General features: G+C 69.9%; 51 protein-coding genes (2 of these 51 running past the window's edge). 30 read left to right on the top strand and 21 right to left on the bottom strand.

The window, feature by feature from the left end:
- On the top strand, positions 1–308 hold the 3' end of the coding sequence (locus tag AC5Y43_RS21655; protein ID WP_499975861.1) for an LpqN/LpqT family lipoprotein. 340 nt of this gene lie to the left of the window's left edge; the window shows 308 of its 648 coding nt (coding positions 341–648); its start codon lies off the left edge, out of view; the stop codon is at positions 306–308.
- A gap of 34 nt (positions 309–342) precedes the next feature.
- On the opposite strand, the gene AC5Y43_RS21650 is transcribed toward AC5Y43_RS21655, so the two are convergent.
- Positions 343–3,660: a LuxR C-terminal-related transcriptional regulator gene (locus AC5Y43_RS21650; RefSeq protein ID WP_499975859.1), complete on the bottom strand. Its 3,318-nt coding sequence runs from the start codon at positions 3,658–3,660 to the stop codon at positions 343–345.
- Positions 3,661–3,800: 140 nt separating this feature from the next.
- Between AC5Y43_RS21650 and AC5Y43_RS21645 the strand changes: the two genes are divergently transcribed.
- From AC5Y43_RS21645 to pth, 4 genes are all read left to right on the top strand, one after another.
- Complete coding sequence (locus AC5Y43_RS21645) at positions 3,801–5,045, top strand: cytochrome P450 (RefSeq protein WP_499975858.1); 1,245 nt, start codon at positions 3,801–3,803, stop codon at positions 5,043–5,045.
- Positions 5,042–5,911 carry an oxidoreductase gene (locus AC5Y43_RS21640; protein WP_499975857.1) on the top strand — a complete coding sequence of 290 codons (870 nt, stop codon included), beginning with the start codon at positions 5,042–5,044 and terminating at the stop codon, positions 5,909–5,911. Before AC5Y43_RS21645 ends, AC5Y43_RS21640 begins: the two co-directional genes overlap by 4 nt.
- A gap of 238 nt (positions 5,912–6,149) precedes the next feature.
- The gene (locus AC5Y43_RS21635; RefSeq protein WP_499975855.1) at positions 6,150–6,818 is read left to right on the top strand and encodes a 50S ribosomal protein L25/general stress protein Ctc; all 669 of its coding nucleotides are present in this window, start codon (positions 6,150–6,152) and stop codon (positions 6,816–6,818) included.
- A 6-nt stretch (positions 6,819–6,824) separates the two neighbouring features.
- Entirely contained in the window at positions 6,825–7,400 is a 576-nt protein-coding gene (gene pth / locus AC5Y43_RS21630; RefSeq protein ID WP_499975854.1) for an aminoacyl-tRNA hydrolase, read from the top strand.
- Here the strand turns inward: pth and AC5Y43_RS21625 are convergent, their stop codons facing one another.
- From AC5Y43_RS21625 to AC5Y43_RS21605, 5 genes are all read right to left on the bottom strand, one after another.
- The gene (locus AC5Y43_RS21625; RefSeq protein WP_499975853.1) at positions 7,401–9,035 is read right to left on the bottom strand and encodes a fatty acyl-AMP ligase; all 1,635 of its coding nucleotides are present in this window, start codon (positions 9,033–9,035) and stop codon (positions 7,401–7,403) included.
- 258 nt (positions 9,036–9,293) lie between these two features.
- Entirely contained in the window at positions 9,294–10,274 is a 981-nt protein-coding gene (locus tag AC5Y43_RS21620; RefSeq protein ID WP_499975906.1) for a 4-(cytidine 5'-diphospho)-2-C-methyl-D-erythritol kinase, read from the bottom strand.
- A 22-nt stretch (positions 10,275–10,296) separates the two neighbouring features.
- On the bottom strand, positions 10,297–11,220 hold the full coding sequence (rsmA, locus tag AC5Y43_RS21615; protein ID WP_499975851.1) for a 16S rRNA (adenine(1518)-N(6)/adenine(1519)-N(6))-dimethyltransferase RsmA: 924 nt from the start codon (positions 11,218–11,220) through the stop codon (positions 10,297–10,299).
- Complete coding sequence (locus AC5Y43_RS21610) at positions 11,175–12,263, bottom strand: resuscitation-promoting factor (RefSeq protein ID WP_499975850.1); 1,089 nt, start codon at positions 12,261–12,263, stop codon at positions 11,175–11,177. Before AC5Y43_RS21610 ends, rsmA begins: the two co-directional genes overlap by 46 nt.
- A 229-nt stretch (positions 12,264–12,492) precedes the next feature.
- Positions 12,493–13,332, bottom strand: a complete 840-nt coding sequence (locus AC5Y43_RS21605; protein WP_499975849.1) for a TatD family hydrolase — start codon at positions 13,330–13,332, stop codon at positions 12,493–12,495.
- A gap of 19 nt (positions 13,333–13,351) precedes the next feature.
- Here AC5Y43_RS21605 and metG point away from each other — a divergent pair, with 19 nt between their 5' ends.
- From metG to AC5Y43_RS21590, 3 genes are all read left to right on the top strand, one after another.
- On the top strand, positions 13,352–14,923 hold the full coding sequence (gene metG / locus AC5Y43_RS21600) for a methionine--tRNA ligase (protein ID WP_499975848.1): 1,572 nt from the start codon (positions 13,352–13,354) through the stop codon (positions 14,921–14,923).
- 145 nt (positions 14,924–15,068) lie between these two features.
- Positions 15,069–15,431 (top strand): PAS domain S-box protein, encoded by a 363-nt coding sequence (locus AC5Y43_RS21595; protein ID WP_499975846.1) that lies wholly within the window; start codon positions 15,069–15,071, stop codon positions 15,429–15,431.
- Between the two features lie 72 nt (positions 15,432–15,503).
- Positions 15,504–16,067: a serine acetyltransferase gene (locus AC5Y43_RS21590; protein ID WP_499975845.1), complete on the top strand. Its 564-nt coding sequence runs from the start codon at positions 15,504–15,506 to the stop codon at positions 16,065–16,067.
- 7 nt (positions 16,068–16,074) lie between these two features.
- Here the strand turns inward: AC5Y43_RS21590 and AC5Y43_RS21585 are convergent, their stop codons facing one another.
- On the bottom strand, positions 16,075–16,746 hold the full coding sequence (locus AC5Y43_RS21585; protein ID WP_499975844.1) for a TetR family transcriptional regulator: 672 nt from the start codon (positions 16,744–16,746) through the stop codon (positions 16,075–16,077).
- Positions 16,747–16,949: 203 nt separating this feature from the next.
- Positions 16,950–17,627 (bottom strand): TetR family transcriptional regulator, encoded by a 678-nt coding sequence (locus tag AC5Y43_RS21580; RefSeq protein WP_499975842.1) that lies wholly within the window; start codon positions 17,625–17,627, stop codon positions 16,950–16,952.
- 543 nt (positions 17,628–18,170) lie between these two features.
- On the opposite strand from AC5Y43_RS21580, the gene AC5Y43_RS21575 reads away from it, so the two are divergent.
- The 14 genes from AC5Y43_RS21575 (at position 18,171) to AC5Y43_RS21510 (ending at position 35,028) form a co-directional block, all read left to right on the top strand.
- Positions 18,171–19,391 (top strand): PPE family protein, encoded by a 1,221-nt coding sequence (locus tag AC5Y43_RS21575; protein ID WP_499975840.1) that lies wholly within the window; start codon positions 18,171–18,173, stop codon positions 19,389–19,391.
- Between the two features lie 127 nt (positions 19,392–19,518).
- Entirely contained in the window at positions 19,519–20,313 is a 795-nt protein-coding gene (locus AC5Y43_RS21570) for a glycosyltransferase family protein (protein WP_499975839.1), read from the top strand.
- Positions 20,310–20,972, top strand: coding sequence for a PIG-L deacetylase family protein (locus AC5Y43_RS21565; protein ID WP_499975904.1), 663 nt, complete (start codon positions 20,310–20,312; stop codon positions 20,970–20,972). Before AC5Y43_RS21570 ends, AC5Y43_RS21565 begins: the two co-directional genes overlap by 4 nt.
- Positions 20,973–20,998: 26 nt before the next feature.
- On the top strand, positions 20,999–21,556 hold the full coding sequence (gene rfbC, locus AC5Y43_RS21560) for a dTDP-4-dehydrorhamnose 3,5-epimerase (RefSeq protein ID WP_499975837.1): 558 nt from the start codon (positions 20,999–21,001) through the stop codon (positions 21,554–21,556).
- Positions 21,553–22,386 carry a WecB/TagA/CpsF family glycosyltransferase gene (locus tag AC5Y43_RS21555; RefSeq protein ID WP_499975836.1) on the top strand — a complete coding sequence of 278 codons (834 nt, stop codon included), beginning with the start codon at positions 21,553–21,555 and terminating at the stop codon, positions 22,384–22,386. Before rfbC ends, AC5Y43_RS21555 begins: the two co-directional genes overlap by 4 nt.
- A gap of 14 nt (positions 22,387–22,400) precedes the next feature.
- Complete coding sequence (locus AC5Y43_RS21550) at positions 22,401–23,906, top strand: sugar transferase (RefSeq protein WP_499975835.1); 1,506 nt, start codon at positions 22,401–22,403, stop codon at positions 23,904–23,906.
- Entirely contained in the window at positions 23,906–25,393 is a 1,488-nt protein-coding gene (locus AC5Y43_RS21545; protein WP_499975833.1) for a flippase, read from the top strand. Before AC5Y43_RS21550 ends, AC5Y43_RS21545 begins: the two co-directional genes overlap by 1 nt.
- Positions 25,390–27,396 (top strand): glycosyltransferase, encoded by a 2,007-nt coding sequence (locus AC5Y43_RS21540; RefSeq protein WP_499975832.1) that lies wholly within the window; start codon positions 25,390–25,392, stop codon positions 27,394–27,396. The genes AC5Y43_RS21545 and AC5Y43_RS21540 overlap by 4 nt, the downstream gene beginning before the upstream one ends.
- A gap of 67 nt (positions 27,397–27,463) precedes the next feature.
- Positions 27,464–28,717, top strand: a complete 1,254-nt coding sequence (locus AC5Y43_RS21535; protein WP_499975831.1) for a class I SAM-dependent methyltransferase — start codon at positions 27,464–27,466, stop codon at positions 28,715–28,717.
- A complete protein-coding gene (locus AC5Y43_RS21530; RefSeq protein ID WP_499975829.1) occupies positions 28,714–29,811 on the top strand; it encodes a class I SAM-dependent methyltransferase in 1,098 nt (365 codons plus the stop codon). Before AC5Y43_RS21535 ends, AC5Y43_RS21530 begins: the two co-directional genes overlap by 4 nt.
- On the top strand, positions 29,808–30,923 hold the full coding sequence (locus tag AC5Y43_RS21525) for a glycosyltransferase family 4 protein (RefSeq protein WP_499975827.1): 1,116 nt from the start codon (positions 29,808–29,810) through the stop codon (positions 30,921–30,923). Before AC5Y43_RS21530 ends, AC5Y43_RS21525 begins: the two co-directional genes overlap by 4 nt.
- 3 nt (positions 30,924–30,926) lie before the next feature.
- A complete protein-coding gene (locus tag AC5Y43_RS21520) occupies positions 30,927–32,447 on the top strand; it encodes a tyrosine-protein kinase domain-containing protein (protein WP_499975824.1) in 1,521 nt (506 codons plus the stop codon).
- Positions 32,444–33,928, top strand: a complete 1,485-nt coding sequence (locus tag AC5Y43_RS21515) for an O-antigen ligase family protein (RefSeq protein WP_499975822.1) — start codon at positions 32,444–32,446, stop codon at positions 33,926–33,928. Before AC5Y43_RS21520 ends, AC5Y43_RS21515 begins: the two co-directional genes overlap by 4 nt.
- Entirely contained in the window at positions 33,925–35,028 is a 1,104-nt protein-coding gene (locus tag AC5Y43_RS21510) for a glycosyltransferase family 4 protein (RefSeq protein WP_499975820.1), read from the top strand. The genes AC5Y43_RS21515 and AC5Y43_RS21510 overlap by 4 nt, the downstream gene beginning before the upstream one ends.
- Here AC5Y43_RS21510 and AC5Y43_RS21505 read toward each other — a convergent pair.
- Together AC5Y43_RS21505 and AC5Y43_RS21500 are read right to left on the bottom strand one after the other, a co-directional pair.
- Positions 35,011–36,696, bottom strand: coding sequence for a hypothetical protein (locus tag AC5Y43_RS21505; RefSeq protein ID WP_499975816.1), 1,686 nt, complete (start codon positions 36,694–36,696; stop codon positions 35,011–35,013). The two genes, AC5Y43_RS21510 and AC5Y43_RS21505, sit on opposite strands and share 18 nt — an antisense overlap.
- A gap of 10 nt (positions 36,697–36,706) precedes the next feature.
- Entirely contained in the window at positions 36,707–38,572 is a 1,866-nt protein-coding gene (locus tag AC5Y43_RS21500) for a putative bifunctional diguanylate cyclase/phosphodiesterase (RefSeq protein ID WP_499975814.1), read from the bottom strand.
- A gap of 189 nt (positions 38,573–38,761) precedes the next feature.
- On the opposite strand from AC5Y43_RS21500, the gene AC5Y43_RS21495 reads away from it, so the two are divergent.
- The 5 genes from AC5Y43_RS21495 to AC5Y43_RS21475 all read left to right on the top strand — a co-directional run bounded on the left by AC5Y43_RS21495 (position 38,762) and on the right by AC5Y43_RS21475 (position 44,229).
- Positions 38,762–39,580 carry an FkbM family methyltransferase gene (locus AC5Y43_RS21495; protein WP_499975812.1) on the top strand — a complete coding sequence of 273 codons (819 nt, stop codon included), beginning with the start codon at positions 38,762–38,764 and terminating at the stop codon, positions 39,578–39,580.
- A gap of 81 nt (positions 39,581–39,661) precedes the next feature.
- Positions 39,662–40,852 (top strand): NAD(P)/FAD-dependent oxidoreductase, encoded by a 1,191-nt coding sequence (locus tag AC5Y43_RS21490; protein ID WP_499975810.1) that lies wholly within the window; start codon positions 39,662–39,664, stop codon positions 40,850–40,852.
- A gap of 5 nt (positions 40,853–40,857) precedes the next feature.
- The gene (locus AC5Y43_RS21485) at positions 40,858–41,769 is read left to right on the top strand and encodes an RNA polymerase sigma-70 factor (RefSeq protein ID WP_499975808.1); all 912 of its coding nucleotides are present in this window, start codon (positions 40,858–40,860) and stop codon (positions 41,767–41,769) included.
- A gap of 16 nt (positions 41,770–41,785) precedes the next feature.
- Positions 41,786–43,039: an aminodeoxychorismate synthase component I gene (locus AC5Y43_RS21480; protein WP_499975807.1), complete on the top strand. Its 1,254-nt coding sequence runs from the start codon at positions 41,786–41,788 to the stop codon at positions 43,037–43,039.
- 122 nt (positions 43,040–43,161) lie between these two features.
- Entirely contained in the window at positions 43,162–44,229 is a 1,068-nt protein-coding gene (locus AC5Y43_RS21475) for a hypothetical protein (RefSeq protein ID WP_499975805.1), read from the top strand.
- Between the two features lies 1 nt (position 44,230).
- Here AC5Y43_RS21475 and rsmI read toward each other — a convergent pair whose 3' ends face one another.
- Positions 44,231–45,067 carry a 16S rRNA (cytidine(1402)-2'-O)-methyltransferase gene (gene rsmI / locus AC5Y43_RS21470; RefSeq protein WP_499975804.1) on the bottom strand — a complete coding sequence of 279 codons (837 nt, stop codon included), beginning with the start codon at positions 45,065–45,067 and terminating at the stop codon, positions 44,231–44,233.
- A 25-nt stretch (positions 45,068–45,092) separates the two neighbouring features.
- Between rsmI and AC5Y43_RS21465 the strand changes: the two genes are divergently transcribed.
- Positions 45,093–46,643 (top strand): dolichyl-phosphate-mannose--protein mannosyltransferase, encoded by a 1,551-nt coding sequence (locus AC5Y43_RS21465; protein WP_499975802.1) that lies wholly within the window; start codon positions 45,093–45,095, stop codon positions 46,641–46,643.
- 76 nt (positions 46,644–46,719) lie between these two features.
- On the opposite strand, the gene arcA is transcribed toward AC5Y43_RS21465, so the two are convergent.
- Entirely contained in the window at positions 46,720–47,964 is a 1,245-nt protein-coding gene (gene arcA / locus AC5Y43_RS21460; protein WP_499975801.1) for an arginine deiminase, read from the bottom strand.
- 28 nt (positions 47,965–47,992) lie between these two features.
- On the opposite strand from arcA, the gene AC5Y43_RS21455 reads away from it, so the two are divergent.
- The gene (locus tag AC5Y43_RS21455) at positions 47,993–48,589 is read left to right on the top strand and encodes an alpha-ketoglutarate-dependent dioxygenase AlkB (protein ID WP_499975799.1); all 597 of its coding nucleotides are present in this window, start codon (positions 47,993–47,995) and stop codon (positions 48,587–48,589) included.
- Between the two features lie 14 nt (positions 48,590–48,603).
- Here the strand turns inward: AC5Y43_RS21455 and AC5Y43_RS21450 are convergent, their stop codons facing one another.
- From AC5Y43_RS21450 to AC5Y43_RS21430, 5 genes are all read right to left on the bottom strand, one after another.
- On the bottom strand, positions 48,604–49,260 hold the full coding sequence (locus AC5Y43_RS21450; RefSeq protein ID WP_499975798.1) for a DUF5642 family protein: 657 nt from the start codon (positions 49,258–49,260) through the stop codon (positions 48,604–48,606).
- Between the two features lie 28 nt (positions 49,261–49,288).
- The gene (locus AC5Y43_RS21445) at positions 49,289–49,960 is read right to left on the bottom strand and encodes a DUF5642 family protein (RefSeq protein ID WP_499975796.1); all 672 of its coding nucleotides are present in this window, start codon (positions 49,958–49,960) and stop codon (positions 49,289–49,291) included.
- Between the two features lie 6 nt (positions 49,961–49,966).
- Positions 49,967–50,983, bottom strand: coding sequence for an acetyltransferase Pat (gene pat / locus AC5Y43_RS21440; RefSeq protein ID WP_499975795.1), 1,017 nt, complete (start codon positions 50,981–50,983; stop codon positions 49,967–49,969).
- A gap of 72 nt (positions 50,984–51,055) precedes the next feature.
- A complete protein-coding gene (locus tag AC5Y43_RS21435) occupies positions 51,056–52,174 on the bottom strand; it encodes a M42 family metallopeptidase (protein WP_499975793.1) in 1,119 nt (372 codons plus the stop codon).
- A 90-nt stretch (positions 52,175–52,264) separates the two neighbouring features.
- Positions 52,265–53,260 carry an MOSC domain-containing protein gene (locus AC5Y43_RS21430; RefSeq protein ID WP_499975791.1) on the bottom strand — a complete coding sequence of 332 codons (996 nt, stop codon included), beginning with the start codon at positions 53,258–53,260 and terminating at the stop codon, positions 52,265–52,267.
- A gap of 116 nt (positions 53,261–53,376) precedes the next feature.
- On the opposite strand from AC5Y43_RS21430, the gene AC5Y43_RS21425 reads away from it, so the two are divergent.
- Complete coding sequence (locus tag AC5Y43_RS21425; protein ID WP_499975790.1) at positions 53,377–53,724, top strand: VOC family protein; 348 nt, start codon at positions 53,377–53,379, stop codon at positions 53,722–53,724.
- A 36-nt stretch (positions 53,725–53,760) separates the two neighbouring features.
- On the opposite strand, the gene AC5Y43_RS21420 is transcribed toward AC5Y43_RS21425, so the two are convergent.
- The 4 genes in view from AC5Y43_RS21420 to AC5Y43_RS21405 are tightly spaced (at most 13 nt apart) and all read right to left on the bottom strand, a layout consistent with a single transcriptional unit that may run on beyond the window.
- The gene (locus AC5Y43_RS21420; protein WP_499975789.1) at positions 53,761–55,029 is read right to left on the bottom strand and encodes an amidohydrolase family protein; all 1,269 of its coding nucleotides are present in this window, start codon (positions 55,027–55,029) and stop codon (positions 53,761–53,763) included.
- A 13-nt stretch (positions 55,030–55,042) separates the two neighbouring features.
- On the bottom strand, positions 55,043–56,257 hold the full coding sequence (locus AC5Y43_RS21415; protein WP_499975787.1) for an amidohydrolase family protein: 1,215 nt from the start codon (positions 56,255–56,257) through the stop codon (positions 55,043–55,045).
- Positions 56,258–56,261: 4 nt separating this feature from the next.
- On the bottom strand, positions 56,262–57,065 hold the full coding sequence (locus AC5Y43_RS21410; protein WP_499975786.1) for an acetoacetate decarboxylase family protein: 804 nt from the start codon (positions 57,063–57,065) through the stop codon (positions 56,262–56,264).
- A protein-coding gene (locus AC5Y43_RS21405; RefSeq protein ID WP_499975785.1) for an SDR family oxidoreductase crosses the window boundary here: on the bottom strand, positions 57,062–57,106 show its 3' portion. The gene runs 888 nt beyond the window's last position; the window shows 45 of its 933 coding nt (coding positions 889–933); its start codon lies beyond the right edge, outside the window — the gene reads right to left on this strand; its stop codon occupies positions 57,062–57,064. The genes AC5Y43_RS21410 and AC5Y43_RS21405 overlap by 4 nt, the downstream gene beginning before the upstream one ends.

Genomic DNA, 57,106 nt, shown 5'->3' with positions numbered 1-57,106 from the left:
GCAAGTTCGACCCGGCCCAGGTCGTCAAGCACGGCAACGACGACGCGCAGCTGTTCGAGAACTTCAGGCAGCTGGACGCGTCAACGGCCGACTACAACGGCTTCCCGTCGTCGATGATCCAGGGCAGCTACGACCTCGAGGGGATCCGGCTGCACAGCTGGAACCGGATCGTCATCCCCACCGGATCACCGCCCGCAAGCCAGCGATACCTGGTGCAGCTGACCATCACCAGCCTCGCCGAGCAGGCGGCCGCGCAGGGTCCCGACATCGACGCGATCATCCACGGATTCGTCGTCGCGGCTAAATAGCATTGCCGCGAAAGTGCAACTGGCTACGCATTTCTCAAGTGGCAGCGTCGGTAGTTGCACTTTCGCCGCACAATTGGGTCCGCGACGTCACGCCGAGCTTGGCGTAGACGTGGGTGAGATGGGTCTGCACGGTCCGCGGTGAGATGAACAGCCGCGCGCCAATGTCCTTGTTGCCCAGCCCTTCCCGCACCAGACGCACCACGTCGTTTTCCGTCGGCGTCAGCGATCCCCAGCCGCGGGTGGGTCGTTTGCGCTCGCCGCGGCCGCGTTGCGCGTAGGCGATCGCCTCCTCGGTGGACAGGTCGGCGTCCTCGGTCCAGACGGCGTCGAAGTCGTTCTGCCCCAAGGCTTCCCTGGCCACCACCAGGGTGGCGTCGTAGTCGGCCAGATACATCGGGAAGCGACCGTGGCCCATGCGCTGCCGTAAGGCATCCGCCGCGCCCAATAGACGCACCGCATACGGGTGGTTAGCGTCGCCGACCGCCAGGCGGGCAAGGCATTCGAACGTGTCGGCCACCCGCATATACCCCTTGGTGCGAGCCGCGACCGTCAGGGCCTCATGGGCGTCGCGTTCGGCCTGCTCCGGCTCGCCCTGCGCCATCGCGACGTAGGCGCGCACGGTCAGCGCCGCCATCCGATACCAGCCCGGCACCACCGCGACGGTGTCGTCGGCCCAGCGGCGGGCGCCGAGCAAATCACCGCACGCCAAAGCAGCCTCGGGGAGCAGACTGATGCTCTTGATATAGACCTCGCGCTCGGGAACGGCATGTTGCCAGGCCGCCTCGGCTGCCTGCTTTGCCGCCGCACCATCGCCGGCGGCGAGGGCGGCGTTGGCCGTGACGGCATACACCGCATCGGCATAGATGCCGCCTAGCGCTTCTGCTGCCTCATGCGCGGATCGCGCAGCGGCCTGCGCAGCCGCCGCTCGGCCCTGGTAAGCCAGCGCGTTTGCGTAAAACACGTAGCCATTGGCCTTCAACGGCAGGTCGCCGACCGTCTCCGCCTCGTCGACCAAGGCCTTAGCGATCTCGACGGCGTGGGCGACATCGCCCTGCAGCGCATGCGCCACCCCCAGCCACATTCTGCTGCCCCGTTCGAAAAACCGGTCGCCGAGGGCGTCAGCCAGATCACATCCCTCTTCGGCCGCAGCGCGCGCCGCGATCGGTTCACCGGCATAAGATGCCGTGACCGCCAGGTAGGCGAGGATCTGGCACAGGGTCCACCGATCACCCATGGTGCGAACCAGATCGATTGCCTCGGCGAAGTAGGGCTGCGCGACCTCGGCGCTGAAGAGGGCCAGCATGCCGCATGCTATGAGACTCCGGGCAATCAACGCTTGGTCCTCGAGCTGACGCGCGACGGCCAGCGCCTCCCGGGCCCGGTCCAGGCTCGCGGGGATGCCCATCCATGCCGCGAGGGCGGCGTGGTCGGCAACTGCGCTTACCCACACCGCCGGCGTGACCCCCGGGTGGACCTTGTCGGTCAGGATGGCGTCGAACCCGGCGAGTCCTTCGCGTAAGCGGCCGCGCCTCAGCCAAAACTGTTGCAACGAGGACACCAACCGCAGCGCCGTTTCAGGCTCGGAGTTCTCCCGGCACCACACGAACGCGGCCCGCAGATTGTCGATCTCGACGTCCGCCCACCGCACCAGCGCCTCGACCCCGCCCAGCCCCTGCGCGTGCAGCGCGGCGGCCGCCGCAGTGTAGTGATCGCGATGACGGGTGCGGACCTCGTCGGCCTCGCTCGATTCGCCGAGTTTTTCTTGGGCGTATTGACGCACAGTCTCCGACAATCGGTATCGCATCCCTGCGCCGGTGTCGTCGGCGACTACCAAAGATTTGTCAACCAACAGACTCAGCTGGTCCAGCAACTGGTAACGCTCGATTTCGCTGTCAGATCCAACCACCAGGGCGCCATCCAGATCGAAGCCCCCTGCGAATGCCGCGAGTCGCCGGAACAACACTTTTTCCGGCTCGGTCAGCAGCGCATGCGACCAGTCCACCGACGCGCGCAGGGTCTGTTGGCGACGTACCGCGGTGCGCGAACCGCCGGTGAGCAACCGGAAACGGTCGTGCAGACTGTCCACGATCTGGGACAACGACAGCGCCCGAACCCGCGCTGCGGCAAGCTCGATCGCCAACGGCATGCCATCGAGGCGCTCGCAGATCTCGCGAACGAGCACCGTGTTGTCCTCGCCCACAACGAAATCCGGGCGGGTGCGGCGGGCACGGTCGGCGAACAACTCGATCGCGTCGTCGACAAGAGCCAACGACGGCACCCGCCAGCTCAATTCGCCAGGCACTCCAAGAGGCTCACGGCTCGTGGTCAGAACCGTCAAGTGCGGGCAGCCCGCGAGCAGCTCGACGACCAGGGTCCCGCACGCATCGAGCAGATGCTCGCAGTTGTCGAGCAGCAGCAGCGTTCTCTTGTCGGCGAAGAATCGCACCAGCACTTCCGTGGTGGAGCGACCCTGCTGATCGGGCAGACCGAGGGTACGTGCGACGCTCACCGCCACCAGACCGGGAATCGTGATCGGAGCTAAATCGACACACCACACGCCGTCGGGAAACTCGGTGGTGAGCTGCGATGTGACTTCAACAGCGAGTCGTGTCTTGCCCGCACCCCCGGAACCGGTCAACGTCACCAACCGGTTACCGGCAACCAGTTGACACAACTCCGCTATTTGGGCTTGGCGCCCAACGAAACTCGTCAACTGAACCGGAAGATTATGCGACACAACCGCACTGCGCACGCGAAGCGGCGGAAACTCGTTGCACAGATCCGGATGGGAAAGTTGCACGACGCGCTCCGGGCGCGCCACACCCCGCAACGGGTAGCTACCCAGATCGGCCAGCCACACCCCATCGGGCATCCGGTCGGCGACCAGCGATTCGGTCACGCCCGACAGCACCGTCTGCCCACCATGGGCCAAATCGCGCAGCCGCGCCGTGCGGTTGATCGTCGGGCCGGCGTAGTTGGCGTCGTCGCGCAGCTGGATCTCGCCGGTGTGCATCCCGATGCGCAACCGGATCGGCGCCAGCGGTGCCCGCTGCAATTCCAGTGCGCACGCCACCGCGTCCGACGCGCGCGAGAACGCGGCCACAAAGCTGTCCCCCTCGCCCTGCTCCAGCGGACGCACGCCCTCGTGCGCGGCGACGGCCTCGTTGACCGTCGTGTTCAGTCGCGCCAGCGCGGTGGTCATCTCTTCGGGCCGGGTTTCCCACAGCCGCGTCGAGCCCTCGACGTCGGCCAACAGCAACGTCACCGTTCCGGTCGGCAGCAACTCGCTCACGCCCAAATCGCTCCAGGTTAACGGGGGTAGCTCCGCGTTCTGGCTCATGTTAGCCAGCATGGCGGCCGTCGACCACGCAAAACATCCGCCAGATCGCGCAGATCCTTCCGCGCGCGGCTGGGAAGCTACGCGGTCGACCGCGCAGATTTGCGCGCTGCTGCGGATGGTCTTGGCCGCCGGCCGCCGGATAGTCGACTCCCATGACGACTCAAACCGCACGTGAGTGCCCAAGCGTTTTCCAAGCCGGCTTGCCCACCTTCGCCTATGACCACCTCACCGACCCCGACGAAGCGCACCGGATCATCGCCGACGCCCGCCGGCAGGCCCCGATCGCGATCGGCCCGCACGGCCCCGAGGTGCTGGGCTACGACCTGGTCCGCCAAGTCCTGCGCGACGGCCGATTCGTCACCGCGCGCGGCCTCGGGCTCGACCTGCAGGGCATCACCTCGGGCCCGCTGTGGGACAGGGCGATCAGCAACATTCTCGGCCTCGACGGCGCCGCGCATCACCGCCTGCGCCGACTGGTGTCGAAGGCGTTCGCTCCCCGCGGTGCCGAGCGGCTGCGCGCACTTGTCGTCGACGTCATCACGAGCCTGGTCGACCCGCTCACCGCCGTCGGGCACTGCGACGTCGTCTCCGACATCGCGCGGCGCTACCCCACGCCGGTGATCTGCGCGCTGCTGGGCGCGCCGCCCGAGGATTGGCAACTGTTCAGCGGCTGGACCGACGACATCAAAAAGTTGTTCGACTGGAACGTCGCCAACGACGGCCCGGCGATCCTGGCGGCATGGGAGCAACTCGACGCCTACCTCGAGGACCTCATCGCCCGCCGGCGCACAGAACTCACCGGCGACCTGATCTCCGAGCTCATCCGCACCGAAGATGACGGCGACCGCCTCAGTCACGACGAAATGGTCATGCTGTGCGCCACGCTGCTCGCCGCGGGCACCGACACCACCCGCAACCAGCTCGCCGCGGCCGTGCAGGTGCTGTGTGCCCACCCCGACCAGTGGGCAATGCTCGCCGGGCACCCGGAGCTGGCGCCCAACGCGGTGCACGAGCTGATGCGTTACTTCCCAATCATTTTCGGCGCCGCCCGCCGTACCGCCGAGGACGTCGAACTGGGCGGCGTATGCATCCCGGCCGGCATCCTGGTCGGCGCCAACACCGCCGCAGCCAACCGCGACGCATGCGTCTACGCCCACCCCGAGCATCTCGACATCACTCGAACCGACCCGCCGGCCATGCTCACCTTCGGCGGCGGCGTGCACTACTGCCTGGGCTCGCATCTCGCGCGGCTCGAACTGACCGAGGCGCTTCGGGTCATCACCCGGTGCATGCCCAACCCTCGCCAGACCGGTCCCGCCCCGTGGAAGGCCATCAGCGGCATCACCGGCCCCACGACCCTGCCGCTGGAGTTCGATGTCGGTACTGTTCGGGCATGACGAACTGGACCGCCGCAGACCTGCCGTCGTTCGCCGGGCGCACCGTGATCATCACCGGCGCCAACAGCGGGCTGGGTGCCGTGACCGCCCGCGAGCTGGCCGGCCGGGGCGCCAAGGTCGTGTTGGCCGTCCGCAACACGGGCAAGGGCGAGGCCGCGGCGCGCGGCATCGCCGGTGACGTCGAGGTGCGCCAGGTCGACCTGCAGGACCTGTCGTCGGTGCGCCGGTTCGCCGACGGCGTCGAGAACGTCGACCTGCTGATCAACAACGCCGGCATCATGGCCGCGCCCTACAAGGTGACCGCCGACGGGTTCGAGAGCCAGATCGGCACCAACCACCTCGGGCATTTCGCGCTCACCAACCTGCTGCTGCCCGAGGTCACCGACCGGGTCGTGACGGTGTCGTCGATGGCGCACTGGCCGGGCCGCATCGACTTCGACGACCTGAACTGGAAGAACCGGCGGTACTCCCCCTGGCTGGCCTACAGCCAGTCGAAGCTGGCCAATCTGCTGTTCACCAGCGAGCTGCAACGGCGCCTCGACGCGGCCGGTTCGCCGCTGCGCGCGCTCGCCGCCCACCCCGGCTACTCGCACACCAACCTGCAGGGGGCCTCGGGTCGCAAGCTGGGCGACGCGCTGATGTCGGCGGCCACCCGGGTGTTCGCCACCGACGCCGATTTCGGCGCCCGGCAAACCCTGTACGCGGCGTCGCAGGACCTGCCGGGCGATACGTTCATCGGCCCCCGGTTCGGCTCCGTCGGGCGCACCCAACCGGTCGCGCGCAGCCGACGGGCGCGGGACGCCGCGACCGCGGCCAAACTGTGGGACCTGTCCGAGCAGCTCACCGGGGTCAAATTCCCGCTTTAGCGCGCCGAGACTGCGCACAGAGCGCCGACACGCCGGCGGATGTGACCCTGGACGCAGACTCGATCGGCGGGTTGGGCGAAGTCCGCCGAATTTCCGCTCCACGGCGCCCATGCGCTACCCTGACCGGGCGTCACGGCGAGGGTGCTCAGCCACATGGCCAGCACCGTTATCGACGGAGACCGACTCCTTTGTCGCGATCCCGCCGTGCCCCGAACGAGAGCACGCGAGGAGCGACACGATGGCCAAGTCCGCAGGCAACCAACTCACCGCGACGGTGCGCACCGAGACCGGCAAGGGCGCGTCCCGCCGGGCCCGCCGCGACGGCAAGATTCCCGCCGTCCTCTACGGCCACGGCGCCGACCCCCAGCACCTGGAACTGCCCGGGCACGACTTCGCGGCGGTGCTGCGCCACTCGGGCACCAACGCGGTGCTGACCCTCGACATCGCCGGCAAGGAACAGCTGGCGCTGACCAAGGCGCTCGACATCCACCCGATCCGCCGCACCATTCAGCACGCCGACCTGCTGGTCGTGCGGCGCGGCGAGAAGGTCCAGGTGGAGGTCAACGTCGTCATCGAGGGCGAGGCCGGCCCCGACACCCTGGTCACCCAGGAGACCAACACGATCGAGATCGAGGCCGAGGCCCTGTCGATTCCGGAGCAGTTGTCGGTGTCCGTCGAGGGCGCCGAACCGGGCACGCAGTTCACCGCCGGGCAGATCACCCTGCCGCGCGGCGTCAACCTGGTCTCCGACCCCGACATGCTGGTGGTCAACGTGGTCAACGCGCCGACCGCCGCGGACCTCGAGGAGGAGGGCGCGGGCGAGGTCGCCGAAGGCGAAGCAGCGCCTGCCGCCGAGGCCGAGGAAGAGGGCGGCGAGGCCGAGGCCCCCGCGGCCGAGTCCGAGTAGCGCGACGTGGCCGAACCCCTTCTGGTGGTCGGCCTGGGCAACCCGGGAGACAACTACGCCCGCACCCGCCACAACCTCGGGTTCATGGTCGCCGACCTGCTCGCCGCGCGGCTCGGTTCGAAGTTCAAGGCGCACAAGCGTTCCGGCGCCGAAGTCGTCAGCGGCCGGCTGGCCGGGCACTCGGTGCTGGTGGCCAAGCCGCGCTGCTTCATGAACGAATCCGGCCGGCAGGTGGGGCCGTTGGCGAAGTTCTACTCGGTGGCCCCCGCCGACCTCATCGTCATCCACGACGACCTCGACCTCGACTTCGGTCGCATCCGCCTGAAGATCGGCGGCGGCGAGGGCGGCCACAACGGGTTGCGTTCGGTGGCGAACGCGTTGGGCACCAAGGAATTTCAGCGGGTGCGCATCGGAATCGGGCGCCCGCCCGGGCGCAAGGACCCGGCGGCGTTCGTGCTGGAAAACTTCACCGCCGCCGAGCGTGCCGAGGTCCCCACGATCTGCGAGCAGGCCGCCGACGCCACCGAGGCGCTCATCGAACTGGGGCTAGAGCCCGCCCAGAACCGGGTCCACGCCTGGTAGTCAGCTGACCAGCGTGACCGACGTGGATCGCCGCAGCTTGCCCGACGGCGTCTTCGGGATGGTGCCGGGGCCCAGCACCACGACATTGCGCGGACGCACGTCGACCTCGGCCACCACCTCGTGGGCGACCTGGTGCTCGATGCGGCGCACCTCGGCCGGGTCCTGCCAGGCGTTGGACTCGACCGCGACGGCGAACGTCTCGCGGGAGTGGCCGGCGTCGAGGCGCACCGCCACGGCGCAACCGGGCCGGACCCCGTCGACGCGGCTGGCGGCCCGCTCGATGTCGGTCGGGTAGATGTTGCGGCCCGCCATGATGATGACGTCCTTGACGCGGCCGCAGACCACGACGTGGCCCTCCTCGGTCAGGTAGCCGAGGTCACCGGTGTCGTACCAGCCGTGCTCGTCCTGGGCCGGGATGAAGCCGCCCATGGTGAGGTAGCCGGGCGTCAGCGACTCGCCGCGCAGCTCGATCACCCCGACGCCGCGCGCCGGCATCACGTTGCCGTTCTCGTCGACGATGCGGGCCTCGAGATCCTTCAGCAGGGGGCCCAGCGTGGCCAGCCGGCGGGTGTTGCCCTTGGTGGCGGGGACGGCGCGGCGCAGGGCGGCCAGCAGGTCGGCGTCGACCTCGTCGACGACCAGACCGGCGTTGCACTCGGAGAACGACACGGCCAGCGTGGTCTCGGCCATGCCGTAGGCCGGCAGGATCGCCGAGGACCGCAGGCCGAACGGCTTGCCCGCGTCGAGCAGGTCCTCGACGTCGGCGGGTTCGACGGGCTCGGCGCCGGACAGCGCGAAGCGCAGGGTCGACAGGTCGAAGTCGCCGGGCTTGGCCTGCCGGCGCAGCCGCTTGGCCAGCAGCGCGTAGGCGAAGTTCGGCGCCGCGGTCATGGTGCCCTTGTACTTGTCGATCAGCTTGGCCCACAGCAGCGTGTCGCGCAGGAAGTCCATGGGCGTGACCTTGACCAGCTCCGCGCCGAAGTACATCGGGATGGTCAAAAAGCCGACCATGCCCATGTCATGGAAGCAGGGCAGCCAGCTCACCATGACGTCCTTGTGGATGTCGTACTGGGCGCCGATGAACATGGCCTCGGCGTTGGAGTAGATGTTGCGATGGGTGATCTGGACCGCTTTAGGGGAGCCGGTAGACCCGGACGTTAACTGCATCAGCGCCAGGTCGTCCTCGCCGACCTCGATCGGATCGATCGGCTCGCATGCCAGCAGGTCGGAGACGGTGAGGACCTTGATGCCCTTCTCCTCGAGCACGGGGATGGCCACCAGGAAGGGCTCCGAGACGATGACGGCCTTGGCCTCGATCATGCCGATCACGGTCATGGTGTCCTCGGCCCACGCAGCCAGGTCCGTGCGCGGGGTGGGCTGGTGCAGCATGGTCAGGCTGGCGCCGCGAATCCACAGACCCTGCGCCGTCGGGGCGATCTCCACCGGGAAACCGGCGAGCACACCGACCGCGTCGCCGAGGCCGATGCCCGCGGCGGCCAGGCCGCCCGCGATGCAGCGCGCGCGCTCGTGGACCTCGCCCCAGGTATGCCGGACCGGGGCGTGGGGTTCACCAGTGACCATGCCCGTCGTCGCGGTGCGAGCATTGCGGAACATCTTGTCGGTAAACCTGCTCACAAAAACCTCCTCGGTTCCGGCATTTTCCCCAAGGACCGGATTCTCATGTTCCGCCTGCTGGGCACTACTTTGCAGCAGGCACGCGAGCACAATTGCGCGGCGGTTAGGTCTCGAAACGGCGATGAGGCGATGAGTCCGCCGGGATGCCCGGCGGACGACGGAATCGAGTGGTCCTTCTTACCGCTGCTCGTCACCGCGAGCTATCTTAAACTCCTCTTAAGTAACTAACAAACCGTCACGCCGGATGAGTGCGATCTCTCACACTTCGGTGGGCGTCGGCACGACGCGCGCGCCGGGCACCGGTCCGGTCGCGACCCGCACGGTGCGACAGACGCCCGCCCCCGACAGTTGCGTCCCGACGTCCACCGCCGCCGCCGCCGACGTGCACAGGAACGCGCAGGTCGGGCCCGACCCGGACACGATGCCCGCCAGCGCGCCGGCGTCCACACCGGCGCGCAGCGCGGCGCGCAGGCCGGGGTTCAGGCTCACCGCGGCCGCCTGCATCTCGTTGCCCAGCAGCGGCGCCAGTTGTTCGGGATCACCCGCGGCCAGCGCCGCCAGCACCGGGCCCGGCTCGGCGAGTCGCGGCGGCACCGTGCCCTTGCGATGGCCCTTCGCCTGGCCGTCGCGCAGCCGGTCCAGCTCGGCGTACACCGCCGGGGTGAGCAGCTCGCCGTCGGCGAAGGCCAGCACCCAGTGGAAGCTGTTGCGGGACAACACCGTTGCCAGCTCCTCACCGCGACCGGTGCCCAGGGCGGTGCCGCCGTGCAGAGCGAACGGCACGTCACTGCCGAGCCGCGCGGCCAGCATGCGCAGATCGCGGCGCGGCACGTTGAGTTCCCACAGCGAGTTCATCGCGACCAGCACCGCCGCCGCGTCCGCGCTGCCGCCCGCCATGCCGCCGGCCACCGGGATGGATTTGTCGATCATGATCGAAACGTCGGGGGCGCGCCCGACGTGTTCGGCCATCAGCTCGGCGGCCTGCCAGGCCAGGTTGCGTTCGTCGGTGGGCAGCTTTTCCGCGCCCTCCCCGATGAGCTCGAGCGAGAGCACGTCGGCGTTGCGCACCGTCACCTCGTCGAGCAGCGAGACGGCCTGGAACACCGTCGTCAGCTCGTGGTAGCCGTCGTCGCGGCGATCCCCGACGGCCAGGTAGAGGTTGACCTTCCCGGGCACCCGGACGGTGACCGACCCGGTGGGCACCCACTGTGCGGCGGTGTTTCCGTCAGACATGATCAGCCACCGCAGCAGACTATCGCGGTCAGCTCGCCGGGGCGTGCCCCGGAACGGCCGAGCGTCGCAGCAGCCGCACGAAGTCGTCGATGGACAGCGTCTCGCCGCGACGGGCCGGGTCGATGCTGGCGGCCAGCAACCGATTGGCCGACTCGTTGCCCGAGCCCGCCCACGTGGCGAACGCGTTGCGCGAGGTCTTGCGCCGCTGCGCGAACGCGATGTCGACGAGCTCGAACACCTGCCGCCGGAAGTCGTCGTCGGTCGGCCACGGCGTGCTCGCATACCGGTCGATGCGCACCAGCCCGGAGTACACGCGCGGGATCGGCCAGAAGACGGTCGGCGACACCATGCCGCACCGCCGCACCCGCCCGAAGAAGCGGACCTTCACGCTGGGCACGCCGTATTCCTTGCCGCCCGGTTCGGCGGCCAGCCGTTCGGCGACCTCGGCCTGCACCATCACCGTGACCACCCGAATGGACGGGAATTCGGCGAGCAGGTGCAACAGCGCGGGGACCGCGACGTTGTACGGCAGGTTGGCGACCACAGCGGTGGGCTCTTCGGCAAGCTCGTCGCGGCGCAGGGTCAACACGTCGCGGTTGCACACCGACAGCCGGTTGATCTCGCTGTGCGAGTGCTCGGCGACAGTCTGCGGCAGCCGGTCGGCGAGCACCGGGTCGATTTCGACGGCGGTGACGGTGGCGCCGCGGTCAAGCAGCGCCAGCGTGAGCGAGCCGAGGCCGGGACCGACCTCCAGCACATGATCGGAGCGCCCGACGCCGGAGGCCGTAACCACCCGACGCACCGTGTTGGCGTCGTGAACGAAGTTCTGGCCCAACGCTTTTCGTGGCCGAAATTCCAATTCTTTGGCCAGCCGCCTGATCTCGGTACGCCCGAGCAGCCGGATCGTCAGCTTGCACCAGCTCTTCCGCTGCACACCGGCCACGCGCCCCATCCCTGCCGCGACCGGGTCACCTCGGCGATCGCGATCTGCTCCTCGCGGGTAGCGAGGTCGGCACGCGCGGCGAACCGCAGCCCGCCGTTGCGCTCCCAGGTGCCCTGATCGAACTGCACACCGCCGTAGTACCCGTTGCCGGTGTTGATCGCCCAGTTGCCGCCGGCCTCGCAGCCCGCGATGGCGTCCCAGACCGATCCGTTGCTGACCGGGGGCACGTCGGTGCCGGGCTTGGTGCCCACGCGCACCACGGCCTCACGGGCCGGGGCGATCACGGTGTTGGCGATGGGCAGCCGGCCGGTCTCGACGCCGTTGACCGTGGCCACCGCGAACGTCACGTCCTGGGTGCCCGGGCTGCCCGGGTCCTCGACGACCTGGCGGCTGACGTTCATCTGCGGGTCCTCGATGCGGCGCGCCGGCGGCTGCAGCGGGATCCGCTCGGTGACCCGCTGAATCCGGTTGCGGGTCACCTGGACCTGCATTCCGTCGACGATCGGGGACGCCGCGCCGGGCACCACCTGGTCGCTCTCCAGGAGCGGCGCGCCGGCGGCGCTCAGCAGGCCCGCGACGTTCGGCGCCGGCAGGTGCACGCTGCGCGTCGCGCCGCCGTCGTTGATCAGGACCGTCTTGGCGCTCACGACCGGCAGCGCCATCCCGGCCAGCGGGACCCTGCTGCCGCGGGAGGCGGCGGCCGGGGCGGTGTCGGTCATCGCGAGCTGGGCCAGCGCCTCGTCGACCGTCGACGCCGTCGTCCAGACCTGCTTGGGGTCGTGGCCGTCCAGCGAGATCTGCAATGGGCGACTGCGGCGCAGCACGATGTTGGCGGCGTCGCGCACGCTCACGTCACCGGCGGGGTACAGGTCGTCGCGCTCGTCGACGGCGAAGCCGTTCTCCTGGACGATGTCGATCACCCGCGACTTCATCGTCGTCACATGCATCGCGACGCCGTCGACGGTCAGCGTCACCGTCTTGCTCGCGGAGACAGCGAACCCGCCGGCCAGCCCCAGCGCCAGGAGCAACGCTCCGGCCAGCAGGCGCAACATCGGTGATGAAGTTTGATGAAGTTTTGTCAATACAGTCGATACAGGCAACGCGCTTCCCCGACCTCAGCAACCAGTTACGAACACTCAGCAGAAAATGACTACAAAATTGGAGGGCGCTTAGCACGCCCTCCGTACGATCACAAGACGGTAACGAACCGGCCAATGTTGAGCAACTCCCACACACCCTTCAAACCAGGATGTCGGGAAAATCACCCGGCGCCGACAGCGGTCAGGACGCAAGCCCATAGACCCGACGGGCATTGCTGGTGGTGCTCTGCGCCACGTCCTCCGGACGGCGATCCAGCAGCTCAGCGATCGCCCGGACAGTATAGGGCAGGCAGTAGGGCTCGTTCGCTGCGCCCCGATAGGGATGCGGCGTCAGGAACGGGGCGTCGGTTTCCACCAGCAGCCGCTCCGCCGGTATCAGCGGCACGGCCTCGCGCAGCGCGCGGGCGTTGCGAAAGCTGACCGTGCCCGAAAGGCTGAGCAGCCACCCGGCGTCCACGCAGCGGCGCGCCATCGCGCTGTCCGAGGAAAAACAGTGGAAGATCACGGCGTCCGGGGCGCCCTCGGCCGCCAGCACGTCGAGCACCTCGGCGTCGGCCTCGCGATTGTGGATCATCAGCGGTTTGCCGCACCGCTTGGCCAACTCGATGTGCCACGCGAAGGCGTCGCGCTGCACGGCCGGCTCCGCGCAGCCCTCCAGGCGGCCCGGCCAGTAGAGATCCATCCCCGTCTCGCCGACGGCCACCACCCGGGGGTGGGCCGCCAGCCGCTCGATTTCGGCGCGCGCCGCGTCGTCGAGCGCGCCGGCGCGGGTCGGGTGCAACGCCACCGCGGCGTAAACCCGTGGGTCCCATTCGGCGGCCCGCGTCACCCAGCGCGCCGAGTCCAGGTCGTCGGCGATGGTGACCACCGCGCCGACGCCGACGACGGCCGCGCGTTCGACGATGGCCCGCACCCCCGCCGCGTCGCGCGCGCCGCAGGCGTCGAGGTGGGTGTGGGCGTCGACCAAGGGCGCCAGGGGCTCCGGGGCGGGCGGCGGCGGTCGTTTGGAACTCACGCGCACACAATAGGGTGATCTCTCAATGAGGCCCTACTACGTCACCACGGCGATCACCTACCCGAACGGCGAGCCGCACGTCGGGCATGCCTACGAGTACATCGCCACCGACGCGATCGCGCGGTTCAAGCGGCTCGACGGTTTCGACGTCCGGTTTCTGACGGGCACCGACGAGCACGGCCTGAAGATGGTCGAGACCGCCGCCGCGGAGGGCATCGCGACGGCCGATCTGGCCCAGCGCAATTCGGATGTGTTCCAGCGGTTGCAGGAAAAGCTCAACATCTCCTTCGACCGGTTCATCCGCACCACCGACGCCGATCACCTGGAGGCCTCCAGGGCGATCTGGCGGCGGATGGCCGACGCCGGCGATATCTACCTGGACACCTATTCCGGTTGGTACTCGGTGCGCGACGAGCGGTTCTTCGTCGAATCGGAAACGGAGGCCATCGACGGCACCCGCATCGCCTCCGAGACCCGCGCGCCGGTGACCTGGACCGAGGAGCAGACCTATTTCTTTCGGCTCTCGGCGTATGCCGACCGGCTGCTGGCCCACTACGAGGCGAACCCCGACTTCATCGCCCCCGAGGCACGGCGCAACGAAGTGGTCAGCTTCGTCTCCGGCGGCCTGCGCGACCTGTCGATCTCGAGGACCTCGTTCGACTGGGGCGTGCAGGTGCCCGAGCACCCCGATCACGTCATGTACGTCTGGGTCGACGCGCTGACCAACTACCTGACCGGCGCCGGCTACCCCGACACCGATTCCGAGTTGTTCCGCCGCTACTGGCCTGCCGACCTGCACATGATCGGCAAGGACATCATCAGGTTCCACACGGTCTACTGGCCGGCGTTTTTGATGTCGGCCGGAATCGAGCTGCCGCGAAGGGTTTTCGCGCACGGATTTCTGCTCAACCGCGGCGAGAAGATGAGCAAGTCGGTGGGCAACATCGTCGCCCCCGACGACCTGGTCGACACGTTTGGGGTGGACCAGGTGCGCTACTTCCTGCTGCGCGAGGTCCCGTTCGGCCAGGACGGCAGCTACAGCGAAGAGGCGATCGTCACCCGGATCAACGCCGACCTCGCCAACGAGCTGGGCAACCTGGCGCAGCGGTCGCTGTCGATGGTGGCCAAGAACCTGGGCGGCACGGTGCCCGAACCGGGCGAGTTGACCGCCGCCGACAGCGAACTGCTGGCCGTCGCCGACGGCCTGCTGGAGCGGGTGCGCTCCAACTTCGACAACCAGGCCATGCACCTGGCCCTCGAAGCGATCTGGCTGATGCTCGGGGACGCGAACAAGTACTTCTCCGCGCAGCAGCCCTGGGTGTTGCGCAAGAGCGAGTCGGCCGCCGACCAGGTGAGGTTTCGCACCGTGCTCTACACCACCTGCGAAGCGGTTCGCATCGCGGCGCTGCTGGTCCAGCCGGTCATGCCCGAGTCGGCCGGCAGGCTGCTGGACCTGCTCGGCCAAACCGACGACCAGCGGACGTTCCGCGCCGTCGGCGCGCGACTGGTTGCGGGCACGGTCCTGCCGGGGCCCGCGGGCGTGTTCCCGCGCTACGAAGTCACGGGGACGAGACCGGCTTCCGGCACGACGGTTTGAGCGAAAATATATATTTTCAGTTCTTTCCGAACGCATTCATAGGCGTCTCGCCTGTCGATCGAAGAATGTGTCGGAACCGCTCCATGCCATAGGACATAATCGGCGTGTGGAGCGACGACGAAACCGGCAACAGAGCCAATCGCCGATGACTACCTTGAAGCAGTTGCCCGCGTTGGTCGTCCTGGAAAGAATTCCGATTCCCGTGCTCGCGATCGGGCATGACGGCAGCATCCTGTTCACCAACACCGCATTCGCCGACATGGTGGGCTTCGAGCCCGAAGAGGTTCTGTCCCTGCGGTTCTACGAAATCTTCCACGAGGCGCCGGAGTCCGAATCGTTGCTGTCGGTCGTACACGCGCTCGCGAACATGGTCGTCGAATTGGCGCACAAGGACGGCTCGGTGGTGCGCGCTTTGATGAGCAAGTCGGCGGTCCTGCGCGCGGACGATCAATTCGCCCTGGCGGCGTTTCAGGATTTGACCGAACAATTGTGGGTGGACGAGCGATAGGCTGGTCGCTTCACAGCTATACCACAGGTATGATTGGTCGCATTCTGGCGTACTTGTAGTACGGTGGTCGTCGTGATCGCGACGCGTGAGGAATTGCGAACTTACCTGGCGTCGGACTTGCGGGCGAACGGTCTCGAGCGGTGGAAGTTTCGCTACCGCCTGCTGGAGCGCCCCGCCTACTTCCAGCGCATGTTGCGCAAATCCGAGTACTGGACGAACACCGCCCGCACGCCCTTCGGGCACCTCGTCGCGGCCTGGTTGCGCTTGCGCACAAAGCTTCTCGGCGAGCGCGTCGGCCTCTACGTGTCGCGCAACGTGTGCGGCCCGGGCCTTTCGCTGGTGCACCCCGGCCCGATCTGGGTGCACTTCAAGGCCCGGATAGGCGCCAACTGCCGGATCTACCAGGGCGTGACGATCGGTGAGGCCAGGGGCAAGGTCCCCGTCATCGGCGACGACGTCTGGATCTATCCGCTCGCGATGGTGCTCGGCGTCGACGTCGGCGACCGCGCGTGCATCCTCGCGGGATCCGTCGTCACCAAACCGGTGCCCGACGATGCCGTGGTGGCCGGCGTCCCCGCCCGGATCGTGGGGTTGAACCGGGAGGCCGCGACGGCCGCAGCGGCCGTCAACGTCTAGTTCGCCGTCAGTTCCTGGCGGGCGCGGCCGTCCCCGCATGCCGCAGCGCCTCGCGGGAGAGGAACTGGCGAAAGTACGGCAGCGACGCCTCCGTCGCGATCGACGCGAGCAAAAGTTCCCACATCTGATTGGTGCGTTCCGCGGTCTTCTCACCTGCGTTCGCCGACATGGCATTGGCCAGGAATCGCGCGCCGAACATCGCGCCGACGATCGCCTCGCTGATGACGTCCGGATCGAGTTCGTCGCGCAGGTCGCCCTCGGTGCCCGCCCTGCGGGCCTGGGTCGCCATCAGCTCGACCAGGTTTGCGCAGAAGCGGGTGGCCGCGTCGTTGAATCCGCTTAGGGCAGCGGTCAATTGCTCGGCCGCGCGGGCCGTCTTGTCGGAGGTGAGCAGGTTGGCGATGGTGAACGTGCCGTGGATCATGTTCTCCAGCGCCGGCGACGACGACCCGCACACGTTGCGGAAGGCGACAAGTATTGTCTCCGAACCCTCCCCGATGATGGCCGACGCCAGCGATTCCTTCGAATCGAAGTGGTGGTACAGCGCGCCCTTGGTCATCCCAGTCCGCTCGATGATGGTGTTCCATCCCGCCGCCGCGTACCCGACGTCACCGAAGACGTCTATCGCTGCGTCGAGGATCTTTCGCCGGGTGGCCTCCGATCGAACCTGGCGCGCCATCGCGTCTGTACCTCCAGAGTTCAGTCGATGTCCTCGGTCCCCGGATCTTGACGTCTCAGCAAATGTTCCGGCGAGGGCAGTAAGCGTAACAGCCGCCGCACCGAGGGCGTCGCGTCTGCGGTAACGGCATCGAGCCCGCGCTCAGATCGCGAATTCGGGCTTTACGGCGCGCTGGTTGCAGTCTCGGCGCAAACGGCGGGCCATTAGTCGGAGTCCGCCGGGGTCGAGGTGGACGTGATGGCGAGCGACGCACGCCGCCTGAGGAATTGGCGGAAGTATTCGGTCCGGTCCGCCTGCAGGATGCCGGTCAGCATGAGCAGCCAGCACTTCTCCAGGTCGCGCAGGAACCGCTCGGGCTCTTCCAGATTGCTGGTCTGCCGCAGCCCCATGTGCAGGGAGACCATCAGCCGCCCCACATCCTGGGGATCGCAGTCCTCGTGGATGTCGCCCTCGGCAATGGCCTGCTCGACGACTCCGGCCAGCGCCTTGGCCCACTCGTCCAGCAGCCGCTTCTGCAGGCCCTCCGACCGGCCGACCGACTCGAGCAGGTTCAGCCCCGCCCGGACCCCGTCGGTCTTGATGTCGCCGACGGCGATCAGATACGAGAAGTCGATGAGGGTCTCCAGGCCCGAAAGGCCGCGGGTGAGCAGTTCTTCCACCGCGCTGGCGCCGTCGCTGGTCTGCCGCTCGATGATCGCCACGGCCAACGCGTGCTTGGAGCGGAAGTGGAAATACATTGCCCCCTTGGTCAGTTCCGCTTCCGCGAGGATGTCGTCGAGCCCGACGTCGTGGTAGGCGCGCCGGGCGAACTGATGCGAGGCGGCCTGCAGAATCTGTCGCCGCGTCGCGTCCGCGCGGCCGTCGGTCGAGTGGGTCGTCATCGGGACCGGGAGCTCAGCTGTCCGGTGCGGGCCGATCGCGCTCCTGCGTACGCGATCCGGGCGATCATTCCGGGGCCTGCGCCACGGCCCGGATCGATCGATTCCACGTTCAGGGCGCCTTCCTCGAGCAGGGCAAACACCCGGTTCTAGAGCCAACACTCACCGGCGTGTTTTCGGCGGCATTTGGGCCGTCTCTGAGGTTAGCAGTCGGTTGTCGCGCTGAGGCGTTCAACGCTGCGGGTCGAGTTCACGAACTTGGAAATACTTTCGGTGCGCTGCGGGGCTGCACTCCGAACTAAAAGTATGTAGAATCCCCTTCCATGGGGATTTCAGTTTGTTGGCCTGGTCAGCGCGTGAATTCGGGGCTCACGGCGCGCGGCGCAGCCCGCTTCTGCGGCCGATCGGCGCGGCGGACGGCCGGTGCGCGGGGCCCGTGGCCTGTGTCGTTGGTCACTTCGCAGGCCGGGACGGTGCCCGCGGCGGGGACGGCTTCGGCCACCGCCGACGTGGCAGCGGCCCGCTAGCGAACCGGGGTCCGAAGCGATGGATTTTGGTGCCTTTCCCCCGGAGATCAATTCTCTGAGGATGTACACCGGCCCGGGGCCGGGGTCGATGGTGGCCGCCGCGGCGGCGTGGGACGACCTGGCGGCCGAGCTGCATGCCGCCGCGGCGTCGTACCGCTCGGTGATCTCGGGATTGACCGTCGGGCGGTGGCTGGGGCCTTCGTCTTTATCCATGGCGTCCGCGTTCGGGCCGTATGCGGCGTGGACGGCGGGGGCCGCCGCGCGGGCCCAGGAGGCGGCCAGCCACGCGAAGCTCGCCGTGGAGATCTACGAGGCCGCCTTCGCGATGACGGTGCCCCCCGCGGCGGTGGCGGGCAACCGCGCCCAGCTCGCGGTGCTGGTCGCGACCAACTTCTTCGGCCAGAACTCGCCGGCGATCGCGGTCACCGAGGCCGAGTACGGCGAGATGTGGGCGCAGGACGCCGCGGCGATGTATCAATACGCCGCCAACTCGGCGGAGGCCGCCGACCTGACCCCGTTCGCGTCGGCGCCGGACGTCGTCAATTCCGCCGGGGTGACCGGGCAGGCCACCGCCGTGTCCGAGGCCGCCGCGGGCACGTCCACCCAGCAGTTCTCGCTGGCCGGCCTGATGTCTTCGCTGTCCTCGATGTTGCAGAACCTGGCGACCCCGACCTCGGTGAGCGCCGCGAGCACGGGGACCGAAACGTCCTGGGGCACGCTGCTCGGGGGCAGCACCGGGTCGGGGCTATCGCTGTCCAGCTTCATGACCAACTTCGAGGACAACCTGCCCGCCATCCTGCCCGGCTACCTGATGGTTGCCGCCACCCCGTTGTACGGGCTGTCCAGCGTGCTCGGCATGGCCCAGACGCTGCAGGGGCTGGCCAGCACCGCGGCCCAGGGCGCCGCCGCGGCCGCCGGGGACGCCGCCGCGGCGGCCGCCGGCGCGGCCGAATCCCTCGGCGCGGGTGTGGCCGGCGGCCTGGGTCAGGCCGCCTCGCTGGGCTCGCTGTCGGTGCCTGCCAGCTGGACCAGCGTCATCCCCGCCGCGCACTTGACCGGCGCGGGTGCGGTGCTGCCGAACGCCGGCGGCCCCGGCGGCCTGGGGGGCGTGCCGCCGAGCCTGCTGGGCGGGCTGCCGCGCGCGGCGGGGGGCCCGCAAGCGCCCGGACCGCGCTACGGGCAGATCCCGACCGTGATGGCGCAACCGCCCTCCGGCGGCTACGGGGCGTCGATCGTATGACGGCCGGACGGGGCCACAGGCCCGACATACCGGAAGTATCTTTAGACGCTCCTATACGGAGACTCGGTCTCCTCAAAGCGGCGCTCGTCTCCCGCGGCGCCTTCCGTCATCCGAAGGGGTGGGTGTCATGAAAGTCGTGCTTTTCTGCGGTGGTTACGGCATGCGGATGCGCACCGCCGAGGGTGACCTCGTCCCCAAGCCCCTGCAGATGGTCGGGCCCCGGCCGCTGCTGTGGCACGTGATGCGCTACTACGCGCACTACGGGCACAAGGAATTCATCCTGTGCCTGGGCTACGGCCAATCGATGGTCAAGGATTTCTTCCTCAATTACCGCGAGATGGAGTCCAACGACTTCGTCATGCGCTCCGGCCGGATCGAGCTGCTCGATTCCGACATGTCCGACTGGACGATCACCTTCGTCGACACCGGGCTGGAGTCCCCGATCGGCGAGCGGCTGCGACGGGTGCGCAAGTACCTCGGCGACGACGAGTACTTCCTGGCCAACTACGCCGATGTGCTGACCGACGCGCCGCTGGACACCATGATCGAGCGATTGCAGACCAGTGGCGCCGCGGCCTCCATGCTGATCGTGCCGCCCCAGTCGTCGTTCCACTGCGTCGATGTCAGCGCCGACGGCGACATCAAGGAGATCGCGCCCATCGCCAAGTTCCCGATCTGGGTCAACGGCGGCTACTTCGTCCTCACCCAGGAGGTCGTCGACCTCATTCCCGAAAACGGCGACCTCGTCGGCGATGCCTGCATGAGCCTCGCCGGCAGCGGGCGTCTCCTGGGCTATCAGCACGACGGCTTCTGGAAACCGGCCGACACGTTCAAGGAACGCGCGGAACTCGACGCCGACTACAACGCCGGACACCGGCCGTGGATGGTGTGGGAGCGACCCGCTGCGAGACGTTCGGCATGATCGGGCTGACCACCGGCGCAATCGGTTCGATTGCCGCCATCGGAGCGCACTGCGACGACATCGCCATCGGCGCCGGCGCGACGCTGCTGCAAATCGCCCACCACAACCCGGGCGTCGTCGTGCACGCCCTGGTGTTCACGGGGGCGGGCACCGAGCGCGAGGTCGAGGAAAAGAACGCATTCGCCGCGTTGTTCCCGCAATCCGACGTGCGGTTGACGGTCGCCGACCTGCCCGACGGCCGCCTGCCGGAGCATTGGGGCGCGGTCAAGCGCCACCTCGCCGAGTTCCGCGGGCAGTGCGAGCCCGACCTGGTCCTCGGACCGCAGCGCCACGACTACCACCAGGATCATCGTGCGGTCGCCGAGCTCATCCCGACGGAGTTTCGCGCCCATTTGGTGCTGGGCTACGAAATCCTCAAGTGGGAGTCCGACCTGCCGAATCCGACTGTCTACGTGGATGTTCCGAGCGAACTTGCCCGCAAGAAGGCCGAGGTGCTTTCCCGGTCGTATCCGTCTCAAGCGGGCCGTGACTGGTTCGACGAGGAGGCGTTCCTCGGCCTGATGCGGATCCGCGGCGTGCAGTGCCGGGCCCGCTACGCCGAGGCCTTCACGGGGGAAAAGACGCTGCTGCGCCCGTGCGCCGTCCCCGCGCCCAACTGACCGACAGCCGCCGAGAAGGGAACCGAATGAAGTACACGCCCACGAGTGTCGCCGGGGTGACGATCATCGACATCGAACCCCATCGCGACCATCGCGGCTTCTTCTCTCGATCCTTCTGCGCCGACGAATTCGCCACCCACGGCCTGATTCCCGAAGTGGCGCAAACGAGTATCTGCTTCAACCACACCCGCGGCACGGTGCGCGGCCTGCACCGGCAGGCGCCGCCGCACGCCGAGGCCAAACTGGTGCGGTGCGTGCGCGGCGCCATCGTCGACGTCGCGGTCGACGTACGCCCCGAATCGCAGACCTACGGCAGGCACGTGATGGTGGAGCTCAGCGCGGACAACCGCCGGGCGCTGTTTTTGCCGCCGTACGTCGCGCACGGCTTTCAGACCCTGACCGACGACACCGAGATCCTGTACCAGATCAGCGGTCCCTACGTGCCGGGTAGCGAGGAGGGATTCCGCTGGGACGACGCCGAATTCGGCATCAAGTGGCCGCTGCCGGTGACCGTCATGTCGGAGCGTGACGCCAGCTGGCCCTGCCTGCAGGAGGAGGCCGCGGCCGGGAGCGGGGCGTCGTGACGCCCCCGCCGGTGCGCATGGTCGTCAGCGGCAGCGTCGTGGAGCGCTGCGACACCGGCCAGGTGCTGTCGATCATCGCGGGCCGGCTGCGCTCGCAGTCGCCCGGCCTGGCGGTGGGCTCGGTGAACCTCGACCACCTGCACCACTTCCGCGCGCTGGGCGCGGCACCCGAGGGCAGGCTGGAATGGCTGCTGCTGGCCGACGGCATGCCGATCGCCTGGCGCGGCCGACTGCTGACCGCGAAGCCGTGGCCGCGCGTCACCGGCGCCGACCTGCTGCCCGAGGTCCTGGCGTTGGCGGAGTCGACGGGCCAACGGGTCGGTTTCTTCGGCGGTAGCGTCGAGACGCATCACCTGCTGACGCAGCGCCTCCGCGGCCGCTACCCCGCGCTGGCGGTCTCGGGAATGTGGGCGCCCGACCCGGCCGACGTCGACTCGCGTTCGGAGGCTCTCGTCGCCGACATCCGCGCGGCGGGCACCGACATCCTGGTGGTCAGCCTCGGCAAGCCCCGGCAGGAGCAGTGGATCGACCGGCACGGGTTCGCCACCGGGGCAAGGATTTTCCTGCCCTGCGGCGGCGCCATCGACTTCCTGGCCGGCATGACGAACCGGGCGCCGCACTGGATGCAGCGCATCGGGCTGGAGTGGTTCTACCGGTTGACGCGCGAACCCAGGCGGCTGGCGCGCCGGTACCTGGTGCAGGGCCCGCTGGCCTTGCTGCGCGCATCGCGGGCCCAGCTCATCTGCTACCCCGGCGTGTACTACGCCGGGACACCCGCGATCGACGTTCCCGAAAACCTGCCCGTCGCAGTCGAATCGGCGAGCGCGTAGGCGAGGAAGCCATCATGACGACGACGCTTCGAGCCGGCACCGGCCTGACGACGCTGCCCGCGCACCCGGCGCGGCGGGCGCGGGTCACAGCCGCCTCCCGCTGGCAGCAGCGGTACTCGGCGCGTCTTCGCATCACCGACTCGGCGATCGTCTGCGCCTCGGTCGCCCTCGCCCAGTTTGTCCGGTTCGGGGACGAACCCAACACGTCAGGCTACCCCGGCCAGCTGATGACGCTGTTCTCGGCACTCTTTGCGGCACTGTGGCTCTCGGCGCTGGCGATGTTCCAGACGCGGTCGACCCGGATCGTCGGCGCCGGGATCGACGAGTACCGCCGCATCGCCAGCGCGTCGTTCTGGACGTTCGGGTTCATCGCCATCGTGACGCTGCTCGCCAAGATCGACCTGGCCCGCGGCTACCTGGCCGTCGCGCTTCCCGCCGGCACCGTCGGACTGCTGGCGAGCCGCAACCTGTGGCGCAAACACGTCTGGCACAAACGGGCGCAGGGCCAGTACCAGACCATGGTGCTGGCCATCGGGGACCGGCCGGGCGTTTCCCACCTCGCCCGCGAGCTGATCCGCAACCCCAACGACGGCTACGTGGTGGTCGGCGTGTGCATTCCGGGATACGGCCCGCCGCGCGGCGAAACGCTGACGGTGCGGGGCCGAAAGATCGCGATCCTCGGCGACGAGACCGCCGCGGTGGCCGCGATCGGCGAGTGCGGCGCGGACACGGTGGCGGTGACGCGCACCGAACACTTCGGCGTGCACGGCATCCGGGACCTGATGTGGCGGCTGGAGACCAAGGACGTCGACCTGGTGGTGTCGCCAGGCGTGGTGGACGTCGCCGGGGCACGGTTGACCCTCAAGCCGATCGCGGGATTCCCGTTGCTGCACGTCCAAAAGCCGCAATACGAAGGGACGCAACGGTTTCAGAAGCGCGCCTTCGACTTCTGCTTTTCCCTGGCCGCGCTCGTCGGGACGTCGCCGCTACTGGTCGCGGCGGCGGTCGGGATCAAGGCGACCGGCAAGGGACCCGTCTTCTACCGCGCCGAGCGCATCGGCCTGGACGGCAGGCCCTTCACCATGCTCAAGTTCCGCACCATGGTGGACGGCGCCGACACCCAGGTCGATAGCCTGCTACCGCTCAACGAGGGCGCCGGCGGCATGCTCTTCAAGATCCGGCGCGACCCGCGGGTCACGCCCGTCGGCCGGGTACTTCGCCGGTTCAGCATCGACGAGCTGCCGCAGTTCATCAACGTGCTCAAGCAGGACATGAGCGTGGTCGGCCCCCGCCCGCCGTTGCGGCGGGAAGTCGAGAACTACGACGGCGAGGTCAAGCGGCGGCTGCTGGTGAAGCCGGGCGTCACCGGGCTATGGCAAGTCAGCGGCCGTTCCGACCTGTCCTGGGAGGACTCGGTGCGGCTCGATTTGTCCTACGTCGACAACTGGTCGATGGCTGGTGACCTGCTCATCATCGCGCGCACCCTCAAGGCCGTTTTGACCAGCGACGGAGCCTACTGATGGGCGGCGAGACCACGCTCGAACAGGACTCGACTTCGCCGGCGGCTCCGGAAGCACCGTCGGTGCCGCGGTCGCGGATCGCGCACGCGTTCTCCGTCCAGCTGATCTGCCGCGCGCTGGGGATGGTGGCTTCGGTGGTCTCGGTGGCGATGACCGCCCGTTACCTCGGTCCGGGCCGCTACGGCCAGCTCACCATCGCGATCGCCTTCGTCGGAATGTGGGCCAGCCTGGCCGATCTCGGTATCGGCACCGTCATCGTGCGCCGCGTCACCTCGGGCACCGGGGACCTGGAGCGCCTCGTGCGCGTCAACAGCGGCCTGTCGCTGGTGTACTGCCTGCCGCTCGCCGCGCTCGCCGCGGGCTCGGGCCTGCTGCTCTACCACGACGGGGACGTGCGGGTGATGCTCGTCGTGCTCTCGGGCCAGCTGCTGATGCTGACGATGACGACGCGCTTCGAGCCGGTGTTCCTTGCCACCGTGCGCTTTTCGGCGGTGGCCTTCTCCGACGTCGCGGGCAGGCTGGGCACGCTGTCGATGGTCAGCTACCTGGTCGCCACCCACGCCGACGTCATCTGGTTCGCGGTGGCCCAGCTCATACCGCCGGCGCTGCAGCTGCTGATCCAGGGCACCGCGGCGGCCCGGCACATCTCGCTGCGGCCGATCTTCGCGCCGCGCGAAGTCGCGGACCTGTTGCGGGAGAGCATATTTCCGATCGGCGTCGCGGTGCTCGGCGTGCTGTACTGGCGCGCCGACGGCGTCATCCTGTCGAAGGTGAGCACGCATGCCGAGGTCGGGGTCTACGGACTGGCCTACACGGTCGCGTTCAACACGCTGATCGTCTCGGTGTTCTTCCTCAAGGCGACACTGTCGACGGCCACCGAACTGTTTTCGCGCAATGTCGCCGCCTTCGCCGACTTCCTGCGGCGCTGCGTCGAGCTGATGTACTTCGTCGGGATCCCGGTGGCCATCATCGGTGTGCTGCTGTCGCGACCGCTGATCGAGTTGTTCGGCGATCGCGACTTCGTCGATCGCGGCGCGCCGACCTTGGCGACGCTATTCGTGGCGGTGGCACTGCGCTTCGTCACCGGCACCCTCGGTCAGGCCCTGTTCGCCTGCCACCACCAGAAGTTCCTGTTCCGGCTGTCGATCGCGACGCTGACGTTCAACGTGGTGCTGAACCTGTTGCTGGACGGGCGATTCGGCGCGGTGGGCGCCGGCCTCGCGTTGGTGGGTACCGAGCTGTTCGGCATGGTGGTGGCCAGCTGGTGGCTGCGCCGCGCATGCGACTATCGCACCCCGGTGGCGTTCCTGGTCCGGCTGCTGGCGCCCACTGCGGCCTGCGTCGCGGTGGCGCTGGCCCTGTCGGGCCACCCGGTGGTGCTGATCGTGGCGGCCGCGGCCGCCACCTACCTGATCACCAGCGCGATGATCGGACCGTTCACCCGATCGACGTTGACCACGCTCTTCGACAAACAGGTGGCGGCATGACAACCGAACTGGATCGGCCATATCTGCAGCAGGCGGTCAACGGCGCCAGGCCCCCGCGGCCGCTGGCGGTGCTGATCGTGACCTACAAGAGCCACGACCTCGTGGAGCAATGCCTGGCCGGCGTCGCCGAACACCTGCCGGAGCTACCGGTTTACGTCTACGAGAACAGCGGCGACCCGTATCCCGGCCGCGAGGAGCTCGCCGCCCGCCACCCCGGGGTGCACTGGGTGCTGGGTCCGGTCAACCTCGGCTTCGGCGCGGCCTTCAACGCGTTGGTGAACCACACGCCGGGCGACGCCGACCTGTTGCTGCTCAATGCCGATACCCGGATCCGGGGACCGCTGAAGCGGACCAGGGAATTGCTGAACGAGGACGGAGTGGCGGCCGTCTCCCCGCTGGTGCGCGACGACGGAGCGGCCGGACCGGCTCGTTGGGACGTCGCGACGCGGCGCCGGACGCTGAGCCGGGCGCTGGTCGCGGCCGCCGGCTATTCGGATCGCCTGCGGGGCACGGCGATCTCGCACCTCTACTCTCGTCAGCCCGACGAATCACACAGCATCGACGGCTATCTGGGCGGCGTGTGCCTGGCGATCAACCGTGCGGCCTGGGACCAGATCGGCGGCTTCGACGAGGAGTTCTTCCTCTACGGCGAGGAAACCGACTGGCAGGCCCGGGCCGGCGCGGCGGGCTGGCGCATTCTGCTGGCCGACGAGTTCGAGATCGAGCACGGCAACCCGGCGGCAGCGACAGCTGAATGCGAACCCGACGCCGTGCACGGCGCCGAGGTGCCGACCGTCGAGCGCTACCGCAATCGGGACCTGTTGCGCGCCAACATCGCGCTGCTGCTCGAACGGCACCACAGCGTTCACCATGCGGACGTGTACCTGGCCGGCACCACGCTGCTGGACCGGCTGCAGCGGTCCAAACGGGACGCGCGGAAGCGCGTCAGCGCCGCCCGCCACACGGGCAAGCCGTCGATAGTGATCACCACCAACCGCCTGGTCTATGGCGGCGCCGAACGCCAGAAGGCCTTGCTGGCAACGGAATTGGACCGCCGAGGTTACCCCGTGACCATTGTGTGCATGCAGCGGTTCGGCCCGCTGATCAAGGAAATCCCCCACTGCGTGCGCGTGGTACGCCAACCCTGGTGGGCGCCGGCGGTCGACCTGCCCGCCGGCCCGGCCGTACTGATCAGTGGCGACACCAACACCGAGACGGGGTTTGCGACGCTGTGGCGCGCGCGCGGCGGCGGCCGCCGCTGGTTGGTCGCCCCACACGTGCCCCCCGAGACCGACCGCCCCATCTACTCACGACCGCTGGCCGCCGCGATGAGCCGCGCCGACGGCTTCGTCGTTCTGGCGCAACGGCAATGGGACATGCTCGGCCTGCACCACCGGCTCACGGGCCGCCTGTTCGTCGCGCCGAACGGCGTCACCGTGCCGGGCGAGCCGGACCGCCGTCGCCCCGGCGCCGGGGAACCCCATCTGGTGATGCTGTCGCGGATTCTCGACCACAAAAACCCCCACCTGCTGGTCGAGGCGCTCGCCGGCCTGGCGCATCTGCCCTGGAAGCTCTCGATATTCGGCGACGGTCCGGATCGGGAGCGGCTGCAGGAGCGCACCCCCGCCGAGTTGCGCGACCGCGTGCAGTGGCGCGGATGGGCAGCCGGCCCGGGGCCCGCGCTGGCCGACGCGGACTTGCTCTGCGTGCCAAGCCGATCCGAGGCATTCCCACTGGTGATCCTGGAGGCGATGGCGCGGGGCGTTCCGGTAGCGGCGTCGGCGACGTGCGCGGTGCCCGAGATGCTCGACTTCGGCGGGGCGGGGTTCGTCGTCGAACCCATTACGGTGTCGGCATGGCGGGACGCATTGGCCGGGATCATCGGCGACCCGGTCGCGCTGGCGTCGATGGGACGCCGCGGGTACGCGCGCCTGCGCGAGCATTACACGGTGGAGGCAATGACCGACGCCTACCTCGAGGCGATCAACGCGATGGCCGCATGATCGCCCGATCGGCACGGCATCGCAGCCAACCCCACAGACACGGACCGGTTACCGAGGAGACAACCAGATGAATTGCCGCCTGTGCGATTCCGATCACCTGCTCAGCGTCTTGGACCTGGGCTCGACCCCGCCCTGCGAGAGAATCCTCGCCGCCGACGAGCTGGATCTGCCGGAAACGACCTACCCGCTGCATCTTCGGCTCTGCGAAGACTGCCTACTGCTACAGGTGCCGGCGCTGATCACCCCCGAGGACACGTTTACCGAATACGCCTACTACTCCTCGTATTCCGACAGCTGGGTGCGCCACGCCAAGGACTTCGTCGGCGAAGCCGTCCAGCGTCTCGGGCTCGGCCCGGACTCGCTGGTGGTCGAGGTCGCCAGCAACGACGGCTACCTCCTGCAGCACGTCCTCGCGGCGGGCGTGCCGTGCCTGGGCATCGAGCCGTCGAAGAACGTGGGCGAGGCCGCCCGCGAACGCAAGGTGCCGACGATCTCGGCGTTTTTGGACGAGGAGGTCGCGGCCAAGGTCCGCGTCGAGCATGGCCCAGCGGACCTGGTCGTCGCCAACAACGTCTACGCGCACATCCCGGATCTGCGCGGCTTCACCCGCTCCCTGCGCAAGCTGATGGACGACGACGGCTGGCTGAGCATCGAGGTGCACCACGCGCTGAACCTGGTGCGGCAGGCGCAGTTCGACACCATCTATCACGAACATTTCCAGTACTACACGCTCTTCTCGGCGATATGCGCGCTCGCCACGTCGGGGCTGGCCGTCGTCGACGTCGAACTGCTGCCCACCCACGGCGGGTCGATCCGGGTCTGGGCGCGCTCGGCCGAGATCGCCGGCCAGCCGAGCGAACGCGTGAGAAAGGTGTTGGACGCCGAGGAGGCCGCGGGGTTGCACCGCGTCGAAGGCTATCTCCAACTTCAGGCCAGAACCGAAGCCACCCGGCACGAGCTCCTGCGGTTCTTGCTGCAGTGCCGCGCCGAGGGCAAGCGCGTCGTCGGCTACGGCGCGCCGGGCAAGGGCAACACCCTGCTGAATTACTGCGGAATCCGCAGCGATCTGCTCGAATACACCGTCGATCGCAACCCGTACAAGCACGGCCACTTCACGCCGGGCATGCGGATCCCGATCCACGAACCGGAACGGATCGCCCGGGACCGCCCCGACGTCGTCCTCGCGCTGCCCTGGAACCTGGAGAGCGAGCTCACCGAACAACTCAGCTACATCGCCGACTGGGGTGGCCGGCTGGTCTTCCCGCTGCCTAACCTGCACATCGCCTCCGGGGTGCACCGGCGACGCGGCGGCGTGCCATGACGAGCTGCCGTGGGTGCGGCCGCACCGAGTTACACCGAGTGCTGGATCTCGGTAATGTGCCTGCCGCCGACCACTTTCCGCTCGCCACGGAGCCGGTGAGCCCGGCGGAGTCGGCGCACCCGATCGCGATGGACCTCTGTGCGTCCTGCGGTCTTGCCCAACTCGCCAGCGACGACACGATCACCGAAGAACCGCGCGGCATCGAGCCACTCGCGCTGCGTGAGCAGGCCGCCGAGGCCGTGCGGCGCGTCGCCGACGCCGGCTGGCTGCGCGGCAGCACCGTGCGGGAGTTCGGCAGCCCACACGGCGGAACGTGGCTGCCGCTGCTCGCCGAACGCGGCTTCGCCGGGTCCGAGATCGCCGACGTCGTCCTCGACTCGTTCGGCGTCATGCACGACGCGGATCAGCGGTCCGGCTTTCAGTTCCGGGCCAAGACGACCGCCCCCGGCGGGGTTCTGCTCGTCCAGTTCCCGTGGCTGCTGACCATGGTGAGCCAGGGACAGTGGAACGCGTTGCGCCACGGGCACTTCGGCTACTACTCGCTGACCGCGCTGGTCGGACTCCTCGAATCGGTCGGGATGAGCCTGGCCAGCGCCTGGGAGTTCGACCTGTACGGCGGGACCCTGTTGGCGGCCGCCGTGCACGGTCCCGCCGAACCGGACGGACGTGCCGCCGGCATCCTAGCGCGCGAGGCGAGTTTCGGGGTGACGGACCCGTCGGTGGTCGGGCGGCTGCAAGGGGCGGCCGAGCGGCATGCCACCCTGCTGCGCGAGTGGCTGGTGACGCAAGCGGCCGGCGGGCATGAGGTTTACGCGTACGGCGCCGGCTCCCGGGTGCCCGCGTTGTTCAGCATCGCGGGGGTCGACCGGAGCCTCGTGCGGGCGGTCGCCGACGCGTCGCCGGCGAAGCAGGGCCGGCGGATTCCCGGGACCGACATCGCGATCATCTCCCCCGAACAGCTCATCGCGGCCGACCCCGATCGCGTCATGCTGACCCTGCCGGACCTGTACGACGAGGTCCGCCGGACATATCCGCAGTTCGAGGGGCGCTGGTCGGTCGACCCGGGAGCCGACGGGGCGGGGTCGCGACTATGAATCCGATTCGGGTGCTGTGGCTTTCGCCCTGGATGCGGCCGCTGGCGCGGGTGCAGGCCGAAGCGCTGCGACGGCGGGGGGCCGACGTGTTGTTGGTGACTTCCGACCAGCACCCCGAGTCCGACGCCGCCCGCGATTACGAGCTGGTGCTCGACCCGCGGTTCCGGACGGCCGGAACGTGGCCGTCCAGCTTCGCCGCCTGGCGCCGCATCCGGGCCCATCGCCCGGACGTGGTGATCGCCGAACTGGTTCGCGATCCGCGGTGGATCGCGCTGGCCGGCGGCGTGCCGCGGGTGCAGCTGGTGCACGACGACCGGCCGCATGACGCCGGCGAGCAGCGGCCGGCATACGAGCGCGCGGTTTTCGATCGCTGGGGCGCCCATTCCGCGGCAACGGTGGTCTACAGCGACTACGTCGCGGCCGCGGTCAGCACCCGCCGGGACGTGGACGGAACGCCGCTGCACGTGCTGCCGCTGACCAGCGACCTCGACCTGGATCTCGTTCCGCCGCCCGTCGGCGCCGGGGGCCGCCGCGATTTCGTGATGGTGGGCCGGCTCAATCCGTACAAGAATTTCGACGTGGTGCTGCAGGCCTGGCAACGGCACGTCAGCGGCGACGGCTGGCGCGGCGACGACCTGGTGCTCATCGGCGACGGCCCGATCGGCCTGAGCGGCGCGGAGTTGCCGCAGCGCGTTCGGTGGTGTTCGGGCACGTACCGCTACTCCGATGTCGTCGAAACGCTCTCCGCGGCAAAGGGTTCCGTCGCCCACTATCGGCGCGCCTCGCAGAGCGGGGTGCAGGTGCTGAGCATGCAGCTGGGCGTGATGCCGATCGTTTCCACCGTCGGCGCCCTGCCCGAGTACCAGCCGCCGGGCGGCCCGGCGGTCGGCGCCGACGACGTCGCCGGCCTGGCCGCCGCGTTCGACACGCTGGCGGATCCCGCCGTCGCGGCGCGCCGCGGGGCCGAGGCGGCGCGCCACTACGCCCAGCGGTTCAGCGTCGACGAGGTCGCGGACCGCTTGTTCGATGTCCTCAGCGAGGTGCTAGTCACGCGATTGCCGCTGGGCACGCGTGAGCTAGAGAGCGCCATCCGGCGCCGAGAAAGGTTCTAGCTCATGGATTTCCGTACGTTCGTTCGAACTTTGGTGGCGCACTGGAAGCTGTTCGCCGGCGCGCTGCTGGCCTGTCTGGCCGGGGCCGCGGCCGTCACCGCGTTCCAGACCAAGAGCTACCAATCGGCGGCCACCGTGCTCATCTCGTTCTCCGGGGAGACCGACCTGGCCCAGGTGTACTCCGGGACGCAGGCCGTCCAGGAGCGGCTGTCGTCCTACGCGGCGATCGCCGGCGGGCACGCCGTGGCCGAGCGCGCGGTCAAGCAGTTCCACCTGCCGGTCAGCGCGGACCTCCTGGCGAGCGAGACGCACGTGGACTACACCGCCAAGTCGACGCTGTTCACCATCTCGGTCACCGACACCGATCCCAATCGTGCCGCGGCACTGGCCAAAGCGATGGCCGACACGTTCGCCGGGATGGTCGGCACGCTCGGCGTGACCCCGCGGGACCCGGTCGCGCTGGTGAGCAGCGGACCGCCGCAGGCCCCCGCCCCCCAGGCGCCGCAGGACACCGACGGCCAGCCCGCGACGTCGCCCGGCGCCGAGACGCCGCCGCTGCCGGACCCGCAGGCGCCGCCGCAGGTGGCCCCGACCGGGCTGCCCCCGCAGCCGTCCCCGTCGCTGCCCGTGGCCAGGGCCACCGTGATCGAGCAGCCCGGCGTCCCGGACAGCCCCATCAAGCCGGTGCCGGCGCGAAACATGGCGATGGGCCTTGCCGCCGGACTGCTTCTGGGGACCGGTGTGGCCCTGACGCGGGAGGCCGCCGATCGCACCGTGCGTGACCGTGCGAAGCTCGAACGGCTCTCGGAATTGCCGACCCTGGCCGAACTGCCCGGAAAGCGCGGCACCGCACCGCGATTCGGCACGAACATCTCGTTCGACGACGCGGTTCGTGGCCTGCGCGCGCGCCTGCTGCGGGCGATGGAGCCGGGAACGCGCCGCGTCCTGCTGACATCGCCGTTCGGCGGGGAGGGGACGACGACGACGGCGGTGAACCTGGCGCGGGCGTTCGCCGAATCCGGCGAGGAGGCCCTGCTGGTCGAGGGCGATACGCGCCGGCCGGTAATCGCCGGCCTGCTCAAGGTCGACTCCGGCGAGGGGCTGGGCAACGCGCTGGCCGATCCCGCCATCGCGACGGAAGCCGTGAAGCCGACGTCGATTCCGCGGCTCTTCGTGCTGGCGGCGCGAGCCGTCCGGCGGGAAACGCTGCCCAGCAGCGCCTACCTGCCGGAGGTGCTCGACAGGGTGCTGCACGACGTCTCGGCCGTCTTCGACCGAACCGTGGTCGACGGTCCGCCCGTGCTGGCGACGGCCGACTCCGGCCTGCTGGCGTGCGCCGTGCAGGCCACGGTGTTGGTCGTGCGGGCCGGGCGCACCACCGAGGACGAACTGCGCGACGCGTTGACCGCGTTGCGCGCGGCGGGCGCCGACGTCGTCGGCACCGTGCTGACCGACGCCAAGATGCCCCGCCATGCCAGAGCGTCGGCGCGGACCTACCGGGCCAAGGTGGGCCGCCCGGCGTGATCCTGTACCTGCGGAGCCGGCACCGCCTGGCGCTGTCCGGGGCCATCCTGACGGTATTCGCGTTGGGGTGCTTCGTTTTCGGCGTGCTGTCGGTGCGCAACACCACCCAGGGCGTGATGCTGATCGGCGTGACGTTCTGCGTGATCGTGTACTGGACGAAGCGCGAGACCATGATCTGGCTTGGGCTGTTTTTGGCCTTCGCGTCGCTGCCCCAGGGCCTGCCGCCCGGGAAAGTCATTGGGCCGGTGGCGATCTACGGCCACCACGTGCCGCTGTTCCTGGCGATCTGCTTCCTGATCCCGCTCGTGCGGCCCCGGTGGTCCGACTTCGCGTTGCCGCTGATGTTCGCCTCGGTCGTGGTGTACTTCACCGCCGTCGGGTTCGCGACCGGGCACAACCCCCGCTCGATCATCCACGAGGCGACCTTCCTGCTCGAGATGGTCGCCGGGTTCATCCTCGCGGTGTTGATCGTGTACGGCGGATACCTCAAGGGCGTGATGCATGCGGTCGCGGCGACGCTGTGGATATCGGCGGCGCTCGCCGTGCTGTGTTCGCTGCACGTCATCCGCCTCGCCGGCCGGGCGGAGAGCCTGGACGCGACGGCGGGCGCCGCCGCCACCCGGATCATCACCAACACCCTGACCCCGTCCATCGCCGTGCTGACCGTGCTGGTCGCCGCGGGCATCGTCGGCCGGGTCCGGCCCGTGACGTTTCTCGTGTACGGGCCACCCGCCCTGATCATTTCGATGCTCGCGTTCTCCCGTAACACCCTGATCTGTGTGGGCGTGGCCGCGCTCGTGGCCTTCCTGGTCACCCTGAGCTGGTCATCGCTGCGCCGGACCGTCAGGCTGACCATCGCCGGCGCGGCGATCCTGGCGGTGGCCGTGCCCCTCGCGCTGTTCTTGCTGCAGCACTCGACGGCCGGGGAATGGCTCGGCAACCAGATCGCCGGGTTCAGCCACCGCGTGCTGGGCGGCGTGTCGAAGCAGGCGCTCGCCGCCGACTCCTCGACGCTGGCGCGGCTGGCCGAGGACGGCAACCTCGATCGCGCGATCGCCCGGGCGCCGCTGTTCGGGCACGGCCTCGGTTACGCCTATCAGCAGCCGTTCGGCAACGATCCCGACGAGTTCACCAACACGCTGGGCACCACCTACGCGCACAATTTCTACCTGTGGTGGCTGGTCAAGGCCGGGGCGGCCGGCATGGCCGCATTCGCGGCGTTCGCGCTCACGCCGCTGGCCCGGGCGCTGCGCAGCGCCTCGGCGCCGGCGAAGGTCGCCGCGGCGGTCAGCGTCGGGCTGTTGGTGATGTGCATCGTCGACCCGCTGCCCGAGGACCCGGCCAACTCGCTGACCCTCGGCCTGGCGCTGGGTGCGGCGTCGGCCTTCGCCCGCCTGCGGCAGCGGCCGGGCGTTTCGGAGCCCGCCGCGCCCGCCCGCGCGCCGGCTCACGCCCGGCTGCCGGTGGGGGCGGCGCGGTGAGCGCCGCGCCCGTGCGGGTGCTGGTGGTGGGGCCGGCGCCGGCCGCGGACCACAGCCGCGGCGGCATGGCGACGGTGGCCGCGTTGCTGGCGGCGCACCCGGACGAACGGATCCGCGTCACGGTGGTGCCCACCTACGTGGACCGGTCGCGGTGGGTGAAGCTGGCGGTGGGCGTGCGCGGAATGCTCTGCGCCAGTTGGCTGCTGCTGTGCGGTCGCGCCGACGTGCTGCACGTGAACCTGGCCCACGGCGGCAGCGTGCTGCGCAAGGCGGTGCCGCTGTGGGCGGCGCGCCGGGCGAGCGTGCCGGCGGTGGTGCACGGGCACAGCTTCGACTTCGGTGGCTGGTTCGACCGGCTGCCGACGGCCACGCGGGCGGCGGTGCGCCGCATGCTGGTCGCCGACCACTGGCTGGTGCTGGGCGAGCGCCACGTCGAGGAGTATGCGAGCCGGCTGCGGTTGGCCGACGGCCAAATCAGCGTGCTGCACAACGCCGTTCGCATCCCGGAGGCCCCGGTGCCCCAATCGGGCGCCGAGCGGGTGCATGCGGTCGCGCTGGGCCGCATGGGGGTTCGCAAGGGCAGCTACGACATCGTCGCGGCCGTGGGCGCGCTCGAACCGGCGGTCCGCTCCCGGCTGCGCGTGACCCTGGCCGGCGACGGCGAGGTCGACGGGGTGCGCGCCGCGGTGGCCGCGGCCGGCCTTCGCGAGACGATTCACGTGGCCGGCTGGCTCGACCCGGCGGCCCGCGACGAATTGCTGCGCGCCGCACACGTTTTCCTGCTGCCCAGCCGCGACGAGGGCCTGCCGATGGCGTTGTTGGAGGCCATGGCCTACGGGTTGGCGCCGGTGACCACGACGGTCGGCAGCATCGGCGAGGTCATCGGCGACGGCGTCACCGGCGTGGTGGTGCCACCGGGTGCCCCACAGCAGATCGCCGGCGCACTCACCACCCTGACGACCGACGAGCGGCTACGCGCCCGGCTGGGCACCGCCGCGCGCGGCCGCGCCGCCGACTTCGGGCTGACGCGCTGGCACGGGTCGCTGGCCGGTCTGTGGACCGCCCTGGCCGGGTGCCACAAGTCACTGGCCGTTGGCTGACGTCGTCCAGTCGCGCGGGATATCAAGCGTCGCAATCGGATACAGGCCCGCCCCGTCGCGCCCGTCGCGCGCCAGCGCCATCGGCGCGTAGTTCACCACGTGTGACGCGTTCGGCTTGTGCTGCTGCCAGTCCACCGTCGCGCGCAGCGTGTAGTGCCCCGGCGCCAGTCCCGCAAGGTCGATGCGCACGGTCTCCGTCGACGACGCCGGGACCGGCTCCTCGCGCGCGGCGGCGGTGTCGTCGTGCACCAGCGTCTTGAGGTTGACCGTCGCGGGCAGGCTGCGCACCACCGCCCCGGCGAAGTCGACCAGTTTGTAGCCGGGCGCCCAGTGCTCGGTCGCGGCCGCCGAACCATAGTTGGTCCAGACGGCGGAGATGGTGGCCACCTTCCCCTGTATCGAATGGGAGCCCGGGCGCGTCTCGACCGAATACCGGTAGCCCGCCGCGGTATTGGCCTGCGCCCACAGCAGAAACAGCTTCGGGTCCATCGACGAGTTGGAGTCGCGGTCGGCGAAGTTGGCGCTCGACGTCATCGACACGTGGTACCTGACGACGTCGTGCAAACCCTTTTCGTAGTAGGACCGCGGGTCGGTGCCGCCGGGCAGCTGGCACCACTCGGTGATCACCGGCGCGGCGGCCATCCGTTGCTTGATCGCGTTGACGACGGCGTCGTTGGCCCGCACGTAATGCGACTCGTTGGTCTCCGCCCACGCGGGCAGGGGCGCCTGGACCCCGAGGCAGTCCGAGCGAATGCCCACCGGCGCGGACAGTTTGTTGGTCACGTCGTCGGCCAGCAGCTCGCGCACGATCTCCGGATTCTGCGGGGTGACCACCAATTGGGTGCGGGGGAAGGCGCCGACGTTCGCGTCGACCAGCTGCCGGATGGACGGCTTGTTGATGCTTTGATCGCGAAACTGGCTGTAGTAACCCAGCATCGCCTCGCTCTCGTCGGGCGCCGGACCGGGCGCCCCCAACACGTCACGCAGATAGGCGACGTGGTTCTCGCTGAAGTCCCCGTACCCGGAGAACTCGAACACGCTGAGCCGCTCGTCGCCGTCGTAGCGGCGGCCCAGCGCGGCCAGCAGATCCCCGAACGCATTGAGGTAGGTGGGGTTGTTCCAGTTGGGCACCACCTGCGTCACCCCGGGCGTCGGGCTGTTCGGCGGCGACGAAAAGTCGGTGGTGGCGCCGGGAGCGGCGCGTACCCAATCGGGCACGGCAAGGTTCGTGTTGTTCGGATACGAGGCGTTGCAGCACGAGTTGTAAGCCAGCACCCGCAGCGTCAGCCGCATGTTGCGGGCGGCCAGCTTGGTCAGCGCGTCGTCGATCACGCCGAAGTCGAACTTGCGATCGTCGGGGGCATCCGGCGGCAGGGTGTGCGGGTCGACGGGCTGCAACTGCCGCCACGAGACACGCAGGCTGGCGTCGTAGGAGGCGGGCCAGGCCGGATACCGCTGCTGGGCCGGATTGCCTTGCGGGAACAGCGGAATCAGCAAGTCCTCGTACTGGCCGCGCAGCGGGCTGGGGATCTCCTGAACGGTGGCGGGGATGGCCGGAAACACCATCGTCGACAGCGGGCCCGGGTCGGGGTGGCCGCCGCACCCGTTCAGCAGCAGCGCCGTGCACGCGAGGACGGCCACGGGACCCTTTTTTAATGAACGAAGCATCGTCACTGGGCTAGATCGCACCTAACGACAGCGCCTCGCGGTCGGCGAGGAACGGCATCGGCATCCACCGCGCGGACAGCAGCGCCTCCATCGCGTTGCCGGGCACCGGCCGCGACAGCAGGAACCCCTGTGCGCGGTGACACCCGTGCTGCATCAAAGTCAGTGCGGCGGCGGGGGTTTCGACTCCCTCGGCAACCAACTGCAGGCCGAACGCCTCGGCCAGTCCGATGATCGCCCGGACGATGGCCAAATCGCCGGCGTTGGTGCCCAGGTCGCGGACGAACCCGGTGTCGATCTTGAGCATGTCGACCGGCAGCGACTTCAGGTGTGACAGCACCGCGTAGCCGGTGCCGAAGTCGTCGATGGCGATCTGGACCCCGACCTCCTTGAGCTCGGCCAGGGTCTTGCGGGTGGTTTCGATGTCGTGCACCACGGCCCGCTCGGTGATCTCCAGGCACACCGACCCGCCGTCGATGCCGAACTCCTCGATGGTGTCGGCGACGCTGCGCACGAAACCGCGGGTGATCAATTGGATCGGGGAGACGTTGATGCGCAAAATCGCGCTCTGGCCAATGCCATTGGCCCGCCATCGGCTGAATTCCGCGCAGGCGCTGCGCATCACCCACCGGCCCAGTTCCCCGGCGAGGTTGGTCGACTCGGCCACCCCGATGAACGAGTCCGGCAGCAGCAGACCCCAGATCGGGTGCCGCCAGCGCACCAGCGCCTCGGCCGCCACGATCGCGCCGGTCCACAGGTCGACCTCGGGCAGGTAGTGCAGCAGCAGAGCCTCGCTGTCGATGTCGCCCTGCAGATGCAGCTCGATGTCGTTGCGGAAGGCGCTTTTCAGTGACATGTCGTCGGTGGACAGCGCGACCTGGTTGCCGCCGCCGCGCTTGGCGGTCAGCACGGCCTCGTCGGCCCGCCGCAGCAGATCGGTGCTGTTGTCGCGCCCGGGCATGCCCACCGCCAGCCCGATGCTCACGGTGCGGGTGATCATGTGCCCGCCGATGGCCAGCCGCTCGCGCAGCATGGCCCCCAGCCGCCGCGCGAACGACTCCGCGGTGCCCGTCGACATCGGCGGGTCCGGGATCACCACGAACTCGTCGCCGCCCAGCCGCGCGATCATGCTCTGGCTGCCCGCGCACACCCGAATGCGTTGCGCGAACACGCGGATGAACCAGTCGCCCGCGGTGTGGCCGAGGTAATCGTTGATCGGCTTGAGCCGGTCCAAATCGAGGTACAGCACGGCGACCGGTCCGGGGCTGCCCGGCGCGAGCCGCTCGGCCAGGTGCGCCACCAGCGCCCGCCGGTTGTACAGGCCGGTCAGGTCGTCGTGCTCGGCGAGGTAGCGCAGCTTCTCTTCGGCCGCGATGCGGGCTTGCAGCTGCGCGAACAGGGCGGCGACCGCCTCCAGCGTGTTGATCTCTTCTTGCTTCCACTTACGCGCGCCGTTCTTGACGAAACCGAGGACGCCCGTGGTGATCTCGCCGGAGACGAGCGGTGCGGCGGCCACCGACGGCGACGTGGGATGCTTGGCCGCCCCGAGCCGGCGCGCCAGCGCGCGGTTGGTCTGCTCGGGGCGGATCACGACCGGCTTGCGACCGTGTTCGCACTGGGCGAGCACGGGGTCGGCGCTGGTGAAGTGGACGACGGCCAGCGGGTCCGGGTCGGGAACGTCGGTGCGCGGCGGCCACTCCGCGACCAGCACCGAAGCGCGGATGTCGTGGTCGTGGTGGCGCAGGAAGCTGGCGTCGAGGTCGAACTGCTCGACGAGCTGGGCGAGCACCCGTTCGCTCACCCGGGTCGCCGTCGATCCCGTGGCCTCCATCAGCTGGGTGGCCACGGAGGTGACGACGAGATCCAGGCTGCGAGGCATGGAATCCTCCGAGGGGCACAGGTCCGGCTGGGCTCGGCCTTTCCGGGGGGCCCAATCAGGAAATCGTCTAGCGGTTTTGCTTGATTGTATTCGGCCCGGGGCAGGTCACGAATCGCAGCGAAGCGTAACATGTGCGACCCGGCTCAGCGCCGCTCATACCGCTCCCACCAGGACAGGAGACCACCGCAGATGCCGGTCGCACGCACGGCCAAACGCTGGCTCGCGCCGGCGGCAAAGACGTTGGCGCCGCGGCTGTTCTGGCGGCGCAAATACGGCATCCTGCAACGCCTCGGCGAATCGCGACCGGACGTGCAATTGGTGGCCTCGCTGTGCGATTCCGACCGGGTCTCGCTGGACATCGGGGCCGACGTCGGCGAGTTCACGATCGCGATGCTGGCGTCGTCGCGGTCGGTGATCGCGTTCGAACCCCGGCCGGCCCAGGCCCGCGATCTGACGGCGATGTTCGACGCGGTCGGCGCCGCGGTGCGGGTGGAAGCCGTCGCGCTCTCGGACCAGCCCGGCGTCACGACCATGCGGGTGGTGGAATCCGACCCCGGCCGCAGCACGATCGACACCGCCAACACCCTCGACAGCGCCCTCGGTGACACCGGCGGCGCGATCCAGAGCATCGACGTGCCGGTCAAGCGGCTCGACGATCTGGGGCTGGACGGCGTCGGCCTGGTCAAGATCGACGTCGAGGGCCACGAGTTGGCCGTATTGCGCGGTGCGACAGACACACTCGCGCGCAACCGGCCCGCGGTCCTGGTGGAGGCCGAGGAGCGCCACCACCCCGACGCCGTCGCCGCGATCACCGAGTTGCTGACCGGGCTCGGCTACCACGGCTACTTCGACGACGGCGACGCCCGGCGCCCGGTCGAAGAGTTCGACGCGGCCCGCCACCAGGACCCGGCCAACATCGGCGGCCGCGAGGACGGGTGGGCCGCCCACGGCGTCTACGTCAACAACTTCGTCTTCCTCCCAGGGCCCGCTGAGGGCCGCCGCGGGTGAGCCAACTCACAGCGCCTCCCTGTCACGCCCGGTCGGGCTGCGGTGTCTTTAGGGCACGAGCCCGATGAGAGGAGACAACAAATGACCGAGCTGGCCTCCCCAAGAACCCGTGTCGTCGTCGTCGGCGGCGGATACTCCGGCACCCTGGCCGCCAACCACCTGCGCCAGCGCCCCGACACTGTGGCCATCACCCTGGTCAATGCGCGCCCCGTGTTCGTCGAGCGGATTCGTCTGCACCAGCTGGCCGCCGACACCGGCGCCGCGGTCGCCGACTACGAGACCCTGCTGGGCGACGGGATCGCGCTGGTCGTCGACACCGTCGAGCGCATCGAGGCCGCCGACCGGCGCCTGGCGCTGGGCTCGGGCGCCGTCCTGGACTACGACTACCTGATCTACGCCGTCGGCAGCACCGGCGCGGTGCCGGACGCGGTGCCCGGCGCCGCGGAGTACGCGCACTCGGTGGCCGACCTGGAAAGCGCACAGCGGCTGCGCTACGCCCTGGCGGACCTGCCGCCGGCCGCGCCCGTCACGGTCGTCGGCGGCGGCCTGACCGGCATCGAAACGGCCGCCGAACTCGGCGAGCAGGGACGCGCGGTGACCCTGGTTTGCGGCGGCATTCTCGGCCCCTCGCTGAGCAACCGGGGCCGCCGTTCGGTGGGCAAGCAATTGCGCAAGCTCGGGGTGGACGTGCTGGAATCCGGGGCCGTCGCCGCGGTGCGCTGGGACTCGGTGGTGCTCGCCGACGGGTCCGTGCTGCCCAGCGCGGCGACGGTGTGGACGGCGGGTTTCTCCGTGCCGGACCTGGCCGCGCGCAGCGGGCTGAGCACCGACGCGCTGGGCCGGCTGCTCACCGACGAGACGCTGACCAGCATCGACGACGGGCGCATCGTCGCCGCGGGCGACGCGGCCGCGCCGTCGGGCCGGCCGCTGCGGATGAGCTGCCAGGCTGCCGGCCCGTTGGGCGTGCAGGCCGCCAACACCGTGCTCAGCCGTATCGGCGGGGCCGCGCCCGCGGCGATCAACCAGGCCTTCGCCGGGCAATGCATCAGCCTGGGCCGCTCGCACGCCACCCTGCAGTTCGCCCGCGCCGACGACACCCCGGTCAACGTCGCCCTCGGCGGCCGCCCGGCGGCGCCGGTCAAGGAGGCGGTCTGCAAGGGCACGCTGTGGGCCATCCGCCGTGAGGCGGCCAGGCCCGGCACGTACTTCTGGTTCAAGGGCGGCGCCCGGCCGGTGGAGCCGGCCGCCGACCCGCGGCCCGCGGTGCCGTGACCTCCGTGACTCCCAGGAGTGCCGGCAGCGAGCACGCCGAACGGTTCACGCTGCTGCGGCCGCTGCTGTTCACCATCGCCTACGAGATCCTCGGCTCGGCGACCGAGGCCGACGACGTGCTGCAGGACAGCTACCTGCGGTGGGCGGGCGTGGACCTGGCGGGCGTGCGCGACACCAAGTCCTATCTGGCCCAGCTGGTCACCCGGCAGGCGCTCAACGCGCTGCGCGCCGGCGCCCGCCGCCGCGAGGACTACGTGGGGCCGTGGCTGCCCGAGCCGCTGCTGCTCGACGACCAGGACCCGTCGGCCGATGTCGTTCTGGCGGAATCGGTTTCGATGGCGATGCTGGTCCTGCTGGAGACGCTGAGCCCCGACGAGCGGGCGGTGTTCGTGCTGCGCGAGGTGTTCGGCTTCGACTACGGCGAGATCGCCGAGGCGGTCGGCAAACCGGCGCCGACCGTGCGTCAGGTCGCCCACCGCGCGCGCGAACACGTGCGGGCGCGCCGAAAGCGCTTCGAGACCGTGGACCCCGAACGCAACGCCGAGATCACCGCCCGGTTCCTGGCCACGGCGGCCGACGGCGATGTGGAGGCGCTGATGACGATGCTGGCCCCCGACGCGACCTGGACGGCCGACAGCGGCGGCATCGTCAGCGCCGCCCGCCGGCCCGTCGTCGGCGCCGAGAGGGTGGCCCGGGCGATCTCCGGGCTGGTGCGCCGGGCCGCGGAGATGGGCCCGCTGCGGCTGGACATGGTGACCTGCAACAGCGCCCCGGCGGTGTTGCTCTACCTCGGCGAACAGCTCGAAGGGGTGATCACCGTGGAGATCGCCGACGACAAGATCACCAACTTCTACGTGATGCGCAACCCGCACAAGCTGGCGGCGCTTGCCACCGCCCGCGACATCAGCCGGGGCTGAGCGGCAGACTGGGGCGGTGCGAATCGAGCGGCTGGGCGACCTGGGCGCCGCGCCCGGGGTGCTGCGCGCCGTCGGCGACGCCGCCGACGGGCTCGGCCTGCCGCCGCCCGCCGCGCTGACCGGCGACTGGTTCGGGTCGCTGGCGGTGATCGCGCCCAGCGTGTCGGCGCGGCCGGTGGATGCCGCCGACGCGTTCGCGGCCCGGCAGGCCGCGCCGGCGCGGGACACCGATGCGGTGGGGGGCGGATGGGTCGGTTACCTGTCCTACCCCGATCCCGGCGCCGACGGGCTGCCGAACCGGATCCCCGAGGCCGCCGGGGGCTGGACCGACTGCATCCTGCGCCGCGACCGCGGCGGGCAGTGGTGGTACGAAAGCCTCTCCGGGGCGCCGCTGCCCGGCTGGCTGGCCGCGGCCCTGGCCGCAGGTCCGGCACCGGCGCGCGACTGGCGGATCGACTGGGGCGCCGCCGACCGGGCGGCGCACCGGGACGGGGTCCTGGCCTGCCTGGAGGCGATCCGCGCCGGCGAGGTCTATCAGGCCTGCGTATGCACGCAATTCACCGGATCGGTCAGCGGGGCGCCGCTGGATTTCTTCGTCGACGGCGTCGCCAGGACGGCCCCGGCCCGGGCCGCTTACCTGGCGGGGCCGTGGGGGGCGGTGGCGTCGCTGTCGCCGGAACTTTTCCTGCGCCGTCGCGGGGCGGCGGTGACATCCAGCCCGATCAAGGGCACGCTGCCGCTGGACGCCTGGCCGTCGGCGCTGCGGGCGTCGGCCAAGGACGTCGCCGAAAACATCATGATCGTGGACCTGGTCCGCAATGACCTCGGCCGGGTCGCGGTCGTGGGCACCGTCACCGTGCCGGAGCTGCTGGTCGTGCGGCGCGCCCCCGGCGTGTGGCACCTGGTTTCCTCGGTCTCGGCGCGGGTGCCCCCCGAACTCCCGACGTCGGATCTGCTGGACGCCGCGTTCCCGCCCGCCTCGGTTACCGGCACCCCCAAACACCGCGCCCGGCAGCTCATTTCGCAGTGGGAACACAACAGCCGTGGAATCTATTGCGGCACAGTCGGTTTGGCCTCCCCGATCGCCGGGTGCGAGCTGAACGTCGCGATCCGCACCGTCGAGTTCCGCGCCGACGGCAGCGCCGTGCTGGGCGTCGGCGGCGGGATCACCGCCGATTCCGATCCCGACGCCGAATGGGAGGAGTGCCTGCACAAGGCCGCGCCGATCGTCGGGGTGCCGCCCGTCGCGGCCGCGGCCCCGGTCGGTTAGCCGGCAATGCCAGAGTCTGCGGCCGATGAATTTCGGCTAACGCCCAGCGCCGCGTGCCGCGGCCGCCTAAGCTTCATGGATTGACCGCGCCGCACGCGAGTCGACCGCCGGAGGGGGCAGTCATGAGAATCGCCATTTTGGGCGCCGCGGCGTCCGCCTTCGTGGGCGGAACGCTGGCGGTTACGCCGCTGACCTCGGTCAGCACGCCCCTTCCCGTCCCGGGGGGCTGCGGCAACGGCGCCGTCTGCGAGAAAGTGGCGTCGGTCATCATGCCCGAGAAGCCCGCGCCGCCGCCGGCGGCGGAGACCGTACCCTCCGCCCAGTCCGGAGGACCCGGCACCCCGTTTTCCGACGCCGCCAACGTCATAGCCCCGCCCGCGCCACCCGCACCCGGAGGGCCCGCGGCCGTCGCCGCGGCACCCGGGATGGGGGGCGGCTCACCGGGTATCGGCGGCGGTGCGCCCGGCGTGGGCGTGCCGGGCGTCGGCGTGCCCGGCGTGGGCCTCCCCGCTGACCTGGGCGGACTGCCCGACCCCGCGCTCGTGCTGCCCGCCATGGCCGGGCTGCCGGCCGCCGCGTCCATCCCGAACTCCGCGGCCGTGGCCCTGTCGGTCGTGCAGGGCGTCGTGGGCGTCGGCGGCAGCGTCGTGGGCATCGGAACCGGGGCCGTGGCCTCGCTGAGCACCGCGGCCATCGCGCTGGTCTATCTCAAGAATGCGGGCCTGCTGCCGGCCAACTTCAGTTTGGGTGTGCCCGCGATCCCGGGCATGGTCGCCATCCCCGGATTGAACATTCCCTCCGCGGCGGCCATCCCGGCCGCGGCCGCGGCCGTTCCGGGGGCGGCGGCCGCTATCCCGGCGGTGACGGCGGCCGCTTCGCACGTGGCCCTCCCGCCACTGCCCGCGCTGCCGGCGGGCCTGCCGGCGGCCCCGGCACTGCCCCCGCTTCCGGCGGGCCTGCCCCCGGCACCGGCGCTGCCCCCGCTTCCGGCGGCACCGGCGCTGCCCCCGTTGCCGGCGGCCCCGCCCGCGCTCCCGGCGCTGCCCCCGTTGCCGGCGGCCCCGCCCGCGCTCCCGGCGCTGCCCCCGCTCCCGCCGCTTCCCGCTGGGCCGCCCCCGCTGCCGGCCCTGCCGCCGCACCCGCAGGTGTGCACCCCCGGAATCGGTCCCTTCAAGGCTTGCACGCCCTGATTCACTCGCGGCGCAGCTGCAGCACCTCGTCGTAGAGCTGGCGCGTGCGCACGTCCGGATGCGCCGCGGCCACCTCGCTACAGGCGTCCTTGACGCGCACCCCGCCCGCGACCAAGTTCTCCACCTCGGCAACCAGGGCGGGCAGGTCGGCGCGCGGCGTTGCGCCCGCCAACACCACGGTGACCTCGCCGAGCACCCCCTCGTCCGCCCATGAGGCCAGCTCGTCGAGCGACCCGCGCAGCACCTGCTCGTGCACCTTGGTCAGCTCCCGGCAAACCACCGCGCGGCGTTCGCCGCCGAGCTCCTCCGCGGCATCGCGCAGGCACGCGGCCAACCGGCGCGGCGACTCGAAGAACACACACGTGCGCCGCTCGTCGGCCAGCGAGGCCAACCACGTGCGCCGCGCGGCCTTGCGGCGCGGGGCGAAGCCCTCGAAGCAGAACCGCTCCGACGGCAGGCCGGACACGGCCAAGGCCGTCGTCACCGCCGACGGCCCGGGCAGACACGTCACCGCAACCCCGGCCGCCACGCACGCCTCCACCAACCGATAGCCCGGGTCGCTGATCAACGGCATCCCGGCGTCGCTGACCACCACCACCGTCGCCCCGGCCGTCATCGCGTCGAGGAGCGCGGGCACCCGCGCGGCCTCGACCCGGTCGTACAGGCTGACCACCCGGGCGGTGATCTCGACGTCGAGCGCCTTCGCCAGGGTCCGCAGCCGGCGGGTGTCCTCGGCGGCGATCACGTCGGCGCGGGCCAGTGCGTCGAGCAGGCGGGGCGAGGCGTCCGACGGCTGGCCCAGGGGGGTCGCGCCCAGCAACAGGCGCCCGGAGGTCATGAGCGACAGCCTACGATCGACACCGATGTCCGCCCCGCCCAGCGAAAGCCCCGTCGAGGAGCGCGTCGTTCCCGTCGTCAGCCCGGGGCCGCTGGTCCCGATCGCCGACTTCGGGCCCACCGACCACATCCGCGGCTGGGTGACCACCGGGGTGATCGCCGTGCTGGCGGCGGTGACCCGGTTCCTCAATCTGGGGTCACCCACCGACGCCGGCACCCCCGTCTTCGACGAGAAGCACTACGCGCCGCAGGCCTGGCAGGTGCTGCGCAACCACGGCGTGGAGGACAACCCGGGGTTCGGCCTGGTGGTGCACCCGCCGGTCGGCAAGCAACTCATCGCGATCGGCGAGGCGCTTTTCGGCTACAACGGCGTGGGCTGGCGGTTCACGGGCGCGCTGCTCGGCGTCGTGATGGTGGCGCTGGTGATGCGGATCGTGCGGCGGATCAGTCGCTCGACGCTGGTCGGCGCGATCGCCGGCGTGCTGGTCATCTGCGACGGCGTCTGCTTCGTCACCGCGCGCACCGCGTTGCTCGACGGCCTGCTGACCTTCTTCGTGGTCGCGGCGTTCGGCGCGCTCGTCGTCGACCGCGATCAGGTCCGCAGGCGCATGCACATCGCGCTGCTGGAGGGCCGCAGCGCCGAGACCGGGTGGGGGCCGCGACTGGGTGTGCGCTGGTGGCGGTTCGGCGCCGGGGTGTCGCTCGGATTGGCTTGCGGGACAAAGTGGTCCGGGCTGTACTTCGTGCTGTTCTTCGGCGTGATGTCGTTGGCGTTCGACGTCGCGGCGCGGCGCCAGTACCAGGCGCCCAGCCCGTGGCGCGGGACGTTGGGCCGCGACCTGATCCCCACGGCGTACGCGTTGGTGGTCATCCCGGTCGCGGTGTATCTGTCCAGCTACGCGCCATGGTTCGCCTCGGAGACCGCGATCGACCGCCACGAGGTCGGTCAGTCGATCGGTCCGCATTCCCTGGTTCCGCTGCCCGACGCCCTGCGCTCGCTGTGGCACTACAGCGCCAAGGCCTTCCAGTTTCACGCCGGGCTGACGAATTCCGCCGGCAATTACCACCCGTGGGAATCCAAGCCGTGGAGCTGGCCGATGTCGTTGCGGCCGGTGCTGTATGCCATCGACCAGCAGAACGTGCCCGGCTGTGGCGCGCAGTCGTGCGTCAAGGCCGAGATGCTGGTGGGCACCCCCGCGATGTGGTGGCTGGCGGTACCGGTATTGGGCTACGGGTTCTGGCGGATGCTGGTTCGCCGCGACTGGCGCTACGCCGCGGTGCTGGTGGGTTATTGCGCGGGGTGGCTGCCCTGGTTCGCCGACATCGATCGGCAGATGTACTTCTTCTACGCGGCGACGATGGCGCCGTTCCTGGCCATGGCGATCGCGCTGATCTGCGGCGACATCCTGTACGCGCGACGGCCCAGCGCCGAGCGGCGCACGCTGGGGCTGATCGCGGTGAGCTGTTACGTGGCATTGGTGGTGACCAACTTCGCCTGGCTGTTCCCGGTGCTCACCGGCCTGCCGATTTCGCAGCAGACCTGGAACATGGAGATCTGGTTGCCCAGCTGGCGGTGATTCCTTGGCGCCGAAACTGCGTCCAGATCGCGATTTGGGCCGATCCGACGCCCTGGACGCAGTCTCGGCGCGACGGCTAGAGCGGGTCGCGGGCGACGGGGCACGACATGCAGCGGGGGCCGCCACGGCCGGTGCCCAGCTCGGACCCGGCGATCGTGAGCACCTCGATCCCGGCGTCCCGCAGCCGGGCGTTGGTCTGCACGTTGCGCTCATAGGCGACCACCACCCCGGGCGCCAGGGCCAGCGTGTTGTTGCCGTCGTCCCACTGTTCGCGCTCGGCGACGAGCGGGTCCAGCCCGGTGTCGATCACCCGCAGCTTGTCGATGCCCATCGCAGTGGCCGCCGCCTCCAGGAACGGGGTCTCCTCGCCGATGACGACGCTCCCTGTGGACGTGCGCTGGATCGTGAACGCCGAGAGCGTGTCGACGATGTTGGCGTACATCACCACGGTGTCGGTGTCGACCATGGTGCACACCGTGTCCAGGTGCATCTGCGCGCGCCGCTGGGCGATCGGCACCGCGAGCACCGTGGTCGCCAGGTTGTCCTCGAACAGGCTGCGCGCCAACGCTTCCGCGCCGGCGGGGGTGGTCCGCTCCCCCACCCCGACGGCGACCACACCGGGCGCGAGCAGTAACACGTCGCCGCCCTCGACGGGGGCGGTGCGCGACTCGTAGGCGCGCCGCACCCCGGTGAACCGCGGGTGATGGGCGTAGATCAGGTCGGTCAGCGACGCCTCGCGGACCCGGGCCCGCAGCGCCAGGGTGGGGATCACCACGCGCGGTCCGATCCATATCGACGAGTCCCGGGTGAACACCAGGTTGGGCAGCGGCTCGATGACGAAGTCCGCACCGTGGTGCATCCGCAGCACCAGCGACACGTCGGTGCGGGTGTCTGGCGGCAGCTCGTTGAACGTCATGCCGGCCATCAGCACTTCAGCCAGCCGGACCGGGTCGAGCGCCCGCAGGTAGGCCGAAACTTCTTGCGCCAGCGGCGCTCCCAGCCGGCGCGCGTCCACGGCAGCGGCGACGCCCTGCATCCGGGCGGCGCCGCTGTGGGACAGCGCCTCGGTCAGCAGGTCGGACAGCAGCAGCACTTCGACGCCGCGGGAGCGCAGCAGTTCGGCGAAGCGGTCGTGCTCCTCCTGCGCCCGCGTCACCCAGGGCACCGCGTCGAACAGCAGCTGGTCGTTGTTGCGCGGGTTGAGCCGGCGCAGCTCCGGGCCCGGGCGGTGCAGGACGACCACGCGCAACGCGCCCACCTCGGAATTGGTGCCCACTTCGACGACGCCCACGGTGAAAACGGTAGCCGCTCCGACCCGCATCGAACGGATGTGCGATAAACTGCGGGTCGTGGGGACCGCCGTACAGGGCTCGCTTTTCGACGCCACCGAGCGCAGGGCGCTCGGCGACGGTGCCTTCATCGAGATCCGCGCCGCCTGGCTGACCGGCGTCGACGGCCTGCTCGACGAACTGCTGTCCACCGTGCCGTGGCGCGCCGAACGCCGGCACATGTACGACCGGGTCGTCGATGTGCCGCGGCTGGTCAGCTTTCACGACCTGTCCGTCGAGGAACCGCCCCACCCGATGCTGGGACGGCTGCGGCGCCGGCTCAACGACATCTACGCCGGCGAACTCGGGGAGCCCTTCACCACGGTCGGGTTGTGTTGGTACCGCGACGGCTCCGACAGCGTCGCCTGGCACGGCGACACGATCGGCCGCAGCAGCTCGCAGGACACCATGGTCGCGATCGTCAGCCTCGGCGCGACCCGCACATTCGCGATGCGGCGCCGCGGAGGCGGTCCGTCGCTGCGACTGCCGCAGGCCCACGGCGATCTGCTGGTGATGGGCGGGTCATGCCAGCGGACCTGGGAGCACGCGGTGCCCAAGACGTCGGCGCCCACCGAGCCGCGGGTCAGCATCCAGTTCCGTCCGCGCGACGTGCGCTAGTGGCGCTGGCGGCGCTAGCCGCGGACGGCGCCGACGGCCTTGACGAGCAGGTCGCGGGCGCGCTGGGTGTCGATCCTGGCCACCGGCTGGTCGGGAATGACCAGCGGGTTGGCGATGACGATCACCTGGTAATCGCCGAACTGCGCCGAATAGTCATAGAGCTCGCCGGTGCGCGCTCCGCCGGGGACCACCGCCTGCAGGACGCGATGCACGCCGGTCGTGTGGGTCCCGTCGATGTGCGGCGCGTCGATCACCTCGATGCCGCCGCGCACCCCGGCCCCGGCGAACGCGACCTTGGCGCAGTCCTTCCCGGGTTCGTTGAGCGGCAGGGCTTTTGACGTCTCCACGGCAATGACGACGAAGCGGTTTCCGTTGCCCTCGGCGGAGACGGCGGCCATGTTGCCGTGCAAGTCCGATGGCATGTCCGGGCCCACCGCCGCTTTCGCGCAGTTGGCCGGGTCGAAGGCCAGCCCATCGGGCAGCTTGCGGGCCGACAGCAGCTTGGGGTCGATGCCCCGCTCGGAAATGTCGGCGACCCGGTAGTCGGGGGGAAAGCTCGACTTCACGTCGGCGACCTTTCCGATGTCCGCCTTTTCCGCGGCGGGGCCGGCGCCCGACGAGCAGCCGGCGAGCGCGCACACGGACGCGGCCGCGAGCAACACCTTCAACATCGTGGCCAATCTATCCCACGGCGACGGTTCAGCCGCGCAACGCCGACACCGTTTTGACGAGCAGATCCGCCGCGAATTGCGGCGGCAGTCCGGGCAGCACCGAACCCGGGTCCGTGATCAGCATCGTAAACGCATAGTAGTTGCCGAGGTAGGCGATGAAGGTGTAAGCGCGCGAATCGATTTCGGTGCCAGACTCGACCGACGACTTGGTGTCGGTCACCATGCCCACGGTTGGCACGCCGTCGATGTGCGGCGCGTCAACGAGGCGGACATCGGCCGTGGAGTGGCCGTCGCCGATGGTCCACCGGTCGCACTGCGCCAGCACGCCCGGGTCCAGGTCGACCGGGCCCGGCAAAGCGACCGCCACCGCGTCGACGATGCCGCCGGCGCCCGAGGCGGAAAAGCCCTGCGCGCTCTGGTCGGTCCCGTCGCCGGGGTCCGCGAGGGCGGCGCACCGCGGCGGCGCGGCCTTCGCGTCGGCTTTCAGGCTCCAGATAACCCGCGGGGAGGCCCCGCCGGGGATGCCGGTGGTCACCTCGTAGTGGGGCGGCAGCTCGCGAACGACACGCTTGATGTTGGCGGGGTTTACCGTCGCCCCACGGGGCGCCGACTGGGTGGGCGTGGCCGCCGGGGCGGGCGGATGCGAATGCGCGCAGGCGCCCAGCAGCACCGCGATGGCGCCAATCCACAACGGCCGCATGCCCGTTCAACCCACCGCTTCGATCACCTGGCGGGCGACGCGCTTGATCTGCTCGGTCATGTGGTGCCCGAAGATCAGCCGGCTTGGCACGTCGATGACGGTGGTGATGACGCCGACATCCTCGCGCTGCCACACCGCGCCGTAGTGGTCCATGATCGCACGCATCGGCAGGTTGTCGGAAAGCATTCGCGCGGAGAACCTTTCGATGCCGTTGAGCCGGGCGGCGACGGACAGCGCGCTGATCAAAAAGCTCCCGATCCCACGGCCCTGGTACGCGTCGGCGACGGTGAACGCGATCTCGGCGACCGCCGGATCGCTCTCGTCACGAACAAAGCGCGCGTCGGCCACCGGGTTGGCGCCGTCGGTCACCACCCACACGAAATGGTCGACATAGTCGACCTCCGACAAGTAGTGCATCAACGTCGGGGTGGGCAGGCGCGCCGTCATGAACCGCCGATACAGCGTCTCGCTGGAGAAGTAGACGTGGCCGTGCACGGTCCGCTCGTCGTCGCCGGGAAGGACGGGACGCAGCAGCAGCCGGGTCCCGTCGCGGACCCGGATCGGGATCGGTGTGATGAACGCGGCCAGACGCTGGCGCACCGTGCGCAGCAGTTTCGGCATGATGCCGGGAATGTGCACCAGCCGGGTGAAGGCGTCGTTGTCGCCGATCCACCCGGCCAGCGGTTCCGCGGTGACGACCGTCGCGGTTCGCGGTCCGTGGCGCAGCAGGGCGATCTCCCCGACGATCATGCCGGCCGTCGCCTGCTCGGTTGTCGCCACACCGTCGTCGCCGAGGTGTTTGATCTCGGCGCTGCCCGATGAGATGAGCAGGAACGACACGGCCCGCTCGCCCTGGCGCATCAGCACCTGGCCGGCGGCGGCGCGCAGCGGCTGCAGGCGGGCCGCCAGCGCGACGAGGTCCTCGACGGGGCAGCCCTCGAAGATGTCCATCGTCGCGAGCTCCGCGGCTCGCGCGCCGGTCAGTTCGGCCACTGCGATGTCCCCGCCGATCTGTGTTGCCATGTTCTGCGCCAAAATCGGACTTGCCCAGGCTATGGGGTCCGTTCGGGACGCGGCAAGGATGCCTTCGGCGCGTTATCCGTCGCGCGACACGACGAAGTCGACGACGATCGCGGCCATCGCGTCGATCGCGCTGCGGGACATGACCTCGTAGCCGTGGGTGCTCAGCGTCGGCAGGCACAGCAGGCCAGCGCGCGGCGTCAGCCCGTTGGCCTTGGAGTGCGAGGCGTCGGACATGAATGCACCGAGCACGGCCGCCTGGGGCTCTAGCGCCCGGTCCGTGGCGATCCGCATGAGCCGGTCGGCGACGTCCTTGTCGTAGTCACACATCGCGTCCTTGTAGCCGACGATTGGGCCGCCGGTGACGGTCGTCCCGTATTCCTGCTCGGTGGGTCCGACCTCCAGGGCGAGGGTGAGCGTGCCGGGCAGGCTCGCGCTGGCGTACGAGCCGCCCACCCCGCCGATTTCCTCGTTGGTGGTGAAGACCAGGTAGGCGTCCTCGGCGGGCCGTTTCCCGCCGTCGCGCAGCCGGCGGGCGGCCTGCAGCAGCGCGGTCACCGCCGCGCGGTCGTCGAGGAAGTAGCAGCCGACGTAGTCCCCGATCTCGACCAGCGCCCGCTTGCTGCGTTCGACGCAGACCCGCGTGCCGGCGTGCACTCCCGCGGCCTGCAGCTCCTCGGGGGTGCGCCCGGTGAAGACGTAGACGTGGTGCCAATCCAGCGACCGGTCGCCCTTATCGGGCTTGGTCTCGTAAATCCGCGGGCTCTCCTTGGTGGTGTGTTCGGAGCCGAGCGTGAGCACCGCGGTCAGCGTCTCCTGGTCGCCCAGCACGGCGACGGGGCCGAGCCCGAAGTTGCCCGGGTACATCGTCCCCAGTTGTGTCAGGTGCAGCGAGCCGTCGGACTCGATCCGTTTGACGAGCATGGACAGCTCGTCCATGTGCGCCATGATTCGCGTCGCGCGGCTGGGCCCGGCCGTCGCGGCCGACCGGTGGCGGTCGTCGGCGGGCACCTCCCCGCTGGCGGCGACGAAGCCGATCAGGTTGCCGGCGTCGTCGGTCCACATGTCGTCGACGACGGGTTGCAGCTCGCGGGCGCACACCGCGCGGACCTCATCCTCCTGCCCGCCCGGCCCATAGGTCCACAGCAGTTCTTTGAGCAGCGTCTCGATGGAGTCGTCATCGCGTTGTGCCATCTGGTCCTTTCCCGGGCGCACGGCCGACGGCCCTCGCGTCGACACCTGCATCCATACCCACATCGGGCACCGGCAACCCGGGCGGATTCGTCATCCGGGCCGGCGTCCCTGATCTCTCGTCATGCCCGCCGAAAGGAAGGCCTGTTGCGTTCGACGCACGACGGACCTGCCGGCGCACATGAGCATGCGGCGCGTGCGGCTCGGCTCAGCCGCGGGCCGTACCGTGACCTGGTCGCCCACCCGGATCACCCCGGGGCGGGTCACGTCGGCATAGACGCCGAGGAAGCGCCCGGTGCGCTCGGATAGTGCGCGGCTCACCGCTCGGTCCTTTTCCACACCGGGCTGCGGGCGCGACGGAGCGGTGCAGCGGACCGTCTGCATCGTCACCTGCAGTGTGACGCCGCCGATTTCGACGTGCGCTCCGATCCACTCTGACTCGGGGTATTCCGCTTCGGTGCCGCCGACGGTCATCAGGATGTTGGGCCGGAACCGCCGAACATCGTAGGGCTGGCCGGTCGGCGACAACGACGCCAGGCTGTTGGTACTGAGGAGGTGGACCGGACCCAGGTCGACGAACGTGCCCGGCGGTGTCGCGAAGCGCGCGAGTGTCAGCACCTGCTTGGTCATGAGCTTCGACGTGTCGGGCACTTCACCCGGCACCCACCCCATGTCGCTGCGCAGATACTTGGGCGAATACGTCGAGGCGAGTTGGCGCAGCGACATGCGGTGCTGGCTGGTGTCGTCCGCCGGCGGCAGCGCGGTCAGCCGCACCGGGCGACCGGCCACCTCGGAGAGGCGGTCGTGAATATCGGCATCACTACTGGATCCTTCGGCGCCGTCGGGGAAGGTGATCACGACCTCGGGGGCATTTCCCGGGCCGGCATCCGGGCCGGGTTCTTGCGCGTAGCGCGCCGAACAGGTCAGCAACGCCGGCAGCCGGCGGCAGGATGCCGTGACATCCCTGTCCAGATCGCGCAGCGCCCACAACCGATCGGCGTGCGCGGCGCGATGGTCGATGCGCAGTTCGTCGACCGAATGACCGGCCAGCGATTTCACCGGGAACCGCCACAGTTGGGTGACCGTCATTGCTTGCCTACTTTCCGCGCGTGCGGTCGTGGTGCAGTCGGATTGACGGTACGCGACGCTCGGCTAGCGGTCTCGAACGTCGGACAGAGATGCCCGCGGCGAGGCAGAATCGAGCGATGAGGCCGGCCGGTGTACACCATGTCGCCATCTGCGTCACCGATGCGCAGCAGGGACTCGTCTTTTATCGCGATGTGCTGGGCATGACGCAGCTGCCGCGCCCCGACCTCGGCCCCGGGTACTGGCTCGACGCCGGCGGCCAGCAGGTGCACTTGATGGAGTCGGATGCGCGGCCGCCCGGGGCCAACCATTTCGCGATCCGGGTCGACGACATCGATGCCGCCGTCACCGACCTTCAGCGCCACGGCGTCGAGGTGCAACGCGCCCCGTTCGTCGCCGGCGCCGGCCACCAGGCGTTCCTGCACGACCCGTTCGGCAATTTGGTGGAACTGAACCAACCGAAATAGCTTGGCGCACCGGCTGATCCCTCGCCCGGCGGGAACTCAGTTCTCCACCAGGTCGGGGATCGGCTCGGCGTCGGTCAGCCAATGGCGTCCGGCCTGGCGGGCGGCCTCCCACTTGGGGACGCTGATCGCGTCGTCCTGGCCCAGGCCCTCCGGCGTCGGTCCGATGCGCTCGGCCAGCGGAGCCAGGGCATCCAGGTCGAAGTTGTACAGCTCGGCCGCTGCCAGGCCCAGCATCTGGCGGGTCTCCTCGACGGGGATGTCCCAGAAGGAGCGGCGCAGCCATTTGAGGGTGTGCGGCCAGGTGCCCTCGGGGTGGGGAAAGTCGTTGCCCCACAAGATGTTCGACACGCCGATCTCGTAGCGCCGGGTCAGCTCCCGGCGCTCGGTGGTGGTGGCCCCGATGAAGCAGTTGCGGTCGAAGTAGGCCGAGGGTGGCATCGTCAGGTCGCCCTCCATCTGATGGCTCATCTTCTTGGCCGAGTGCTCGCGCAGGTACCGCGTGTCCATCAGCCACAGCAGGTCGTTGGCCCAAAACGCCCCGCATTCCGTGACACCCCAGCGCAGCCGGGGGAAGCGCTCGAACACGCCCGACCACAACGCGAACCACAGCGGGCGGGCGCCCCACCAGCGCACCTCGGTGACATAGATGCCCAGGTGCCCGCCGTACTCCTCCTGCGGGGCGGGGCCGGAGTGGGTGTGCACCGGCATTTGCAGGTCCTGGCAGGCGGCCCAGACCTTGTCGTAGCGACGGTCGTGATACGGCGGGTAGCCGACCCAGCGCGCCGGGATCAGGATCCCGCCCCGCAGCCCGGACTCGGCAGCCCGGGTGATCTCGGCGACCGCGGCGTCGACGTCGGCCAGGATCGGCACGACGGCGACGCCGGCCCGTCGCTCGGGGCTGTGGCTGCACAGCTCGGCCAGCCAGCGGTTGTGGGCCCGCGCGCCCGCCATCGCGCGGCCCGGGTCGAGGTCGCCCGACTGGCCCAGGCCGGCCCCGAACGGGGCCCCGGCGACCCCGGTCACGGCGTCGGCGTCGGGGAAGATGACCTCGCCGACCACCCCGTCGCCGTCGAGCTCCTTGTCGCGCAGGCCGACATCCCAGCCACCGGCGATGCCGTCACCGTGCTCGGAGAACCACTGCTCGGCGAACTCCTCGTCGATGAATCCCCCGGCCTGCGCCGCTGCCGTCTTCTCGGCCAGGTAGGCCTCGAAGTCGTCGGCGTATTCGGGGTCGACGTACTCGCGGTACCGCTCGGTCGGCAGCTCCGCATGGGTGTCCGCGGAGATGATGAGGTAGGGGTTCACGGGGGTCCTTTCGCTACCAGGTGCGGATCGGGTCGGGTTCGAAGACGGTGCTGCGCGCGTCGGGGGGTACGGCACCCAGTGGCTCGGCGACCTCGGCCACCGTCGGGCCGATTCGGTCGGCAAGGGGCGCAAGGGTTTTCAGGTCGAAGCCGTAGACGGCTGCCGCGTTGCCGCCGAGCATTGCCGCCACCTCGGCGGGCGGAACGCCGCTGAAGGTGTGGCGCAGCGCCTCGCGGGTGTAGGGGGCGGTCCCCTCGTAGTGCGGATAGTCGCTGCCCCACATGATTTTCTCGACACCGATGCCGTGGCGCTCGGCGCACTCGACGGGGCGCATGAAGCTGGCGCCGACGTAACACTGGCGGGACCAGTACTCGCTGGGTTTGAGGCTCAGCGAGCCGGCGGTGGGCCCGGCGAAGCGGGCGATCGCCGAGTTCGCCCGCCCGTACCGGGCGGCCGCGACGTCGAGCGAGTCCAGCGTGGCCGGGATCCACCCGGAACCCTGCTCGGTGAAGACGAGCGTGAGGCCCGGATGGCGATCCAGCGCGCCGCTGAAGATCAAATGCCACAGCGCCCGGTGCGCCCACCAATGCGTCTCGTACACCCACACCGCGAACGTGCTGCCCCAGCCGTCCGTCGGGCTCGGCCCGGCGGTGCCGCCATGGTGGTTGACCACCACGCCCGCCTCGTCGCACGCCGTCCAGAGCGGCTCCCAGTGCTCGGCGTAGAGCGGCGGAATGCCGGTGCCGGGCGCGACGCCGGGCAGCAGCACCCCGCCGCGCAGGCCGAGCTTGGCGATCTGGGCGATCTCGGCGACGGCCTCGTCGAGGTCCCCGAGCAGGATCTGGCCCACCCCGGCGCGCCGCTCGGGCGACAGGGAGCAGAAGTCGGCCAGCCACCGGTTGTGCGCGCGCAGGCCGGCCCAGCGCAGCTCGAGCTCGCGGGCGGTCTCCGGCGGGGCGGCGGCCAGGCTCGCCTGGGGAAAGAACGGCGGCACGGTGTTGGGGAAGATGACCTCCCCCGCAACGCCCTCGCGGTCCAGATCGGCGTTGCGCCGCTCGCTGTTCCAGCTCCGCTCGGCGTCGGGCTCGCTGAGATCGCCGAACGGGTTGACGTAAGTCTTTGCCCAGCCGTCGAATTCGTCGCGGTACTGCGGGTCGAGGTACTCGCGGTAGTCGAGCAGGTCGGCGCCGGCGTGGCAGTCGGCCGAGAGGACCGTGTACCGATCCATGGGCCTACGCCCGCGCCGGCTCGGGCCTGGGCGCCGCGAGCAAAGCCACGTCGTCGTAGCGCTGGTGCACGTACGGCAGCAGCCACTCCTGCGGCACCCGCGCCGCGACCCGGCCGACCTGAACCGTGCGCCGGCGACACCAGGTGATCGATCGGATCTCGCGGATCACGATGTCGGCCACCGGGTCCAGCGGCGATTCCCCCAATTCGATTGTGCCGTCGATATTCTCGAGCAGCTCGTAGTGCCGGTGGTACTCGCCGTAAACCAGGTGCGGGTCGGTGATGCCGCTGCCGTCGGGGGCGCGCAGGAACTTGAAGTAGAACTCGGTGTTCATCTGGTCGGGTGGCAACTCCGCCGGGCCGGTGACCTGACCGCTCACCTTGATGAGTGGATAGCCCAGCCGGTCCACGGCCGCGGTGACGCGGTCACCGTCGCGCTCCACCGCGATGTGGGCCAGTTTCTTTGGCTCACCGAATGTTTCGCGCCCGCCGGTGACCGACTGTTCGGTGGACTGGGGCATGAACAGGGGGTAGTCACCCTCGACTTCGGCGTGCCGCGCGGTCACGGAAAACACCGCCGACCCGAACGGTGCCATGCCCTCGATCTGGACCCGCTGCAGCTGAACGCGCACCAGTGGTTCGGTCGCGGGCTCCAGCGGCCTCGGCAGGACGGCCGCGACGATTTCCGGGTCGGTGAGGTAGGTGACGGTCACCGCCTCGGTGGCGATCGGCGCCTTGGTGGCGTCGATCTCGTGGTCGACTTGCGCCTCCGGCGGACGGGGGCCGTAGCGAACTTCGTTGCTGCTCAACGGTTTCCTCCTTCGGTTTCCGTGCTGGCGCTCTGGCCGAG

The sequence above is a fragment of the Mycobacterium sp. NGS57 genome, from assembly GCF_059812405.1.
This window is presented reverse-complemented; position numbering and strand designations above follow the sequence as displayed.

Bases quoted from the DNA above. Each gene is read 5' to 3' on its own strand.
- AC5Y43_RS21640 (WP_499975857.1), top strand. From the start codon at position 5,042: ATGACGAACTGGACCGCCGCAGACCTGCCGTCGTTCGCCGGGCGCACC.
- AC5Y43_RS21450 (WP_499975798.1), bottom strand. From the start codon at position 49,260: ATGTTGAAGGTGTTGCTCGCGGCCGCGTCCGTGTGCGCGCTCGCCGGC.
- AC5Y43_RS21495 (WP_499975812.1), top strand. From the start codon at position 38,762: ATGCCGGTCGCACGCACGGCCAAACGCTGGCTCGCGCCGGCGGCAAAG.
- AC5Y43_RS21570 (WP_499975839.1), top strand. From the start codon at position 19,519: ATGAAAGTCGTGCTTTTCTGCGGTGGTTACGGCATGCGGATGCGCACC.
- AC5Y43_RS21430 (WP_499975791.1), bottom strand. From the start codon at position 53,260: ATGACGGTCACCCAACTGTGGCGGTTCCCGGTGAAATCGCTGGCCGGT.
- AC5Y43_RS21525 (WP_499975827.1), top strand. From the start codon at position 29,808: ATGAATCCGATTCGGGTGCTGTGGCTTTCGCCCTGGATGCGGCCGCTG.
- AC5Y43_RS21565 (WP_499975904.1), top strand. From the start codon at position 20,310: ATGATCGGGCTGACCACCGGCGCAATCGGTTCGATTGCCGCCATCGGA.
- AC5Y43_RS21575 (WP_499975840.1), top strand. From the start codon at position 18,171: ATGGATTTTGGTGCCTTTCCCCCGGAGATCAATTCTCTGAGGATGTAC.
- AC5Y43_RS21435 (WP_499975793.1), bottom strand. From the start codon at position 52,174: ATGGCACAACGCGATGACGACTCCATCGAGACGCTGCTCAAAGAACTG.
- AC5Y43_RS21465 (WP_499975802.1), top strand. From the start codon at position 45,093: ATGTCCGCCCCGCCCAGCGAAAGCCCCGTCGAGGAGCGCGTCGTTCCC.
- rsmA (WP_499975851.1), bottom strand. From the start codon at position 11,220: ATGGGGCGCGTGGCCGGTGTGCAGCGGAAGAGCTGGTGCAAGCTGACG.
- AC5Y43_RS21585 (WP_499975844.1), bottom strand. From the start codon at position 16,746: ATGGCGCGCCAGGTTCGATCGGAGGCCACCCGGCGAAAGATCCTCGAC.
- metG (WP_499975848.1), top strand. From the start codon at position 13,352: ATGAGGCCCTACTACGTCACCACGGCGATCACCTACCCGAACGGCGAG.
- AC5Y43_RS21635 (WP_499975855.1), top strand. From the start codon at position 6,150: ATGGCCAAGTCCGCAGGCAACCAACTCACCGCGACGGTGCGCACCGAG.
- AC5Y43_RS21540 (WP_499975832.1), top strand. From the start codon at position 25,390: ATGACAACCGAACTGGATCGGCCATATCTGCAGCAGGCGGTCAACGGC.
- AC5Y43_RS21650 (WP_499975859.1), bottom strand. From the start codon at position 3,660: ATGCTGGCTAACATGAGCCAGAACGCGGAGCTACCCCCGTTAACCTGG.
- pat (WP_499975795.1), bottom strand. From the start codon at position 50,983: ATGGCAACACAGATCGGCGGGGACATCGCAGTGGCCGAACTGACCGGC.
- AC5Y43_RS21595 (WP_499975846.1), top strand. From the start codon at position 15,069: ATGACTACCTTGAAGCAGTTGCCCGCGTTGGTCGTCCTGGAAAGAATT.
- AC5Y43_RS21520 (WP_499975824.1), top strand. From the start codon at position 30,927: ATGGATTTCCGTACGTTCGTTCGAACTTTGGTGGCGCACTGGAAGCTG.
- AC5Y43_RS21610 (WP_499975850.1), bottom strand. From the start codon at position 12,263: ATGTTGCGCCTGCTGGCCGGAGCGTTGCTCCTGGCGCTGGGGCTGGCC.
- AC5Y43_RS21645 (WP_499975858.1), top strand. From the start codon at position 3,801: ATGACGACTCAAACCGCACGTGAGTGCCCAAGCGTTTTCCAAGCCGGC.
- rfbC (WP_499975837.1), top strand. From the start codon at position 20,999: ATGAAGTACACGCCCACGAGTGTCGCCGGGGTGACGATCATCGACATC.
- rsmI (WP_499975804.1), bottom strand. From the start codon at position 45,067: ATGACCTCCGGGCGCCTGTTGCTGGGCGCGACCCCCCTGGGCCAGCCG.
- AC5Y43_RS21425 (WP_499975790.1), top strand. From the start codon at position 53,377: ATGAGGCCGGCCGGTGTACACCATGTCGCCATCTGCGTCACCGATGCG.
- arcA (WP_499975801.1), bottom strand. From the start codon at position 47,964: ATGCGGGTCGGAGCGGCTACCGTTTTCACCGTGGGCGTCGTCGAAGTG.
- AC5Y43_RS21490 (WP_499975810.1), top strand. From the start codon at position 39,662: ATGACCGAGCTGGCCTCCCCAAGAACCCGTGTCGTCGTCGTCGGCGGC.
- AC5Y43_RS21530 (WP_499975829.1), top strand. From the start codon at position 28,714: ATGACGAGCTGCCGTGGGTGCGGCCGCACCGAGTTACACCGAGTGCTG.
- AC5Y43_RS21445 (WP_499975796.1), bottom strand. From the start codon at position 49,960: ATGCGGCCGTTGTGGATTGGCGCCATCGCGGTGCTGCTGGGCGCCTGC.
- AC5Y43_RS21415 (WP_499975787.1), bottom strand. From the start codon at position 56,257: ATGGATCGGTACACGGTCCTCTCGGCCGACTGCCACGCCGGCGCCGAC.
- AC5Y43_RS21500 (WP_499975814.1), bottom strand. From the start codon at position 38,572: ATGCCTCGCAGCCTGGATCTCGTCGTCACCTCCGTGGCCACCCAGCTG.
- AC5Y43_RS21545 (WP_499975833.1), top strand. From the start codon at position 23,906: ATGGGCGGCGAGACCACGCTCGAACAGGACTCGACTTCGCCGGCGGCT.
- AC5Y43_RS21580 (WP_499975842.1), bottom strand. From the start codon at position 17,627: ATGACGACCCACTCGACCGACGGCCGCGCGGACGCGACGCGGCGACAG.
- AC5Y43_RS21535 (WP_499975831.1), top strand. From the start codon at position 27,464: ATGAATTGCCGCCTGTGCGATTCCGATCACCTGCTCAGCGTCTTGGAC.
- AC5Y43_RS21475 (WP_499975805.1), top strand. From the start codon at position 43,162: ATGAGAATCGCCATTTTGGGCGCCGCGGCGTCCGCCTTCGTGGGCGGA.
- AC5Y43_RS21505 (WP_499975816.1), bottom strand. From the start codon at position 36,696: ATGCTTCGTTCATTAAAAAAGGGTCCCGTGGCCGTCCTCGCGTGCACG.
- AC5Y43_RS21550 (WP_499975835.1), top strand. From the start codon at position 22,401: ATGACGACGACGCTTCGAGCCGGCACCGGCCTGACGACGCTGCCCGCG.